Source organism: Tenacibaculum sp. SDUM215027 (genome assembly GCF_050566205.1).
Classification (GTDB): domain Bacteria; phylum Bacteroidota; class Bacteroidia; order Flavobacteriales; family Flavobacteriaceae; genus Polaribacter.
The window spans coordinates 230,687-288,357 of record NZ_JBNXUE010000004.1; the positions used below are offsets into that span (position 1 = coordinate 230,687).

Genomic DNA, 57,671 nt, shown 5'->3' on the forward strand with positions numbered 1-57,671 from the left:
AAGAAGTATTTAGAAATATCGTTTAAGCAATTAATTAAGGAGAGTTTAAATATAATAAAACTTTACAAGGATTGTATTACGGATTTCCATAGTTATCAATGAATTATGTACGACTTTTACTGCTAACCAACTTTATCGCAAAAAAATGTTCCACTAAAATTTCTAAAACTTTAATGGAACATGTTTAAAAAAAGTCAACAAAAACTATTGTTTTTAGTTATCAGTTCTTTTTATTTAAAACAATTTCTTTGCTATCTACGGTTTCAAATAAATCATGAAGAAGGTACTGTAACGAGCTAGGAGTTACTTCTTTTAAGTAGTGTAATAAATCCTTAGTTGTAGCATATCTGTTCGTCGTTGTTTTTATTTTTCCGTTGTAGGTATTCCAATCTTCAATAAATCGTTGTAACGCCAAATTCACCTTATCCTCTCCAATCTTATCTTGTAATATGTACATTGCCAAAGCACCTTTGTTGTAATACACATAGTCTTGATTTCCTACCAATGCTAAAGAAGGTTCTGGCATTTTAATTTTCTTTCGTTTTCTATGATACGCTTCATCTTGATAGGTTAAAAACTGCGTTACTTTTTCCTTCGGATAATTGTTTTTTAAAACCATTAAGGCTCCATATTGTGCTAAGGTTTCTAAAATCATATGCTTTCCTTGTACATTGGCTGCTTCTACTTGCATTCCCCACCATTGATGCGCTACTTCATGCGCTGTTACATAAAAAGCCATGTCTACATCTTTTTTGTCGTCAATATCCAACACAAAACCAATTGCTTCAGAAAACGGAATCGTACCTGGAAAAGATTGTGCAAATTCTGCATACCTAGGAAACTCCATAATACGTAATTGCTTATACTGATACGGACTGAAATGAGTACTAAAATAATCGAGCGACTTTTTCATAGAATGTATCATTCTATCTAGGTTATAATCATGTTTTTTGTGATAGTAAATTTCCAAATCGACTGTTTTGTCTTTAGAAATCCACTTATCCTTTAAAGTAACATATCTTGCGGAAACAACGCTATAAAAATTAATCATTGGCTGGTTCATTTTATAATGAAAATAGTTACGTTTTCCTTCTTTCCATTGTTTAATTAGGTTCCCTGGAACCACCGCTGTTTGATCTGAAGCTGTACCTATAATCATTTCGAAATATATTCCGTCAGAATCACTTCCTGAACGTGCATTTACAAGTTCATGAGTATCTTCCCTCCTAACCTTATTCAATCTTGGTTTTAGCTGAAATTTTGCTCGTTCGTCGGTATCTCGAAGTTCATACTTTCTATTGTAGCCTATTGTGGGAAATTCCTCATTGTTAAAAAACGTTCCGTTGTGCACAATATGAGTTTTTATATTTTCATCGGTAAATCCTTTTGGTTTATAGGTTTGTTTGAAACTCATCTGTATAGAATCGTTAGGTTGTAACTCTTTAGATAAGGTGTAAACAGTATATTCAAATGGATTATACTCTGTCTTTTCTGTCGTAATTCCTTCAAAACTTAGAGAGTCTAGCTGTACATGAGATGCGATTAGTTTTTGAATGTGAATTTCATTGATAGGTTTATCAAACGTATTTTTCAACATATAATAACCTTCAACTTCATAAGCTCTCCTATTAGGATATAGTTCTACTTTTAAATTTACTGATGTAATCTTTGGTTGTGGAAGGTATTCAAAAGGTTTTAATGTCTTTTCATACTGAACTCTAAACGCTATTTCTTCAGCATTTGTCCAATAATCATTAAGAATATTTGTGTTGTAAAATATATAACTTCCTATACCTATAAAAAACATACTTATAATCATTACGTATCGTATCAAAGGCTTAGTTATACGGATTTTTAAGGCTTTTACACGTTTTATAAGGGTCGTTCCCGAACCTCTTGTTATTAATAGTGAACTTATAAGTAACAGTAGACTACCAAACAGAAACCAATATGTTTTAATCCATAAATAAGGTTGTAAAAAGTGTCCGTAACCATTCATTTCAGAATATGTGCCTAAAGTTTTTCCTCCAAACTTGTATAAGCTATGCTGAAATCCTAAATATTCTGAAGCAATATTTGCGATGAAGAACAGGAGTACTAAAAAGATACCCACAAATTTATTATTACTGATGGCTTGGAAGAAAAAAGCTACAAATGTGTACAGAATTAAAAAAGGTAATATTTCTACAAAGAATCCGAAAAAATATACATCAAGCTCAAATTGATAGTATCCGTTAGCTACCTGAAAGAGGATTCCTGTTACAATCAAACTCAACATCAATACTATGTAAATAACAATAAGAGCAATAAACTTACTGGTTAAAGCAATTGCATCAGAAATAGAAGTAGCATCATATATTAAATTCAACTTCACAGCACGTTCTTTCCAAATAAGTTCCCCTGAATAAAATATGAGAATGATGATGAAAAAGTACATCGACATTTCTTGTAGTTCTTCTACTATAAAATAGGTTGTAGGGTAACTATCTACATCGTATACTGTTCCTAAATTCACAGAATTAATTAAAATGATGACGATTCCACAAATAGCAATTGTCCAAAATGATGTTTCTTTTAATAGTGATTTGACATAAAATTGAGAAAGCTTTAGCAATTGTATACACTGTGTTTTAAAATTATAGTTGATATTTATTTTAGGAATCTGATAAGCTGTTTTGTGATGTTTTTTAAGCTTCTTTTGTGTTTTTACACTTTTATGTTTTGGCACTTTGGTTACTAAACTAAATGAAAATTTACGGTAACCTATTAGTAAGACAACTATCCCTAACACACTCCAAAACAACTTATTGTACAACACCACCCCGTTAAATGGTATATTTAACACACTACTTTCTACAGCTGATAAATCCTTAGCTACCTGTGTTAATGTTGTTAATGAAAAAGGATCTAAAACTGCTTGTAAAAACTCGTTTGTTACCGCTTTGGTTAGTAAAAAGACCACAAATAAAATAATACCTTGTGTGTAAACAACTAACAATTTTCTACTCAACATTCCTGATACAAAAAATAGGCAAGCTCCAAAGAACAGTATGGGTAAAACAATAATTGTAAACGATCGTATATAAGTAGCAGCGTTAAACGGCAGCATATCTTTATGCCAAGGCATATACTCACCCACCATCATACCAAATAGTATTCCGCTAAAGATGATTAACAATACAGTAAAAGAACCTACAAATCGTCCTAATAAATAATCGCGCTTTTTAATAGGATTTGTAAACAGCAATGCTTCTATATTATACTGATAATCGCGAAGTATGGGAACTCCCATAATCATAGATGCCATAATCATAAAAATCCCCGTAATGGCTCCCATGGTTTTAGCAATTATTAATGGACTGTTTTTTTTCATCAACCCTATTTCTACTCCTTGAAAAACAAAATCAACACCAACCATTGAAAACAAAAAGAGAAATACAAAAAACACATACGTTTCTGGGCGTTTAGCTCTATATTTTAGTTCAAATTTGAATATTTCGTACCACATAATTTTACTTGTATTAATAGTTATTAATTTGTGAGAAATACACATCTTCTAATCCAGCAGGTACAGAGGTAAACCCATTTTTAGGGTCAGATTCGCTCAAAATATTTATGATAGGTTTTCCGAGGAATAATTTTTCATTAATAACAGTGTACTCTTGTTTATACTGATCTAACTCTTGCTTTTTAATTGTTTTTTGATACACTTTGCCTTCTAGGTTTTCTATAAGCTTTAAAGGACTCCCTTTTAACACCACTTGCCCTTGATTGATAATAGCCATGTTGGTACATAATTCTTTAATATCATCCACAATATGTGTTGATAAAATGACTATTGTGTTTTCACCAACTTCACTTAATAAATTATAAAACCTATTGCGTTCAGTAGGATCTAATCCTGCAGTAGGTTCATCAACTATCAGTAGTTTAGGACTGTTAAGTAAGGCTTGGGCAATACCAAAACGTTGTTTCATTCCTCCTGAATATCCTCCAAGATTTCGTTTTCTTACTTCATAAAGGTTTGTTTTATGTAAAAGAGTATCCACTAGTTCTTTACGCTCACTTTTATTAGTCATACCTTTTAAAACAGCGAAATGATTGAGCAGTGCTTCCGCGGATATTTTGGGGTATACACCAAATTGTTGTGGTAAATAGCCTAGTACTTGTCGTAATTCATCTTTCTGCTTTATAATGTTTATTTTTCCCAGAAAAATAGCTCCGTTATCTGCTTCTTGTAAGGTAGCAATGGTTCTCATCAGAGTTGATTTTCCAGCTCCATTAGGTCCTAATAACCCAAACATTCCTTTAGGAATATCTAACGATACATTTTGTAGTGCTTTGACACCATTTGCATAGGTTTTACTTAAATTTTTAATAGTTAAACTGTTCATTTTTTTGAGTGTTTAATTGATATTGAACAAACCTACCCATACAGCTTCGACTATTAAAAGTTATGTGATGAACCTACAGTGTAATGTGATACAAATAGTACTCTGAGACTATAAAAGTATTTTGTCACAGTTAGTCACATTCTCATCCCTATAAAAGATACGTTTATCAACTAATTTGTGAGGCGTTTTTTATTTGACTAATATTGACTTATGAATTTTAAAATTACAGATAGAAAGAAGACTATTATAAAACGTATTTATAGAATAGCACTTGTTTTAACAGGTATAATCATTGTGCTTTTTAATGATACTTTTGGTAAGCAAGAAGGCTTTGCTGAATTCATTACATTATACTTTCTAGCTATACTTGTAAGTATTCTTTATTGGGTATTTAAACAAATAAAATTGATTATTCGATTGAAAAATGAAAAAACGAAGACTGAACTGATGCATTTAAAAAGTCAGGTAAACCCTCATTTCTTTTTTAATATGCTTAATAACCTTTATGGTTTAGTAGATAAAGATGCTAAAAAAGCGCAAGAGCTTATCTTAAAACTTTCTGACATGATGCGTTATAGTGTGTATGATGGTGAAAAAGACACGGTTTTACTTTCTGAAGAGATTAGGTATCTACAAAACTATATAGAGCTTCATAAAATGCGCTATCATAAAACTATTGACATTCAATTCAATATTGATGTTGCAGATAACGATTATAAAGTGATGCCTTTGCTTTTTATTATTCTTTTAGAGAATTCTTTTAAGCATGGTGTAGAAAATTTAAGAAACAATGCGTATGTCTACTTAAATTTAACGGCTCACAATAATGCTATATATTTTGAAATTGAGAATAATTTTGATGCTTCGGAAGAAAATCAAGATAAAGGTATTGGTTTACAAAACTTAAAAAGAAGATTAGAATTAGTGTATCCTAAAAATCATACACTTACTACTTCTAAAACTGATGGTATTTATTACGCTAAATTGAATATTAAAAACTTATGATAAAGTACATCATTGTAGACGATGAACATATTGCTCACGATATTATTAAGGGCTATTGCGATTTATTACCAACTATGGAACTTCAAAAACATTGTTACGATGCTATTGAAGCTTTAGAATATTTAAATAAACACCAGGTAGATTTAATTTTCCTTGATTTAAACATGCCAAAACTAAAAGGCTTTGAGTTTTTAAAAACATTGGCTTCTCCTCCTAAAGTAATCGTTACCACAGCCTACAAAGAGTTTGCGCTTGAAGGTTATGAACTTAACATAGTTGATTACTTACTTAAGCCTTTTGGTTTTGAACGCTTTTTAAAAGCTGTAAACAAAGTTATTGGCACCCCACAAAAAACTCAAGTACAAAATACCTCTGAAAATAGTACTGAAACACCGAGCAGTATTTTTCTTCGTAGCAATAAAAAATACATTCAAGTTACGATTGACACTATTCAATATATTGAAGCTGCAGGGAACTATACCAAGGTAATTACCACTAATGATACCATTACTATAAGAGAAAAAATATCTAATGTATTATTACTACTACCAGAAAATGATTTTTTACAAGTGCATAAATCATTTGCAGTAACCAAAAGATATATTAGTAGTATAGAAGGTAATAGAATTTTTATAGGAGATCATAGTATTCCTATTGGAAAAATGTACAGAATGAATATCGATAAGTTATTGAGTTAAAACTTAAAGGAAGTTTTATTCCGTTTTATTTGCCCTATTAGTCCCCTACACTCTTCGTTTTTTACAAGATAAATTAGTTTTAAAATCTCTTAACAAAACTTTAACGACTATAAAAATAGTTTTATTACTATAATTATAGTTGTAGTTATGAAATAATACTATATTTGCCCTATGAATGAACTAACAAAAGCCGAAGAACAAGTAATGCAATATGTATGGAAGCTAAACAAAGCCTTCCTTAAAGATATTGTAGAACAGTTTCCAGAACCTAAACCTGCTTATACAACTATATCAACCGTAGTACGTGTTTTGGTGAAAAAAGAATTTTTAAAATTTGACACTTTTGGTAAGGTGAGACAATACTATCCTGCTATAACTAAAGAAAACTACTTTAAAAAACATTTTAGAAATGTTATTGGAAGCTTTTTTAGTGGTTCGAAAAGTAAATTTGCTTTGTTTTTTACAGAAAATGAAGACTTTGACCTTACCGAGCTAGAGGAAATTAAAAGTCTTATCGAAAACAAAATAGAAACATTAAAAGAAGAGAATGACTAATTTTTTAATTTATCTAGTTCAAAGTAGCCTTGTATTTTCTTGTTTATACCTGCTCTATATCATGGTGGGTAGTCGAGTAACTTTTCACCAGATTAACCGTTTTTTATTGCTCTTAATACCTGTTGTAGCTTTGTTAGCTCCCTTATCCTACTTGCTAACATTTGAAATTCCATCAACTATAATTAAAATTCCTCAGTTCAATGAATTTGTAGGAAATAGCGAAACTGTATTAATGGACACGGTTGAAGAAACAAGTACACAAACATATGATTTTAAAACCATCATTTTCGGTTTATATTTGTTAGGTAGCTCATTGGTATTCTTTCGAATGTTACATTCACTTTGGTTATTATTTCAGTTAAAAAAGCAATCAGAAGTTACAACAGTTAACAACAAGCTTCAACTCATACATACCAATGATACCAGTACTTTTTCTTTTTTTAATTGGATCTTCATTTCTAAAGATGTTCACCCTACAGAAAGTGCGTTAATAATAGCACACGAAAAAGCACATGTACGTTTAAAACACTCTATAGATCTGCTACTTGCTGAAACCTATGTTGCTTTTTTTTGGTTCAATCCACTAGTGTATATGTATCGAAAATCGCTAAAATCTATACATGAATACCAAGCAGATAGTTGGGTATTAAACGGAAACACTAAAACATCTAACTACTTACAAGTTCTTTTACAAAATATTGAAAAAGAAACCGCAACTTCAAATAGCCTATACAGCTATTTTAATCAACCAGTAATCAAAAAGCGAATAGATATGATCACAAAGAAGCCTACGGCTAAGGTGTACAAATTCACCTACTCAGTATTCATTATGGGTGCTGCAAGTCTTTGTTTGGCATTTACGAAGCCAAACACAACTGAAAAACTCTTACCTAGTGCAACACCTCAATTAACTAAGGAGTTTGTTCTTGACCCTCCCACTCTTTTTCCTGTGCAAGGAAAAAGTAAAAAAGACATCAGCAGTTCATACGGAAAGAGACGAAATCCGTTTAAAAAAGGTAAAAAGATGATGCATAATGGCATTGATATTAAAGCTCCAATAGGAACACCTATTATTGCTTCTGCAGATGGAGTTATTGCCAAAGCAACTGACCAAGATAAATGGGGGAATTTAATTGTAATTAAGCATAGCGATGGATACCAAACATGGTATGCACACCTACAAAAATTCAACGTTACAAAAAATCAATCCGTTAAAAAAGGAGATATTATTGGTTATGTTGGGAACACAGGGGCATCTTTAGGATCACACTTACATTATGAAGTACATTATAAAGAGCTGCATGTAGATCCTATAAACTTCATTAAAGAATAATTTACAACAAAATAAAAACTGCTTAAGGGTTTCCTTAAGCAGTTTTATATTAAAAATCTTTCTTAAAAGAATGATTAACAAATATAATCCATAGTTGTAGGTCGATAACAGCAAACCTTTACTCCATCTTGATAGATATAAGAACCATCTCCTCCACATTCTTTAGGAAAAGGAAAAGGTACTGCATTTCCTCCTTTAATGTTTTTTAACGTTGTTTTTGTTAACTCTTGTGATCCTTCTACGTTTAAAATTACTTTTTTCATTATAAAGTTTTTTTGGGGTTATAAATATTATTCTGCCCTCCGAAAATAATCTTAAAAAAATAATTTACTCTAAAAAAAACCATACTTTTAGTAGGGGAAAACCATACTTTTATCCTTCTTCATTACCTTCCATAAGGGTTTCTAACCTTCTGTCTGGTGTTAACCAAATAAGAGCTACAACAATATAACATATTATAGCAATCCATGTATACACATAAGCTAAAGGTATAGCTACAAGATATAGAATTAAAGACGTATACTCTTTTAGTCCGTTGGTACATAACTGAGATAATACATGATTATCATCGTGGTATTTAATTAACACTCTTTCTAAGATAAAATAAGCTATGGCACTCATAAGTAAAACAAAGCCATAAGTAGCTACAGGTAAAGCTTCATAGTAATGTTCGTGTTCCCCTATCCAACTTGTAGTAAAAGGAATTAAAGATAACCAAAACAATAAGTGTAAATTTGCCCATAAAATTTTGCCATTTACTTTTTCTGTAACCTGCATTAAATGATGGTGGTTATTCCAATAAATTCCTAAGTAAATAAAACTTAATAAATAACTTATAAATACAGGAGCTACTGATAGTAATCCTTTAAATGTCGTATCCTCTGGTGCTTTCATTTCTAATACCATAATGGTAATTACAATAGCCAAAACACCATCGCTAAATGCTTCTAATCTGCCTGTTTTCATATAATTATTTGTTGATTACACTATAGTTATCCACCAAAACGTCTTTGCTCTGGTAATGGAATTCGTTCAGTTTCATTTGGTACAGACGGAAATTTATTATTCTTCCAGTCTTCTTTTGCTTTTGCTATAAGATTTTTATCAGAAGCTACAAAATTCCACTCAATAAAACGCTCTTCTGAAAAAGGTTCGCCACCAAAAACATATACAGTAGAATTAGCAGCAATTTCAAAACTACATAAGGTACTGTCTTTTGCTACTAATAACTGTTTGGTTTCATAAGTATGTCCGTCACTAGTAATACTCCCTTCTAAGATATACAAAGCACTTTCTCCAAATAAATATTCCCCAATAGAAATGTTTTTTGTCTTTTCTGATTTTATTTCTATAAAGTATAACGGGCTATACACTGGAACTGGTGATTGTTTTCCAAATGCTTTTCCTGCTATAAGTTTAAATTGTACTCCATCATCTTCCCAATTAGGAATTTCATCTCCAGAAACATGAGCAAAAGAAGGTTTACATTGCTCATCGCTTAAAGGTAAAGCTACCCATATTTGTAGTCCATGAAGTTTTTTAGTTGAATTTCTTAAGCGCTCGGGAGTTCTTTCAGTATGTACAACTCCTTTTCCTGCGGTCATCCAATTAACTGCTCCTGGAGTAATCTCTATTTCAGTTCCTAAGCTATCACGATGCACAATAGCTCCCTCAAACAAAAATGTAAGTGTTGATATGCCTATATGAGGATGCATGGCAACATCTAAATTATCTTTTTCTTTCATTTTTACTGGTCCCATATGATCGATAAAGATAAACGGACCTACCATTCGCTTTTGTCGAAACGGTAACAAGCGTCCTACTAAAAAATTACCAATATTCGCTGCTCGTTCTTCAATTATTAGTTTCGTATTAGACATAAGTAACTCTATCTATTTCTTATTGTTTTATAGTCTCTATATATACTTTTTTAAAGATACTATTATTAATATAAATAAGTGATTTTTAATCAAATACAAGATTTTTATTCATAATAAAACTTTGAAACCATTCCTTTTTTTAGTATATTATACTGAATAACAACATTTTAACACTATAAAACCATGAACAGAAAAGCCTTTATTCAAAAATCGTTAGCAGCAATGCTCATCGCATTACCTGCTTACTCGTTTGTTGGGTGTTCCTCGGATTCTGATAATGATCCTAGCCCAACTCCTGACCCAAATCCAACCCCATCAGGTAATTGTATAGATAATGGAACTAATAGTAACATTAGTGCCAATCATGGACACAATCTAACAGTTTCTAAAGCAGATGTACAAGCAGGTACAGCAAAAACATACTCTATACAAGGGAGTTCCCCACACGATCACACAGTAACATTAACAGCTACTAACTTTTCTTCTTTGCAAAGTAACAATTCTATTACCGTTGGATCTACTGCTGGTGATGGCCATACTCACTCAGTTACTGTATCTTGTGCATAAAACAATACTAAAAATAAAAAAACAACTTTTAATAAAAGTTGTTTTTTTATTAATCTTCCAAATATCCAAACTTTCCTGTATTGAAGTCTTGAAATGCTTCTATTAACTCTTGTTTTGTATTCATTACAAACGGACCGTGTGCGGTAATTGGTTCATTTAAAGGCTCTCCACTTAATACTAAAATTATCACGTCTTCTAAAGCTTCTAAAGTAAAAGTATCTCCATCATTTTTGAATAATGCAAAATGATCTTCTAAAACATCTGTGGAGTCATTAACTTTAACACTACCTTCAACTGATAATATAGCTGTAGTATAGTTTTCTGGAAAGGTTAATTGTGTTTTTACTCCTTTTTTCAACTTTACATTAAACATATTAATAGGTGAAAATGTTGAAGCAGGCCCTTTATTTCCTCGGTATTCTCCTGCTATTACTTCTACTTCACCTCCTCCATCTGGTAATAAGATCTTAGCCATTTCGGTATTAGCTATTGCCTGATATTTTGGTGGACTCATTTTATCCTTAGCAGGAAGGTTTACCCACAGTTGTACCATCTGAAACTCACCACCTGTTTTACTCCACTCAGTTTCATGGAATTCTTTGTGTAAAACACCAGATGCTGCAGTCATCCATTGTACGTCACCTTCTCCTATAATACCTCCACCACCTGCACTATCTCCATGTTCAACACGTCCTTTATATGCTATGGTTACCGTTTCAAATCCTCTATGAGGATGTACTCCAACTCCTTTTGGTTTATCTGTAGGAGGAAAATTGTATTTAGAATTATAATCTAACATGATAAACGGATCCATACGTTGCATTGTAGAGGTTCCTGGTATAAAATTATGAACTCTAAATCCGTCTCCTACAAAATGTGGGGTTCCTGGTTTTACTACTTTTTCTATACTTTTTGTTTTCATTTTAAATTCCTTTTTAATTAATGTAAACTATTAGCTAATTCAATATCAAATGAATTATCTAAATAACTACGTTGTAACTCTGGTTTATTTTTAGACCAATATCCGTTTTTAACGTTTTCAGAAAGTGTAGATTCATTACTAAATTCAACTAAAATTGCATTAGGAAATAGCACAGTAATAATCTTTTGTAATTTCTTTTTATCTATCTCATTTGTTTCTTTTGAAATAGCTAAAACGTTATATGCTTGCTGGTATAATTTTTCTATGGCTGTTTCGACATTAGGAACAGTTGAAACTTGCCAATTTAAAATTTTAGGCACTGTTGTATTTTCGGTTACAACTAATGTTTTTAAATATCTCATAATATACCCTTTTTTTACCCATTAAATGGGATTAACTACGATGGTTAACATCGAAATAAATTGAATTTGTTTTATGTGAAATATTTAGTGAGTTGACCTCTACTTTTTATTTCACTGTAAAATTACGGCAACAAAAAAAGGTATGCATTGACCTATGGTAAGAAGCGATTCTAGATTTATGATTTAAGATTACTTTATATCGTAAATCTTCAATTTGAAATCAATTATTTGGTTTGAAGTTTTCTTCAGCAAGTGCTTTACGAACGCGACTCAAGCTTTCAGGAGTAACTCCTAAATAGGATGCTATCATCCATTGTGGAACACGCAGCATAATGTCTGGATACATCTGTACAAAATCTAAATATCGTCTTTTAGCTGAAGCTCCTAATAACTGGCTAATACGTTTGTATAGTTGACGGATATGTTTTTGTAATAATTGTTCATTTTTTCTTCTAAAATCAACATTTATTTTTGATACTTCATTGATAAAGTCTTCGTCTAACATTACAACTAATGTTTCCTCCACTGCATCAATGTAATATGTTGAAGGTTGTTGAAAATAAACACTTCCTCTATCACTTACAATCCAATTTTCAGTAGCAAACTGTAAAATATTCTCTTTTCCCTCTTCATTTAAGGCATATAAGCGTAACAAACCTTTTTCTACAAAAAAGAAATGTGAACACACATCTCCTTCTTTTAATAAAAAATCACTTTTAGAAACGTTTTTTAAAGAAATAAATGGCTGTACTTGAAGGTAATCAGTTTCTGATAATCCTCCTTTTTCAATAAGATACTTTTTAAAATTAGGTAGCTCCATGCATTATTGTAATGAGCTACTAAAAATACAGTATTATATACAATATTTTACTTTTATTCTGAAGTTTTAACTACTTTACCTCTATATCTAATTGAGCTTTTCTGCGTACTATTTACATAAATGGTACTCGATAAGCTAGGATATACTCTAACTATAACATTGTAGTTTTCAGTTTTTGTGTTTTTATCTTTTATTTCAAAACTTATTTTGTAGCTATTCTCTTTATCCTCAGACACAACTAAATTTTCAGGAATACCTTCAAACTCAATTCCAATATCTGTACCACCATAAGAACCTCCCATTTGCCGCTCACCAAAAAAAGGTAAATACGCCGCAACAGTATCTTTTTTCATTCTAAAAAAGTTACTATTTCCCACTAAATTAATGCTTCCAGCACTACTCCCTGCTGGTAACATTCCTGCATTAGCTATTTGTGCCATTGAATTTGTAACCATGGGTTCTGCCCACTCTGCTTCTATTTCAAAAGTCTTACTTTCTACAAGAGCATTTAAGTTATCTATTTCTGCCTGTGTTACGTTTTTTGATGAAGCACAACTAAACAGCACAAAAATCATACTAATAAAAAAAACAAACCTTTTCATATCTTACTGTTTTTAAACCTTCTACAAGTTACTCAAATCTCATGAAACTTTCAAGAAAATAAGACTATTTAACGTTTGTTTTACTCTTTATCAGGTACTGAAAACAACTCTGGTTTTGCTCCTTTTATATCTCTATAAAAATCATAAAAATGATTCATATCAGCACTCATATCATCTGTTAAGTAATAAGGAGATGCTATAATAATTTGCTTGTTTTCAAAATCGAAAGCAAACATTGCTATAGGTACATTAGCTCCTTTAGCTATATAATAAAACCCTGTTTTCCATTCTGCTACTCTTGCACGAGTTCCTTCTGGTGATAATGCTAAACGGAATTCATCATGCTCATTAAAAACTGCTACAATGGCATCAACTTTATTTGTGCTCTTACTTCTATCAACAGGAGCACCGCCTAAGGCTCTAAAAATAAATCCAAAAGGTGGTTTGAATAACGATGCTTTTCCTATAAAGTTGATTTTTACACCAATAGTATTCCTTGCCAAAATAGCAATAGGAAAGTCTTTCCAGCTGGTATGTGGAGCTCCAATAACAACATATTTTTTTAAGTCTCTTGGAAAATCTCCAACTACCTTCCAGCCTAAAACTTTGTGAAATATAAATTTAGATATCATTTACTAGGTATAAAGGTCAATGATACGGTTTTCCTCACAAAAATCAAATAAATTTAACCTATCTTGTCCTATATTTGTTCACTTAATAAACTTTTATTTATCCAAATGAATACCACTCTTTTACTTATTTTAATTGCTACTAGTACCTTACTAATTGGGTTTGTTATTGGAAACCTACTCTCTAAATTGAAGTTTAAACAACAAACATCTGATTTAGAAAAAGAGATTGTAACACTTCAGAATCATCAAACTAATTTTGAAATTCAGAAAAAAGAAAAAGAAGACTCATTTTCTCAGCAAAAAGAAGACTTTTTAAAGCGATTAGATGAAAAAACTAAAGAGAATAGTGAATTACGTCGAGAAAAAGAATTTACTGCTCTTGAATTAGCTAGAAAGAATGAAGAATTAAAAAACGTTCAGTTAAAACTAAATGAAAATAAAGAGGAAGTAGAGAAACTACAGGATAAATTTACCAAAGAGTTTGAAAACTTAGCCAACAAGATTTTAGATGAAAAATCGAACAAATTTACGGAACAAAACAAAAAGAACATCAAGGATATTTTAAATCCACTTCAAGAAAAAATACAAACTTTTGAAAAGAAAGTTGAGGACACTCAAAAAGAGAGTATTTCAATGCATTCAGCTTTAAAAGAGCAATTGTTAGGCTTAAAAGAGTTAAATACTCAAATGAGTAAAGAAACCTTAAACCTTACCAAGGCTTTAAAAGGTGATAGTAAAACGCAAGGAAATTGGGGAGAACTGGTACTTGAACGCGTTTTAGAAAAATCTGGTTTAGAAAAAGACAGAGAGTATTTTGTGCAACAATCTTTTACCAACGATGAAGGTAAACGTATTATGCCTGATGTGGTGATTCACTTACCAGACAACAAAAAAATGGTAGTCGATTCAAAAGTATCATTAACTGCATATGAACAATATGTAAATAGCGAAGATGATCTTGAAAAAGAACGTTTTGTAAAAGAACACGTAAACTCTTTAAAAAGACATGTTGAACAACTTTCAGAAAAAAAATATGAAGACATTTATAAAATAGAATCTCCTGATTTTGTATTGTTATTTGTACCTATTGAACCTGCTTTTGCAGTAGCTTTAAATGAGGATAATACCTTATACAACAAAGCTTTTGAGAGAAACATCGTTATTGTTACTCCTACTACGCTTCTTGCAACCTTACGTACTATTGATACGATGTGGAATAACGAAAAACAGCAGCGTAATGCTTTAGAAATTGCACGTCAAGCAGGTGCTTTATATGATAAATTTCAAGGATTACTGACGGATCTAGTTAATATTGGTAAGAAAATAGACGGAACTAAAGCCGATTACGCCGCAGCTATGAATAAATTAGTAGAAGGTCGTGGAAACTTAATTACTAGTGTAGAAAAACTGAAGAAAATGGGAGCTAAAGCTAAAAAAGCACTTCCTGAAAAAATTCTTGAACGAGCTCAAGATAATGACGAATAAAAAAAGGTCGCTCTAAAACATTTTAGAGCGACCTTTTTATTTATACTTATTTGAAGACATAGTCTTCTACATAATAAATAAACGTCTATTATGCATTAAGTCATATACCTTCTCTCCTACTGTTTCTAATACTTCTTCTTTCTCCGCATTCATTAATGCCTCGTCAATCAAGTCTACGATTACTTCCATATCGTCTTCTTTTAAACCACGTGTAGTAACTGCAGCTGTACCTACACGGATACCTGAAGTTACAAATGGTGATTCAGTATCAAAAGGAACCATGTTTTTATTTACTGTAATATCTGCTTTACCTAAAGCATCTTCAGCAGCTTTTCCTGTAATCTTTTTATTACGTAAATCAATTAACATACAATGGTTATCTGTACCTCCAGAAATAATTTCATATCCTTTTGCTACAAATGCTTTCGCCATTGCCTGTGCATTTTCTTTTACTTGAATTTGGTATTCTAAGAATTCATCTGTTAACGCTTCTCCAAAAGCAATTGCTTTTGCAGCAATAACGTGCTCTAATGGTCCACCTTGATTTCCTGGGAATACCGCAGAATTAATCAACGTAGACATTTTCTTTAATTTTCCTGATTTTAATTTTAATCCGAATGGGTTTTCAAAATCTTTTCCAATCATAATCATTCCTCCACGAGGTCCACGTAACGTTTTGTGAGTTGTGGTAGTAACAATATGACAATGTGGTAATGGATCAGATAAAATTCCTTTCGCTATTAATCCTGCTGGGTGTGAAATATCAGCCATTAAAATAGCACCAACGCTGTCAGCTATTTCTCTAAACTTTTTAAAATCAATATCACGTGAATACGCTGAAGCCCCTGCAATAATTAATTTAGGCTTATGTTCTTTTGCTTGTTGTTCTAAATGATTGTAATCAATATGTCCAGTTTCTTTAACTACTCCATAAAATACTGGATTGTATAGTTTTCCTGAAAAGTTTACTGGCGAACCATGTGTTAAGTGACCTCCGTGAGATAAATCAAATCCTAAAATAGTGTCACCTGGTTTTAAACAAGCTGCAAAAACTGCTGTGTTTGCCTGACTTCCAGAATGAGGTTGTACGTTTACATACTCAGCTCCAAATAATTCTTTAGCTCTATCAATGGCAATTTGCTCCACGACATCTACTACTTCACACCCTCCATAATAACGTTTACCGGGGTATCCTTCAGCATATTTATTTGTTAAAACTGATCCTTGAGCTTCCATTACCTGGTCGCTTACAAAATTTTCAGAAGCAATCAACTCTAAACCGTGTAATTGACGTTCTTTTTCTTCTTGAATTAAATCAAATATTTGATGATCTTTTCGCATGTTGTGTGTTGTTACATAAAGTAGCCAAAAGTACTAATTTTATTCTTCAAATTTTATCGATTTTGCAAGAAGTATCTACAAAAATACTTTAGCATTTTTTTTACTCATCTTTTTGGGGTAAATTGAAAAAAATATGTAGGTTTGATGAAAATATAACAAAAACAATAAATGGAAATAACTGCTAATAACCCGAATAGAAAGTCTTGGTTAACTGTAGCTGAAAACTCAGATTTTCCTATTCAAAACATACCTTTTGGGGTTTTTCTTACAAAAGATGATATTATAACGATTGGTACTAGAATCGGTGATTATGCGATTGATTTAGGTGCCTTACATCAATTAGGATATTTTGATGGGATTCCGTTAACAGACGATATTTTCTTACAAGACACCTTAAATGATTTTATTGCTGACGGACGCAAAACTTGGCGTTTAGTTCGTAATAGAATCGCTGATATTTTTGATGTAAAAAACAGTAAGCTACGAGATAATGCTGAGCACAAAGACAAAATAATCTTTAGAATGGATGAAGTTGAAATGCAACTTCCTGTTTCTGTAGGAGATTATACAGATTTTTACGCAAGTAAAGAACATGCAACCAATGTAGGAAGCTTATTTAGAGATCCTGAAAATGCTTTATTACCAAACTGGTTACAAATTCCTATTGGTTACCACGGAAGAAGTTCTTCAATTATACCATCTGGAACTCCTATTCGTCGTCCTATTGGGCAACAACGCCCTAACGAAGGAGAAACTAAACCAAATTTTGGACCTTCAAAATTATTAGATTTTGAATTAGAAATGGCATTCATTACTACCGTTGCTAATGATTTAGGTGATAGAATTCCTATAGAAGAAGCAGAAGAATACATCTTCGGATTGGTATTATTTAATGACTGGTCTGCTCGTGATATTCAAGCATGGGAATATGTTCCTTTAGGACCTTTCTTAGGGAAGAGTTTTGCTTCAACAATTTCTCCTTGGATTGTAACTTTAGATGCTTTAGAACCTTTTAGAGTTGATAACCCAGAACAAGTATATGAACCATTACCTTATTTGAAAAAAGAAGGTAATGATAGTTACGACATCAATCTACAAATGGCTATTCAACCTGAAGGTAAGGAAGAAACTGTAGTTTGTAACTCTAACTTTAAATATATGTACTGGACAATGGTACAACAATTAACGCATCATACTGTAAACGGATGTCCTATTAATGCAGGTGACATGATGGGTAGTGGTACTATTTCTGGACCTACACAAGATAGTTTTGGATCAATGTTAGAATTGACTTGGAGAGGTCAAAATCCTATTAAAATGAACGATGGTAGCGAGCGTAAATTTATTAATGATAACGATACCGTTATTATGCGTGGTTACTCTAAGAATGATAAAGTTAGAATTGGTTTTGGTGAATGTTCAGGTAAGGTATTACCTGCTAAATAAACACTTTAATCAAAAAATAATTATAAAAAAAAATCCAGTTCAATTGAACTGGATTTTTTTTTATAATTTAATTTCTATTTTATTCTTCTTCTGGTGGTGGATGACCGTGAATTTGTTCATAAACTTCATCAAAATTACTTCGTAAATAACTGTTTAATTTTTTACGATAATCATCTTGTAACCAGTCAATAAAATTATGTGTGCTTTTTGATATACATTTTGAATACCTATAAATTCTATCATCAATATCTCCTCCTAATTTTTTAGCTAAAATCAACGCATCAAAAACATCTTCGCTGTTTTCAACACACATTTCAGCATGATGCTCTATTGATTTTTCTAATACTCTTTTTGATGACTCTCCTCCTTGTATAGTATCTCTATATACTTTTTTAACATCAAAGTATAAGTCTTTAGAATTTGCAAACTCAGCTTTTACATCCGCTGGTAGTTCATATTTAAATTCATTTTCTATTTCTTCATCAGATAATAAGTTATCTAAATAGAAATTTGGTGCTCTAAACATTTTTTGCCAATCTAAATCAGCTCCCCAAGGTCCAAAACGATGGAAATTGTTTCCTAAATCAATTACATTAAATTCTGATTTTCCTGGTAAAATACGAGAACCACGACCAATCATCTGATAGTACAACGTTAAAGACTTCGTAGCTCTATTTAATATAATAGATCCTACTGTAGGCTCATCAAATCCTGTTGTTAAAATACTAACCGAAGTAATAATTGCATTGGGTGTTTTATGAAACCACTTTAAAATAAAATCACGTTCTTTTTTAGTATTCGTGTTATCTAAATGGGCAATTGGATATCCTGCTCTTTTAAAGGTATCATACACATGTAATGATGTATTAATACCATTATTAAAAATTAAAGTTTTAGTTCCTTTTGCTCGTTCTTCATAAGCTTGTAGAAGCTTAGAAAGCATATCGGTATTTGTATATAAATCTTCTGATGATTTTACTGTATAATCTCCATTTGCTCCTACTTCTAACGAAGTTAACCCTACATTGTAAGAGTAAATATTTGCTTTCGCTAAGTATTCATTTTGAATTAAGGCTCCAATACTTTCCCCATCAATAAGTTCGTCATAATTATCCTTCATAGGAAGCTTAATGTTTGAACTTAAAGGAGTTGCTGTTACCCCTAGTATAAAAGATCTATCAAAAAACTTAAATAGTTTAGTAAATGAGTTATAGTGAGCCTCATCAATAATTACTAAACCAACGTCTGAAATATCTAACATATCGTCATTTAAACGATTGTTTAGGGTTTCAACCATGGCCACAAAGCAATCAAACTCATCTTGGTCCTCTAAACTTGCTTTACTATCAATAATTTTATTTACTACACCAAACTCTTTAAGCATTTTTGCTGTTTGCTTACATAGTTCTATTCGGTGAGTCATTATCAATACTTTCTTTTGATAATGTTTTAAGTATTGACGTGTAATTTCGGAGAAAATAACTGTTTTTCCTCCTCCTGTAGGTAGTTGATAAAGTAAATGGTAATTTTCGGGAGCATTCTCAAAACTTTTGAAAATTTTGTACAATGCTTCTTTTTGATAATCGTATAGATTTTTTCCTTTCTTTGGTTGTGAAGTCGCTGTTTCGTTACTCAAATCTCTATAATTTTGAAATATGCAAAAATACGAGGTATTTAAGGAAATCCCATTAAAAATGGCATCTTTTTTAGATTTTTTTCAAATCAATACGAGCAATATCATAATGAGAAGCATGTGAAATCACTTCTTCTTTTTTAATTACCAACAACTGAGGAGATTGATGTAAAACCTGAAAAGTGTATCCTATTTCATTAGAAATGTCTCTATAACTAAGTAGGTCAAGATAATACACTTTAAAGTCTTTTAGCTCTTCATCAAAACTGTTTACAAAACGCTTAATTACCATACTGCTAATGCCACATCTTGTTGAATGCTTAAAAATAGCTACTGGTTCTTTTTTCGATAATTCTTTTATCTCTTTTATTTGCTCTAATGAAGTTAATGGAATCCAATTGATAAACGATTCCTCTTCTCCTTTATTTGTCTCTTTTCTTCCAAAAATAGTACTTAATACTCCCATAAAATCCTTACTTTAATAACATATTTATTCTTAATCACCACAATACCAGTCAAAAAGTCATAAAAAAACTCATTTTAAAAGACAAAATGTCTTTTTCTTCTTTAAAAAATCAATTGGTACTGATTTTGACTTTTATTGAGAAAAATAAAAACGATATGAATTTTAACAATTATACAATAAAATCACAAGAAACCATACAGCAAGCACAACAATTAGCGCAAAGTTATGGTCACAACCTTATAGAAAATGAACACATTTTCAAAGCCTTACTTTTAGTCGATGAAAATGTACTTCCTTTCATACTAAAGAAGTTAAACATTAATATTGATGTTATACAACAGGTGTTAGATAAGCAACTAGAAAGCTTTCCTAAAGTTACAGGTGCTGACTTAATGCTTTCTCGCGAAGCTAACAAAACGTTAAATGAAGCTTCAATCATTGCTAAAAAAATGAACGATGAATACGTTTCTATTGAACATTTAATTCTAGCTATTTTTAAATCTAAAAGTCAAATAGCACAAGTATTAAAAGATCAAGGTGTTTCTGAAAAAAGCTTGAAAGTAGCCATTGAGGAGTTACGCAAAGGAAATCGTGTTACGTCACAAAGCGCTGAAGAAACTTACAATTCTTTAAATAAATATGCTAAAAACTTAAATAAATTAGCACAAGACGGAAAACTAGACCCAGTTATTGGTCGTGATGAAGAGATTAGACGTTTATTACAAATTTTATCTCGTCGAACAAAGAACAACCCTATTCTAGTTGGTGAACCCGGTACAGGTAAAACAGCTATTGCAGAAGGTTTAGCACACCGAATTATTCGTGGTGATGTTCCTGAAAACCTAAAAGAAAAACAAATTTTCTCTTTAGATATGGGAGCGTTAATTGCTGGAGCAAAATACAAAGGTGAGTTCGAAGAACGTTTAAAGTCTGTAATAAAAGAAGTTACAAAGTCTGAAGGAGATATCGTGCTTTTTATTGATGAGATTCACACCTTAGTAGGTGCTGGTGGTGGCCAAGGTGCAATGGATGCTGCTAATATCTTGAAACCTGCTTTAGCTCGTGGTGAATTGAGAGCTATTGGTGCAACGACACTAGATGAATATCAAAAATATTTTGAAAAAGATAAAGCTTTAGAACGTCGTTTTCAAAAAGTAATGGTAGACGAACCTGATACAGAAAGTGCTATTTCTATTTTACGTGGTATTAAAGATAAATATGAAACACACCACAAAGTTCGTATAAAAGACGAAGCTATTATAGGGGCTGTAGAATTATCACAACGTTATATCACCAATCGATTTTTACCAGATAAGGCTATTGATTTAATGGACGAAGCTGCTTCTAAACTACGTATGGAAATCAATTCAAAACCAGAAGAATTAGATGTACTGGATCGTAAAATCATGCAGTTAGAGATTGAAATTGAAGCGATTAAGCGTGAAAATGATGAAACTAAATTAAAATTTTTAAATGCCGATTTAGCCAATTTAAAGGAAGATCGCAATGAAATTAATGCTAAATGGCAATCAGAAAAAAGCATTGTAGATACCGTTCAGAGTTTAAAAACTGATATTGAAAACTATAAACTTGAAGCTGAGAAAGCAGAACGTAATGGTGATTATGGTAAAGTAGCTGAGTTACGTTATGGTAAAATAAAAGATGCACAAGAAGAACTTGATAAACAACAAGAAATCTTAGCGAATCAAAGTGAGAATGCATTAATTAAAGAGGAAGTTACTTATGATGATATTGCTGAAGTTGTAGCTAAATGGACGGGAGTTCCTGTAACTAAAATGTTACAATCAGAGCGTGAAAAGTTATTAAAATTAGAAGGTGAATTACATAACCGTGTAGTTGGCCAAGAAGAAGCTATTGAAGCAGTTTCTGATGCGGTTCGTCGTTCTAGATCAGGATTACAAAACCCAAATAAACCTATTGGTTCGTTCTTGTTCTTAGGAACAACTGGGGTTGGTAAAACAGAATTAGCGAAAGCTTTAGCTGAATATTTATTTGACGATGAAAATGCGATGACTCGTATTGATATGAGTGAATATCAAGAGCGTCATTCCGTAAGCAGGTTGGTTGGAGCACCTCCGGGATACGTAGGTTATGATGAAGGTGGGCAATTAACAGAAGCTGTTCGTAGAAAACCATATTCAGTTGTGTTATTAGACGAGATTGAAAAAGCGCACCCTGATACCTTTAATGTCTTACTACAGGTATTAGATGAAGGTAGATTAACTGACAATAAAGGTCGTGTTGCTGATTTTAAAAACACCATTATTATTATGACCTCTAATATGGGGAGTCATATTATCCAAGAAAAATTTGATAATATGAAAGGTGATATTCATACAACTATGGATTTAGCAAAAACAGAAGTTTTAGGGCTGTTAAAACAATCGGTAAGACCTGAGTTTTTAAACAGAATTGATGATATTATTTTGTTTACTCCACTATCCGAAGAGAATATTAAAGAAATTGTAAAACTACAATTGAATAGTGTTAAAAAGATGATTGCGAAACAAAACATAATTTTTGATGCTACTGATGAAGCTATTGCTTATTTAGTTATAAAGGGATATCAACCAGAATTTGGTGCACGTCCTGTAAAGCGAGTGATTCAAAAAGAGGTTTTAAATCAATTATCTAAAGAAATTTTATCAGGACAAGTAACCACTGATAGTATTATTTTACTAGACGCTTTTGATAATGAATTGGTATTTAGAAATCAATCTGATTTAATAGAAAGTTAACTATTTATTTTATAGTTAGTTTATAGAGAGCGGTGTTTAAAAAAGCATCGCTTTTTATTTTTAATTATATTGGCTCTTCAAAACAATTACTTATCGTGAAAAAATATCTTTTAGGTTGTATTCTTGCTTTTAGCACATTAATTTCTTGCTCACAAAAAGAAGTTAACTCTACCTATTATTTAATTCGTCATGCTGAAAAAGATAGAACAGGTCAAACAAATAAAAACCCGAACTTAAACGTAACTGGACAACAGCGAGCTGAAAAATGGAAAAATTATTTTGAAGACATTCATTTAGATGCTATATATTCTACTAATTACAATAGAACAATACAAACTGCGACACCAGTAGCAAAAAGTAAAAAATTAGAAATCACCATTTATGATCCAAATAAGATGTACGATGATGATTTTAAGAAAAACACAAAAGGAAAATCTGTTTTAATAGTTGGTCATAGTAACACTACTCCTTCTTTTGCTAACAAAATTTTAAATCTAAAAAAATACGAGCAAATGGATGAAAATGATAACTCTAGTGTATTTGTTATTTCGGTTAAAATATCTTCTGATAAGAAAGAAATATCCTCTAAAATGTTAAAAATTGATTAGTTTAATTTAATATCATTTAAAACAATTTCTGATAGTTTTTTCAACGCTCCGTTTTCATATAATTCATCAATAGTATAAAAATCAATATCCTTATTTAAAGGCTTATAATTGTTATAGTCTACAAAACGGATTCCGTTTACTATTTTTTCCTCTTTTACATCTCTAAAACGTACTCCTCCTCCATTTGTATGATATTTATACGCTAAATAATCTACCTGAAAACTATCTTTTGCAAACCAATATATAAACACATCATCAAAATCTTCTCCTCCGCCCTCTTCTGCAAAAGTGACTCTAATTTTATAATACTCCTTTCCTTTTATAGTAACAGGCTCTAATAATTTTTTTTGAACTGCTTTATCATTTAACCCAAAAGGTAAGACAGAAAAATAATGAACCGAATTCACAGAATTGCTATAGCGATTTTTATCTTTTTCTGTTAGTTCAACTAAGCTATCATTTACAAAGCGTCTGAAATTCTCATTCGATAACACATCTTGTATTGTTGCTGAGTCATTTTTTATAGTTCTAACTAATTCAAAAGTACCATTACTTCTAGTTGCTTTATAATAATTTTTTCTAAAGTTAAAGGAAATTGTAGCGTTTCCTATTTCATTTAATTTAGAATACTCTATTGACTTATCTATTATTTGTTGGGCAGTAAATTTTGGCTTGCATGAAACAACTAGTAATAGTAGTGAAATGTATAAATATCGCATAAAATTTGTTTGTTTTGATCGTTAAATCGTAAACAAATTTACAGGTATTCTTTAATTTTAATTGTTAAGTTTAACACAAAAAAAATAGAGCTACAATTATGTAGCTCTATAAAAGATAATGAAATTTATTTTTTAAAACCTCATACCTACACCAAAACCAATAAGTAATGGATTAATATCTACTTCAGCTGGCACTGTTGCTACACCTGCATTTACAGATACATCGGTACTTAATCCAATATACTTAGCATCTACGTTTAAAAACCAAGTGTCATCCAGGTCATAGTCAAAACCAAGTTGAAGTGCATATCCAAAACTATTTTCATAATCTACATCTACCACAGTACCTGGGTCAGCATTATAAAAAATAGTATAATTCACACCGGCTCCTACATAAGGTTTAAAATCACTTATATTAAAATGGTATTGTAGCGTTAATGTTGGAGGTAACAACCAAACATCTCCTAAATTAACATTTCCTAAGGCTGTATTTACCGCTTTTACATCATGGTTAGTTGTTCCTAAAATTAATTCAGCTGCAATATTTTCAGTAAAATAGTAGGTAAAATCAAGCTCAGGAATAAAGTTTTCACCTATTTCAACATCACCTCCAATAGTACCAATTGTTGCCGATTCGTTTGGTAAAACAGTTACCCATCTAAAACGCGCTTGCCATTTTTTAAAATCATCTTTTTTAGAAGTCTCCTGTGCATTTACATTACTAAAAAACAACGTTCCTAATACAATACTTAATATAATTTTTTTCATGATTATAAGTTTAAATTTTAAGCAAAATTACATTCCACTCTTCCCTAAAAACATGACTTTAATCATAGCTTAACAATTTTATTTAACAACTTAAAATTATAGTTATATTTGTGTTCTATTTATGCAAAAAAAGATTAACATACAGAATAAAAAGGCTCGTTTTGAATACGAGATACTTGATAGATACACAGCAGGAATTCAACTTACTGGTACTGAAATAAAATCAATACGACAAAGCAAAGCTCGAATTACCGAAAGTTTTTGTGAGTTTAATGATAAAGGAGAGCTTTTTGTAGTGAACATGTACATTGAAGAATATGCCTTTGGACATCATTACAACCATAACCCTAAAAGTGAACGCCGTTTATTGCTAAATAAGCGTGAATTAAAAAAACTTGAAAGAGAAGTTGAAGCTAAAGGTAGTACAATTGTTCCTTTACGTTTATTCATTAATGAAAATGGTTGGGCTAAATTAGATATTGCTCTTGCGAAAGGAAAGAAAACCCATGATAAGAGACAAAATATTAAAGACCGTGATAGTAAACGTGATTTAGCCAGGATTAAAAAGGCTTATAATTAATGAATGATACTTTTTTTAATATCATACAGTGGAAGAAGATTTTATATTTTATTTTTATTTTATTCTTATTTAAGTTTTCTTTCTTACACGGCTATGGCTTTAAAACTACCCTTTCTTTTCTTGATTTAGGACTATTATCTATTTCTAGCGCTTTTTTATTAGCGTCTGGTTACCTAACAAGTTTTTTCTTCAGAAGTCCACAAAAAAAAACTAGATTCCCTTTACAAAAAGTAAAAGAAGCATCTTTTTACTTAATGTTTATAGGTATTATAGTAGGCTTATCTCTATCTATAAAAGTAAATAAACCATGGTATGGGCTTATATTTATTGTTTGCCCTGTTATTGTATATCTATATTCTAAAAATAACACTCAAAAAACTTTTTTTAGTAACATTGTTACCTCTTTCCTAAAACCTTTTGCTTTACTTACACTATGGTGGTTTGATTTTCCTCTTAATTTATCTATAGAGCAATGGGAACTTTTTTACGACCTACAATTAATAACTATTGGTTACGTAATTGTCTCTTTTTTAAGTAATATCGTTATTGAAATAATTATTGATATTATTAACGTAAATCAAGACAACTTAAACAAACAAAACACTTTACCTGTTTTACTAGGCAGGAAAAGAGCTAAAAATATAGCTTTGATGCTCTCTATAATAGGTTGTTTTTTTGTGTTTTCTATAGCAATTGCTTTTATTAAAAATAAGTTCATTTTTTCAACCATTATGTTATTAGGAACAATTCCTGAGCTATACTTTATTTACCGTTTAATGATAGCTTCTGAAACTAAAGATTACCAAATATTGCATAAAATTAGCTACTTAAACTTCTTTTTTGCCCTCTTAAGTGTTCCTACCATAGCTTACTATATTAAATATGTTATCAACTAAATTATCAAAATACTCTATTATCCTTGCTTCAAATTCTCCTAGAAGACAAGAATTAATAAAAAGCTTAGATATTCCTTTTTCTATCAAAACAAAGGAAGTAGAAGAAATCTACCCAAAAGAGCTAAACCATGTAGAAATAACTGACTATTTAGCCGATCTTAAGGCTACCCCTTTTAAAAAAGGTTTAAAAGAAAATGAGTTATTAATAACATCGGACACTATCGTATGGATACATAACAAAGCTTTAGGAAAACCTAAAGACTACGAGGAAGCATTTCAAATGCTCAAGGAATTATCAAATACCACACACGAAGTTATTACCTCTATATGTATTACTAGTAAATCATTTCAGAAAACCGTGAATGATACTACTATTGTTAGCTTTAAAGAATTATTAGACGAAGAAATTGATTATTACATAAACACTTATAAGCCTTTTGACAAAGCTGGAGCCTATGGTATTCAAGAATGGATTGGTAAAATAGGAATTATAAAAATTGAAGGAAGTTATTTTAATGTGATGGGATTTCCTGTTCATAAACTTTACAAAGAATTATCAAAATTGTAGCTTTACATCTATATAAAAGATTATTTTTGACGCGTATTTACACAACACAAACTGATGAAAAAATATACTTACACAGAAAAAAAAGATACCCGATCTGGGTTTGGTGATGGTTTAACAGAATTAGGACAAACAAATCCTAATGTTGTAGCTTTATGTGCAGATTTAACTGGTTCATTAAAAATGAATGAATTTGCCAAAAATCATCCTGAGCGTTTTTATCAAGTAGGAATTGCTGAAGCAAACATGATAGGAATTGCAGCTGGATTAGCTATTGGAGAAAAAATTCCTTTTACAGGTACATTCGCTAACTTTTCAACTGGTAGAGTTTATGACCAAATTCGTCAATCAGTTGCTTATTCTGATAAAAATGTAAAGATTTGTGCTTCTCACGCAGGATTAACTTTAGGTGAAGATGGAGCAACACACCAAATTTTAGAAGATATTGGATTAATGAAGATGTTGCCAGGAATGACTGTTATAAACACTTGTGATTACAGCCAAACAAAAGCTGCAACTTTAGCAATAGCTGAACATAAAGGACCTGTATATTTACGTTTTGGTCGTCCAAAAGTGCCGGTATTTATGACTGATCAACCTTTTGAAATAGGTAAAGCTATTCAACTTACCGAGGGTAACGATGTAACTATTGTTGCTACTGGTCATTTAGTATGGGAAGCTTTACAAGCCGCTGAGCAATTAGAAGCTAAAGGTATTTCTGCTGAAGTAATAAACATTCATACTATTAAACCATTAGATGAAGAAGCTATTTTAAAATCTGTTACTAAAACAGGTTGTGTAGTTACTGCGGAAGAGCATAACAAATATGGAGGTTTAGGAGAAAGTGTTGCTCGTTGTTTAGCAACTAACACCCCTACTCCACAAGAATTTGTTGCGGTAAATGATAGTTTTGGTGAATCTGCTACTCCAGATCAATTAATGAAAAAGTATGGTTTAAATGACGAAGCTATAGTAAAAGCAGTCGAGAAAGTTATTTCTAGAAAATAAAAAACATAAACAACTAAACAATAAATACATCACTTTTAAGGTTTAAAGTGATGTATTTTTTTATGTAAAAAACAAATATTTAACCCAATAATAATAGTATAAAATTAATAACAAATGAAAAAAGTAATTTTTATCTTATGCCTTCTAGTTGGAGGTTCACAATTAGCGCAAAGTCAAATACAAGGTGGTATTAAAGGTGGTATTAACTACAATTCAGACTCTTTTTCTGATGTAAAAGACGATGTCTTTAATGGAGCCAAAAGTAAAACAGGTTTTCATGCTGGTGCTTGGTTACGCATAAAATTACCTGCTACCGGTTTATATATTAGACCTGAATTGGTATATACACAACTAAGCAACGAAGTTTCTTATGAGCCTGCTGGTTTTACTGCTAAAACAACTACTTATGAAATACAAAAAATAGATATCCCTGTTTTATTAGGTTTAAATTTTTTAAAAATAGGACATGTATTTGCAGGACCTTCTTTTCAGTATATTTTAGATTCTGATTTTGATATTGAGGACCTTAAACAAGTAGATTCTGATGGGTTTTCTGTAGGACTACAATTAGGTGCTGGTGTAGAACTTGGTAAATTAGGTTTAGATGTACGTTGGGAAAGAGCTTTATCTGACACAGAAGCTGAGTTTGTAGATTCTAATGTAGGAAATGTAAATTTCGATACCCGCGTTAATCAAATTATTGTAGGCTTGTCATACAGGTTCTAAAACATTTTAAAGTTTAGATATAAAAAAACCGAAGTTTATTAAACTTCGGTTTTTTTATATGTATTTTTTAAACTCTAAAAAATATCTCTATTTAAGTAATCAGGTACGTTAGGCTTATTAGGATCACTAAAATCATTTGCTGGATTTCCATCTCCATTTTTATCCTCATCTTTAGATAAAACTCCATCCCCATCATCATCGGTATCTAAATAATTAGGAATATTATCTTTATCTGTGTCATCATTTCTAGGATCTCCATCACCATCTGGATCTTCGTTAATGGAAGCTACCCCATCTTGATCGTCATCAGTATCTAGAACTAAATCCCATAACTCAATATAAAAAAGTAATATAGAATTAGGTGCTATAGTAGTTGTTCCTCTATTGGCATAAGCTAATCCAGATGGTATAAACAAAATTCCTTTCCCTCCATTTTCATAGTTAATAGGTCCGCCATTAGTTACATTATTTCCTCCTTTAAAATGAACAAAACTATAAGTCCAACCTCTAATAACATTATTTAAAGAAAACCAAGCAGTGTTTTTATCAAAATCAGGACTTAAACTATCTTTTCTAACTATTCTTTGTCCTCTATATTTAGCATAAACAGAATCCATTACTGTAGGAAAACCTTTATCTTCATCAGGGTCACCAATACTATTTACATAATAATATAATTTATAATTTATATCATTTTCAGTTACTTCCTTAGTTACTAGTTTATCATCATCAAATAATGGAGTTTCCCCATTAGTAATAGGCTTCACCGAGTCTAAGGCTTCATTATAATAATTATTTTTTAAAAACACAACCAACGAGTCGTTATCAATTATAGCCTGTGCTTCATGGTCAAAATTATCAACAGGTGAGTTGCTATCACTTCCACAAGCATACAAAAGAGTACCTACTATGGCAGTGTAAAGTAGATGTTTAAATTTTATCATTTAATTCTGAAATTTTAACGCGCAATTTACCATTTTTATACCTTTGTAAAAAATGAAACGATAAAAATTAACTTTTTATATGAGAATTGACAAATATTTGTGGTGTATTCGCTTATTTAAAACCCGTAGTATTGCCACAGATGCTTGTAAAAAGGGACATGTTAAAATAGAGGGAACTAATCTTAAACCTTCTAAAGAAATATTTGGTAATGAAGAAATAACTATTCGAAAAAACCAAATTAACTATAAAATAAAAGTTTTAGACATTCCTCCTAGTCGTGTAGGTGCTAAATTAGTTGATTTATACAGAAAAGATGTAACTCCTAAAGAAGAGTTTGAAAAGACAGAATTACTAAAGTACTCCAAAGATTACTATCGTAAAAAAGGAACGGGACGCCCTACTAAAAAAGATCGTCGTGATATTGACGATTATTATGATGATTCTAATAAAAATGATGTTAATTTGTAATCCTAAAGTAAGTTTAAACCAGCAAACAAAAATGACTGACACGAACAATATTATTTTAAATAATACTCAAGTTGAACAAAAAATTCGTCGAATAGCCTTTCAAATCTATGAAAGTAATAGTAACGAAACAGAAATTATTATTGCTGGTATTGCTGATAATGGATATTTTTTAGCAGAGAAAATTTCTACTGTCTTAAGTGAAGTTTCTCCCATAAAAATAACTTTATGTAAGGTTTCAATCGATAAGAAAAACCCTATCACCCCAATCACTACTTCTATTAACAGTAAAGAATACCAGAATAAAGCATTAGTTTTAGTAGATGATGTTTTAAATTCAGGAACTACCTTAATATATGGAGTAAAGCACTTTTTAGAAGTTCCTTTAAAACGATTTAAAACTGCTGTGTTAGTTAACAGAAACCATAAAAAGTATCCTGTAAAAGCTGATTTTAAAGGAATATCTTTATCTACGTCTATTAAAGAACATGTAGTTGTAGAGTTTAAAACAAATGAAACAATAGCTTACTTAACCTAATAATTCTTGTAACTCTTCTATAGTGTCATCAATACTTTTATTGTCTACGGTTAATGTATAAGTAGCCTGATTATAATAATAACTTCTTTCAAACAAGTGCTTAGCAACAAATTCTGCTAATTCCTCTTTATTTAAACGGGCTACTAATGGACGTTGACTTTTTTCGTTTCTTAGTCTGTCTACAATTGTATTTATACTTGTTTTTAAGTATACCGACTTCACATCTTTAAAGCTTAATAATACATCCATATTTCCTGCGTAACACGGTGTACCTCCTCCTAGAGATATTATAAAATCTTCTTCTTTTTCTAAAAGTTCTTTTAAAAATACATGTTCCTGTTTTCTAAAATAAATTTCTCCTTTCAATTCAAAGATTTCAGAAACCGTTTTTCCTTCCTTTTTTTCTATATATTCATCTAAATCAATAAACGGAATATGTTTTTTTTCTGCCAAAAATCGTCCAATTGTCGATTTACCGCTAGCCATATACCCTAATAATATAATTTTCATAAACTAGTAATTAAGCAGTTACAAATATGAGTAAAAAATATTACAAAAAAGCTTTTTAGATTTAAAGAACAGTTGTATATTTGCAACCGCTTTCACAAAGAAGCAATGACCGGGTAGCTCAGTTGGTAGAGCATCTCCCTTTTAAGGAGAGGGTCCTGGGTTCGAGCCCCAGCCCGGTCACAAAAAGTTAAGCATATGCTTAACTTTTTTAGTTTATGCACGTATGGCGGAATTGGTAGACGCGCAGGCTTGAGGGGCTTGTTTCCAACGGAAGTGCAGGTTCGACTCCTGTTACGTGCACCATAAAAAAGCACAATACTTTTAAGTATTGTGCTTTTTTATTTCTACAGAGTTTTCCATCAAAAAACTCTAACAAGACTCTCTATAATTAGTATTCAAATCTAGACTATTTAATTTATTAAAATATAAGGAATAAAATAGCCCATAAATATTAGAATATCATAGAAAACCAAATCCATATAATATCAATTTCATATAAAAAAAACAAGGAGGCTAAAAAGCCTCCTTGCATTAAATTTTGTACTGAATTATTTAGTTTAAAATATATGTGTCATAATCTAAATAACAAGTATCTCCTTGAACTATTGTTCTTACACCATTCCATGTTTTATTATGAAAACCATCTCCTACTGTATAATTATCTACATACGGATTATGCCTTGTATAATCTTCCCATTTTTTTGAACTAAGATTATATTCATACTCATTATAAGCCTTTACTCCATCTCTATAAACATAACATCCAGAATCACATTCCCCTATTACAGAAACTATCCTAAAACGTTCACCAGCTTTTGCTTTTACCATAAAATCAATTACTTTTCCATCAGCTACACTTCTTTTTTGGTTAAATTTATAATAATCTAATCCTACATGATCTTCAATTCCGTATCCCCAGTAAATTTTATTCCCTGTTAAATACCAAGTTCCTAATTCTTGATCATACTTTTCTACATAAAATCTACCAAAAAGCTCTCCTCCACTGGTTCCATGATCGGTTCCATATAATGCTACATCTGTTGGATCTACTCTTATTTTATCATAATACACTAAATCACATTCTTTGATAGTATACTCTAAATTTGAACTTACTTTAAAAGGTCTGTTATCATATGTATAATTTACTTTATAAGAAATCGGATATCCTGGATTATCAACTGACACCTCTGCTCCTTCTTTCAGAAAATCAACAACTCTATCTAAATTATTAGCCATAGCTGCTAAAGATGATGCTATTCCAGAAGTAGCATTTCCTCCCAATTGCTTTACTTTAACAGTAGACTCACTAAAAATTGATTTATATCGTGCTTCTAATTCAGCATTTACTTCTGTTCCTACTGATTTATAAGCAAAATTTAATGCTGCTTCAACTTCTTTAGCACTACTACTAGATTCATAAATTAACGTATATAGTTTACCATAAGTTACTGATTCTATATAAGAAGACGGGTTTTGTTGATCTTCACTTACCTCTAAATAATCTGTAACATAAGGTTTTAACCTCTCTGGGGAAACATTATTATTTAACCATCCATTCCCTCCTATAATACCTTCTTTAGGAGACACTGAAGCTGTAAAAAAACGTTGCTTCAAAGTAACTGCATACCTAGTTTTCTGGGTAGAGAAATCTACTCCAAAACTACCGGACACATTAACACTAGGTCCAGAATATCCTGCATTTAAAGAAAGTTGAAATTGTTTTTCATCATGAATTCTTTGAATACTAATATCAAAACTAGCAGGGAAATTAGCTTTACTCTTATAGTAAGCATTTAAAATAGAATTTAAATTATCTTGAACTTTTCCTGGTGTTGGCTCTTCAATTGTTCTTGATGTAGAAGCAGATGTTCCTGACAACACATTCACTCTAACCTCTACAGGGTTTCTATCTTCACCAAAAATAGGTATAGACACTGGAGCTCCTTCTTGTATAGATCTTGCAGCCACCAAATTACCAGGCCATAATAAAGAACTATTAGCATCTAGAATAAAAAAATCTGAATCTGTTTGAGTAAATGACACTTCTTTATCAACACAATTCTCTTCTACAGCTACTCCTTTAGCTTTAGAAGAAGTGTTGTTATACAGTTCACTAATATTTAAATTATGAATACCATCAGGTGTATCTGACGTTATAAATTGAGCTATTTGCTCTTTACTAGAATTTATTTCAGAATTATGTAATAAATCGTCGTTTTGACATGAAATAATTGAAAAAAGGGTTAATCCAAGTATTTTTAGATTTTTCATTTATTTATTTTTTAAATTTAACATTGTACTAATTAAGACCTCGAGGAGTAATTAAACAACTTCAAATACATTTCCCCTACTTTTTTATTTGTTTATTTTAATTTTCCTATACACTATTGTTATTTATTTACATTTTCACCAAGTAAATACACACTTCTTTAGATAGTGGTTAATTTCACAAATTATTAACGCGTACAAAACCTATTATTCTTATTTTCGCTCTATGCAAAAACAATTATTATTCCTAGTAGCAATAGCACTTAGTATGTCTATTCAGGCGCAAGACAAACTAAAAGGGCAAATAATAGACTCTGAATCTAAAAAACCTTTAAGTGCAGCTCATATCTTAAACCTTAATACCGTTGTTGGTACCATAACAAATGAAAAAGGTCACTTTGACCTTGTATCACAAGCAAACGACACTATATTAGTTTCTTATTTAGGGTATTCATCAATAAAACTAAAAATTACAAATGATCTTTTAAAAGGTAATGAAGTTGTAATTTCTTTAGAAGAAAAACCCGAGGAAGTAAAAGAAGTTGTAATTAAATCAACTGAATTAATAGGGGTTTTAGAAGTTGATGTAAAACAAGTTCCAAAAGATCGTTTTACAAGAATACATATTAACGGATTACCACAAACATATGAAGTTGGAAGACCTCAAAAAATATCTTCTCCTATAGCTAAACTGTTAAATCCCGTTGATTTAGTATATAACCTCTTCGGCAAAAAACCTAAACAATTAAAAAAACTTAAAAAGCTTAAAAAAGAAGATGACTTACGTAAAATGTTAGCAGGTAAATTCGATCGTGAGGTAATGATGGAATATTTAGAAATGGATAGAGCAGAGCTAAATAAATTATTATCAGACTGTAACTATTCAGAATACTTTATAAAAAAAGCTAGTGATTTACAACTCATAGAAGCCGTTTTAAACTGCTACGAGAACTATAAAACAGTAAAAAAAGGAAAAATAGAAAGAAATAGAATCCCTGATAAAAATTAATTTTTTTGTTAAAAAAATAGGGTAAGTGATATTTTATCTGTTATATTGTTTATAGATTAACAAATAATTACTTTAAACAATGAGAAAATTCATATTACTATCCTTTATATTTACAATTCTTTTAAGTTGCAGTAAAGATGATAAAATGATACCTAAAGATGGGGATGAACCAGTAGATGAAGTTAAACTAAACAATAAAGAAAATAACTTTGTGTGGAAAGCCATGAACTCATGGTACAATTGGCAAGAAGATGTTCCTAATTTAGCAGATAATAAAGATGATAACACTAATGATTATTACACTTACTTAAACTCATACAGTACTCCTAGTTCTTTATTTGAAAGTCTTAAACATGCAAACGATGACTTTTCCTGGTTTATAGAGGACTATGTTGCACAGCAGCAGCAATTTCAAGGAACATCAAAAACTTTTGGTTTTAGACCTAAACTAGTTCAAGTTGGTACTACTGATTATGTTGTGATGTATATTCAACATGTTTCAAAAAATTCTCCTGCTGATATTGCTGGTTTTAAAAGAGGTGATATTATAAATGCTATTAACGGAACTGTAATGACCATAACCAACTATAAAAGTGTTTTTAATGGTTATTATGAAGAAAATGCAGAGTTTTATTTTACGGAGAAAGATGGAAAAACTCTTAAAGAAAAGAAAGCAATAACACAAGCTGTAGTATCTGATAACCCAGTACATCTAACTAAAGTTTTTGACAACGTTAACGGCAAAAAAGTTGGTTATCTACTTTACAACGGATTCAGGTCCTCTTATAACGATGAGCTAAATGCTGCTTTTGCTGAATTGAAATCTGCAGGTGTTCAAGAATTAATATTGGATTTAAGAATTAATGGTGGTGGTTCTGTACAAACCTCTGCTTACTTAGCGAGTATGATACATGAAGAAGCAGGTAAAGATAAGTTCGCTGAGTTAAAATTTAACAACAAACACCCTCAACAGGACTCTCCTTATTATTTTAGCAATACGTTAAATATTTATGGAACTGATGGAAAAAAAACTAGTGAAGAAACTATCAATAGATTATCTGGTATTAATAAGTTATATGTTTTAACTTCAAATGGTACAGCCTCAGCTAGTGAAATGATTATAAATGGGTTACGCCCTTTTATTGAAGTTAAATTAGTTGGAACTAAAACAGTTGGCAAAAATGAAGGTTCTATTACGTTATACGACTCTCCTACAACTGATTATACTTTTCATGACGGTAAAGGTGTTAATACTTCTCATAAAATGGCTATGCAACCAATTGTTTTTCAAATTTATAATAAGCTTGGTCAAAATGATTATGGTGATGGATTTGAGCCTAATATTTTAATTGAAGAATGGAAACATTGGGATAACATCTTACCTTTTGGTGATGAAAATGAAATTGTACTTAAAACAGCTCTAGATGATATAAGAGGAGTATCTGCTAAGTCCCCTTATGAGGTAAAAAGCTTTGAGCATATTGATATAGAAATCTCTACTAATAAGTTTGAACAAGAAATGTATATTGATAGCCATTACTTTAACAAATAAAAAAAACTATATTAAAAGCAGCAAAAATTTTGCTGCTTTTTTTATGCTTATATTTCATGCAAAAGAACTAAATTTACACCTTTCAAAAACACACACAAACACAACTAATAATGATTCATTTCTTTGGAAACGTAAGCAGTAAAGTATTTGCTGTTCAAACAACAAAAGAATTATCTACAGAAACAATTTCTAAATTAACTTGGTTATTTGGCAACCAACCGAAAATAAATGCGGCGTCTCTTGACGCCTTTTTTGTTGGCCCAAGAGCAGCAATGATTACTCCATGGAGTACCAACGCTGTAGAAATCACTCAAAATATGGGGATTTCTGATATCGTTAGAATAGAAGAATTTGATGCGGTAGCTAATGATTTTTCCGATTTTGACCCCATGATTTCACAAAAGTTCAATGGGTTGCATCAAGAAACATTCACCATTGATATTCAGCCAGAACCTATTTTAGAAATTGATGACATCGCAGCTTATAACGAGCAAGAAGGTTTAGCCTTAAACGATGAAGAAATTACCTATTTAGAAGAAGTTGCTACTAAAATTGGTAGAAAACTAACAGACTCTGAAGTATTTGGATTCTCTCAGGTAAATTCAGAACATTGTCGTCATAAGATTTTCAACGGAACCTTTGTTATAGATGGAGAGGAAATGCCTACTTCTTTATTCAAATTAATTAAAGAAACATCTAAGCAAAATCCAAACGATATTGTTTCTGCTTATAAAGACAATGTAGCTTTTGTTAAAGGTCCAAAAGTAGAGCAATTCGCTCCGAAAAGTGCTGACAAACCTGATTACTACCAAACAAAAGAATTTGAATCTGTAATTTCATTAAAAGCTGAAACACACAATTTTCCTACCACTGTAGAGCCTTTTAATGGTGCTGCTACTGGTTCAGGAGGTGAAATTCGTGATAGATTAGCTGGTGGAAAAGGTTCATTACCTTTAGCAGGAACTGCTGTATACATGACTTCATACTCTCGTTTAGAAGAGAATCGTCCTTGGGAAAAAGGAATGAATGAGCGTAAATGGTTATACCAAACTCCAATGGATATCTTAATCAAAGCTTCTAACGGAGCCTCTGATTTTGGCAATAAATTTGGGCAACCTTTAATCTGTGGTTCAGTTTTAACTTTTGAACACGAAGAAGATGCTCGCAAACTTGGTTTCGATAAAGTAATTATGCAAGCTGGTGGTATTGGATATGGTAAAAAAGAGCAAGCTTTAAAAGATACTCCACAAAAAGGAGATAAAATAGTAATTCTTGGTGGTGAAAACTATCGTATTGGTATGGGAGGAGCTGCGGTTTCTTCTGCTGATACCGGAGAATTCTCAAGTGGAATTGAATTAAATGCAATTCAGCGTTCAAACCCTGAAATGCAAAAACGTGCAGCCAATGCCGTTCGTGGTATGGTAGAAAGTGATGAAAACTTTATTGTTTCTATTCACGATCACGGAGCTGGTGGACACTTAAACTGTTTATCCGAATTAGTTGAAGATACTGGAGGAAAAATAGATTTAGATAAATTACCAGTAGGTGACCCTACTCTATCAGATAAAGAAATTATCGGTAACGAATCACAAGAACGTATGGGATTGGTAATTGCTGAAAAGCATATCGAAACCCTCAATAAAATAGCTGAACGTGAGCGTTCACCAATGTACACGGTTGGTGATGTTACTGGAGATCATCGTTTTACTTTTGAATCTAAAACCAGTGGTAACAAACCAATGGACTTAGCTTTAGAAGATATGTTTGGTAGTTCTCCAAAAACAATCATGACTGATAAAACAGTTGATAGAAACTACACTGACGTAAATTATTCAAAAGAAAACTTCACCAATTATTTAGAACAAGTGTTGCAATTAGAAGCAGTTGCTTGTAAAGATTGGTTAACCAATAAAGTTGACCGTTGTGTTGGTGGAAAAGTAGCGAAACAACAATGTGTTGGTTCTTTACAAATTCCATTAAACAATGTAGGTGTAATGGCATTGGACTATAAAGGAAAAGAAGGTATTGCTACTACGATTGGCCACTCTCCTATTTCTGGGTTAATTGATCCAGAAGCCGGAAGTAAAAACTCAATTGCAGAAGCTTTAACGAATATTGTTTGGGCTCCTTTAAAAGATGGATTACAATCAGTTTCATTATCAGCAAACTGGATGTGGCCTTGTAAAAATGAAGGTGAAGACGCTCGTTTATACAAAGCTGTAAAAGCTATTTCTGAGTTCTCTATTGATTTAGGAATCAATGTTCCAACAGGAAAAGATTCATTATCAATGAAACAGAAATACCCAAATGAAGAAGTTATTTCTCCAGGAACTGTAGTAATTTCTGCAGCGGCTAACTGTAATGATATTACTAAAGTTGTAGAACCAGTTTTACAACCGAACAAAGGAAGTATCTACTATATCAACTTATCGCAAGATGATTTTAAATTAGGAGGAAGTTCGTTTGCTCAAGTAGTAAACAAAATAGGAAACTCCGCTCCTACCATTAATAATAATGAGTTCTTTAAATCTGCATTTAATGTAGTACAAAACTTAATTAAAGAAGGAAAAATCGTTGCAGGTCATGATGTTGCCTCTGGAGGATTGATTACTACTTTATTAGAATTGTGTTTTGCTGATGTAAACATAGGTGCAAACTTAGATTTATCAAGCATAAATGAAGCAGATAGTATTCAATTATTATTTGCTGAAAACTCAGGAATTGTATTCCAAGCAGTTGATAATTCAGTAGAGCAAATTTTAACTGATAACAATATTGAATTCTTTACTATCGGTTCTGTAACAGAATCTGATCGATTAAATATTAAAAATGGTTCTGATGTTTTTGCTTTATCTATTTCTGAATTAAGAGATACATGGTATAAAACATCATATTTATTAGATCAAAAGCAAACTGCAAACGATTTAGCTAAAGATCGTTTTGATAATTATAAAAATCAACCATTAAAATATACATTCCCAACTCACTTTACAGGAAAATTAGCTGATACCGTTGGAAATGTAACTAACAGACCAAAATCTGCAATCATTCGTGAAAAAGGTTCGAACTCTGAACGTGAAATGGCGAATGCTATGTATTTAGCTGGATTTGATGTTAAAGATGTTCACATGACTGATTTAATTTCAGGTCGTGAAACTTTAGAAGATATTCAGTTTATAGGTGCTGTTGGAGGTTTTTCAAACTCTGATGTATTAGGATCTGCTAAAGGATGGGCTGGTGCATTTTTATATAATGAAAAAGCAAATGCTGCTTTAAAAAATTTCTTCAATAGAGAAGATACACTTTCTGTAGGAATTTGTAACGGTTGTCAATTGTTTATGGAATTAGAGTTGATTACACCAGAGCATAATAAACATGGTAAGCTGCTTCACAATGAATCAAAAAAGCATGAAAGTTCGTTTACATCTGTAAAAGTTCAAGAAAATAATTCAATAATGTTATCTAGTTTAGCTGGAACTGAATTAGGGGTTTGGATTTCTCATGGAGAAGGAAAATTCAATTTACCAGAAACTGAAAACAATTATAATATTGTTGCGAAGTATGGTTATGAAGGATATCCTAATAATCCAAATGGATCAGATTATAACACAGCAATGATGTGCGACAAAACTGGTCGTCATTTAGTAACAATGCCACATATTGAACGTTCAACTTTCCAATGGAATTGGGCTTATTACCCACAAGACAGACAAGATGAAGTTTCTCCTTGGTTAGAAGCTTTTGTAAACGCAAGAAAATGGATAGAGAATAAAAAGTAAGTATAAATACTATTTTATCGTATAATATAAAGCACTCTGTAAACAGGGTGCTTTCTTTTTTTTACAAAAGTGAACAAACGATTCGTTAATTTACATTTGTTAATGAGTTGTTTTTAATTACAATTGTAATAAACTTCTTGAATTATAACTATTACAACACTATTTTATACATATAGAAGTATAATTAGCTCTTTTTAATTATCAAGCTTATAAGCTAAATAGTTTTAGAGTGATTATATAAGCTGAATGCTATTTTTACACTGATTTTAAAGGATTTAAATAAAACTATGAAAAGAAGTCTACTATTTATAGGTATAAAGCATTATTATTTATTTTAAAAGCATAAAACAAGCTATTAATAAGCCAAGAAAGGTATTATAATGATTATTGTTAGGTTAATTTACATTACTAAACACCCTAAAGACCTGTATTTTAGCAATTACAATTGTAATTACGCAAATCTACTTACTATATAATATTTTTCTATACTTAACACATAAATAACTGTATTTAAGCAAGTTACGTGCTATTACTTAAAGTACTTTATGGTGTTTATTTTGGTGAAGTTGAAAAAAAATGTGTTTTTTCTTGTTTACAATTATAAAACACTATATATTTACAAACGTAAACAACCCCTAATGTTTACATAAGTAAACAAATGATAGAAAGACTAAAACTAATATTAGATTATTACAATTTATCGGCGTCAAGTTTTGCAGATAAAATTGATGTACCAAGGTCTAGCATTTCTCACCTATTATCAGGAAGAAATAAACCGAGTCTAGATTTTATTATAAAAGTTGAAACGGCTTTTGATGAAGTTGACCTTAATTGGTTAGTATATGGTAAAGGCTATTTTCCAAAAAATACAGAAAATCACAAAAAAGAGATAAAAATAGAGAAAAGTGAAGCTCCTTCTCTGTTTAATGAAAATCCTGTATTTGACCAAGAATCCGGAAAAAAATCAAATACGCAATTCTCAGAGAACACTTCAAAACAAAAAGAATCTGCCGCTTTTAGAGAAATTAAAAACATTTTGGTTTTATATGACGATGGAACCTTTGAAGATTACAAAAAAAGATAATAGTATAAATGATTCCCTAACAATCCCCTAAGAATTTAATGTGCTATAAAATTAAAATAACCCCTCGGTATTTGTTTCCCCTAACAAACCGTTTGGATTTTATAAATCATTAATAACTAAACTCCCCTAAGACTTATTTCCCCTTTGAGTTGAGTTTAGAAATTTGTCCCCCAAGGCAAACCCCTCGTGCTTGCCCCCTTACAAGCAAACTAAACCCCTTAAATAAAAAAAGGCCTGTATTATAAAAAATAATACAGGCTTTTTTGTTTATAAAATATGTAAGATTTTATGTCAACATTCCTCCATCAACAGATAAAGTTTGTCCAGTAATATATGAACTCATATCTGATGCTAGAAAAACACAAGCGTTTGCAATATCTTGTGGTGAACCTCCTCTTTTTAAAGGAATTTCATTCCTCCATCCTTCAACAACTTTTTCATCTAATTTTGCTGTCATCTCAGTCTCAATAAATCCTGGAGCAACAACATTACTACGAATATTACGAGAACCTAGCTCTAAAGCAACAGATTTTGAAAATCCTAAAATTCCTGCTTTTGATGCTGCATAATTTGCTTGACCTGCATTTCCTTTTAATCCAACAACGGAACTCATATTAATAATAGAGCCCGCTCGTTGTTTCATCATAGGACGAATTACTGCTTTTGTTAAATTAAAAACAGATTTTAAATTTACTTCAATAACTTTATCAAAATCATCTTCAGAAATACGCATTAATAAATTGTCTTTAGTAATACCTGCATTGTTCACCAACACGTCAATTGTTCCGAATTCTTCTAAAACATTTTTTGCTAATTCTTGGGCTGCATCAAATTCAGCTGCATTTGATTGATAACCTTTTGCTTTTACTCCCAATGCTTTCAACTCATTTTCTAATGCAGTTGCTGCTTCAACAGAAGAGTTAAAAGTAAATGCAACATTACATCCTTGATTTGCAAACTCTAACGCAATTCCTCTACCAATTCCTCTAGTCGCACCAGTAATAATTGCTGTTTTATTTTCTAAAAGTTTCATTTATTAGTTGTTTTAATAAGTCAAATATAAAAATAAATTCCCGTTAAAAACGGGAATTTATTTTTATATGTATATGTTTATTATGCTAAAACCTTAGCTACCATTTCTCCAATTTTAGCAGGAGACTCTACAACGTGTACTCCATTTTCAGCTAAAATCTTCATTTTTGCTTGTGCAGTATCATCAGCTCCACCTACAATTGCCCCGGCATGTCCCATTGTTCTACCTGCTGGTGCAGTTTGTCCAGCAATAAAACCAACAACTGGTTTACGGTTACCATCAGCTTTAATCCAACGAGCAGCTTCTGCCTCTAAGTTTCCTCCAATTTCACCAATCATAACGATTGCTTCAGTTTCATCATCATTCATTAATAACTCAACAGCTTCTTTGGTAGTAGTTCCAATAATTGGATCTCCACCAATACCAATAGCAGTAGTAATTCCGTATCCTTGTTTTACAACTTGATCAGCAGCTTCATATGTTAAAGTCCCTGATTTAGAAACGATACCTACTTTACCTTTCTTGAAGATAAATCCTGGCATAATTCCAACTTTTGCCTCTTCTGGAGTAATTACACCTGGACAGTTAGGACCTACTAAAGTACAATCTAACTGATCAATATATGCTTTTACTTTTACCATGTCTGCAGTAGGAATTCCTTCAGTAATACAGATAATTACTTTAATTCCAGCTTCAGCAGCTTCCATAATAGCGTCAGCAGCAAATGCTGGTGGCACAAAAATAATTGAAGTATCAGCTCCTGCCTTTTTTACAGCTTCATCAACTGTGTTAAAAACTGGTTTACCTAAATGCTCCTGACCTCCTTTACCTGGTGTTACTCCTCCTACTACGTTGGTACCGTAATCAATCATTTGGCCTGCGTGGAAAGTTCCTTCACTACCAGTAAAACCTTGAACTATAATTTTTGAATCTTTATTTACTAAAACACTCATTGGTTTGTTTTTATTTTATTTTAAGCTTCACAAAAATAACTTTTTGTAATCGATTTGTAAAACTTTTATTTCTTTTTTTGTTCTTTTAAAAATTGTTTTATTTCAGCTAATTCTTTTAACTTCTCTCTCGACTCTGAAATTGGAGTTCCGAAATATGATTTACCTCCTGATACCGATTTTGTTACTCCTGTTTGGCCAAGTATAACCGCTCCTTTACCAATAGTAATTCCGCTATTTGTTCCTACTTGCCCCCAAATAGTAACTTCATCTTCAATAATAACACAGCCTGCAATTCCTGTTTGTGATGCTATTAAACATTTTTCACCAATAGCCGTATCATGTCCAACATGAACTTGGTTATCAATTTTTGTTCCTTTACCTATGGTGGTATCTCCTGTTACACCTTTATCAATGGTACATGAAGCTCCTAAATCTACATTATCTTCAAGAACAACTCTTCCTCCTGATAGTAATTTATCAAAACCTTCCGGTCTGTTTTTATAATAAAATGCATCTGCACCTAAAACAGTATTTGCATGTATGGTTACATTATTTCCAATAACTGTATTACTATAAATTGTTACGTTTGGGTGAATTAAACAGTCTTCTCCAATTACTACATTGTCTCCTATAAAAACGTTAGGTTGTATAATTGTGTTTTGACCTATAATTGCTGATTCAGCAATACTACTTTTTGAAGCTATAAAAGGGTTAAAATATTTCGTTATTTTATTGAAGTCTCTAAAAGGGTCATCAGAAATCAATAATGATTTCCCTTTTGGGCAATCTACTTTTTTGTTTATTAATACTGTAGTCGCTGCTGAGTTTAATGCTTTATCGTAATATTTTGGATGATCAACAAAAACAATATCTCCTATTTCAACAACATGAATTTCATTAATCCCTGTAATAGGAAAACTTTTCTCTCCAACAAATTCAATATTTAATAGCTCTGCTATTTGCCCTAATGTTTGAGGTTGTTTAAATTTCATCTTTAAAAAGAAATTCCCGCTAAAGCGGGAATATTAAGTTTATTCTTTGATACGCTCTGTATAAGCTCCTTTTTCTGTATCTATTTTAATCTTGTCTCCTTCATTTATAAATAAAGGTACATTGATTCTTGCTCCTGTTTCCACAGTAGCTGGTTTTGTAGCATTTGTTGCTGTATTACCTTTTACACCTGGCTCAGTATGAGTTACTTCTAAAATAACATGTGATGGCATTTCTACTGATAATGGCATATTATCTTCTGTATTAATTAAGATAGTAACCACTTCTCCTTCTTTCATTAAATCTGGTGCATCTAATGTTGATTTTTGAAGTGTTATTTGATTATAATCTTCTGTATTCATGAAGTGATACGTGTCTCCTTCTGGATATAAATACTGAAATTTATGTGTTTCTACACGTACATCTTCTATTTTATGACCTGCTGAAAAAGTATTGTCTATCACTTTACCTGAAGTTACACTTTTAAGTTTTGTACGAACGAAAGCTGGTCCTTTACCTGGTTTTACATGTAAAAACTCAATGATTTTAAATATATCGTGATTATATTTTATACATAATCCTTTTTTAATATCTGATGTTGATGCCATTTATTTGATCTTTATGTTGCTGCTCTTATAAGTGCAATTTGAATAATTAATTTGTTTTAAAATATCCTTTCATTATTCCACGATGCGAATCTTTGATAAACTGAATGATTTCATCTCTCTCTGAAGTAGCTTCCATTTCAGCTTCAATAATATCTATTGCTTGGGAATTATTATAGTTTTTTTGAAATAAAATACGGTAAATATCTTGAACTTCTCTAATTTTTTCAGTTGTAAAACCTCTTCTTCTTAATCCTACTGAATTAATTCCCACATATGATAAAGGTTCTCTTGCTGCCTTTACAAAAGGAGGTACATCTTTACGAACTAACGATCCTCCAGTTACAAAAGCATGATTACCAACTGAGGCAAATTGATGTACAGCTACCATACCTGCAAGTACTACATTATCTCCTACAGTTACGTGACCTGCTAAAGTTGAATTATTTGAAAAAATACAATTATCTCCCACTCTACAATCGTGTGCAATGTGACAATACGCCATTATTAAGCAATTATCTCCAATAACAGTTTTCATTCTGTCTGAAGTTCCTCTATTAATGGTAACACATTCTCGTATAGTAACATTATCTCCTATTTCTACAATTGTATCCTCATCATTATACTTTAAATCTTGAGGAATTGCTGAAATAACAGCTCCTGAAAAAATTCGACAATTTTTACCGATGCGCGCACCTTCCATAATAGTTACATTAGAACCTATCCATGTTCCTGAGCCTATTTCTACATTCGCATGAATCGTTGTAAAAGGTTCTATAACTACATTACGAGCTATTTTTGCTTGGGGGTGTACGTACGCAAGTGGTTGATTCATATTATTTTACTTTACTTTTGAAATTTGTGCCATTAACTCTGCTTCACACACTAACTTTCCATTAGCATAAGCGTAAGATTGCATATGACAAATACCTCTACGGATTGGCGCAATTAATTCTGCTTTAAAAATTAAAGTATCACCTGGTAATACTTTTTGCTTAAATTTAACATTATCCATCTTCATGAAATATGTTAAGTAGTTTTCAGGATCTGGAACTGTGTTTAATACTAAAACTCCTCCACACTGTGCCATTGCCTCTACTTGAAGAACTCCGGGCATTACTGGTGCTCCAGGAAAATGTCCTACGAAAAAATTCTCGTTCATAGTAACATTCTTCATTCCAACCACATGTTTATCAGATAGTTCAATAATCCTATCAATTAATAAAAACGGCGGTCTGTGAGGTAATATATCCATTATTTTATGGATGTCCATTAATGGTGGTTGATTCAAATCATAAGAAGGAACATTATTTCTTTTTTCCTTTTTTATAATTTTAGCTAACTTCTTCGCAAATGCAGTATTTACTGAATGTCCTGGCTTGTTTGCAATTACTTTCCCTTTGATACGAGTACCTGTTAAAGCTAAGTCTCCAACCACGTCTAACAATTTATGACGCGCAGCTTCATTAGCCCAGTGTAATGTTAAATTATCTAATACTCCGTTAGGTTTTACAGTAATGTTATCTTTATTAAAGGCCTTTTTAAGCTTTTCCATTGTACTCTCAGACAATTCCTTGTCTACATAAACAATAGCGTTGTTTAAGTCTCCTCCTTTAATTAAATCATTTTCCAATAACATTTCAATTTCATGTAAAAAACTAAATGTTCTTGCTGCTGATATTTCTTCTTTAAAATCAGAAATTTTATTTAATGTAGCATTTTGAGTTCCTAGAATTTTAGTTCCAAAGTCTACCATGGTAGTTACTTGGTACTCTTCTGATGGCATTAAAATAATTTCACTTCCTGTTACTTCATCTTTATATGAGATAATTTCTTTTACCACATACTCTTCTATTTCTGCTTCTTGTTCAATAATTTCAGCCTTCTCTAAAGCTTCTATAAAAAACTTAGAAGACCCGTCCATTATTGGAGGCTCAGAAGCGTTAATTTCTATCAATAAGTTATCAATATCTAAACCAACAGCTGCTGCTAAAACGTGTTCAGAAGTTTGTATTTGAACTCCGTTTTTTTCAAGATTTGTTCCTCTTTGCGTATTTGTTACATAATCCGCTTTCGCTTCTATTATTGGTTCTCCTTCTAAATCAACTCGCTTAAAAGCAAATCCGTGATTTTCTGGTGCTGGTTTAAAAACCATTGTTACCTCATTACCAGTGTGTAGTCCAACGCCTGATAATGTAACTTCTTTTTGTATTGTTTTTTGTTTCTTACTCATTTTTTATTTTTTGAGCCTTCAACTCTTTTTCTATTTTATGTAGTGTAGATGCTAATTTTGGTAAGTTCTTAAAGTGTACGTAAGACTTACTATAGTCTGAATAACCAAAAGCTGGAGACCCTTGTACAACTTCTTCATCTTTTAAACTTTTTCCTATTCCTGATTGAGCTTGGATTTTTACATTGTTTCCAATAGTTATATGGCCTACAATACCTACTTGACCTCCAATCATACAGTTCTTTCCTATTTTGGTAGACCCTGCAATTCCTGTTTGGGAAGCTATCACTGTATTTTTACCTATTTCAACATTATGAGCTATTTGAATTTGGTTATCCAATTTTACTCCTTTACGGATTATTGTTGATCCTAGAGTAGCTCTATCAATAGTTGAATTAGATCCTACATCAACATTATCTTCTATAATAACGTTTCCTATTTGTGGTATTGCTTTATATTCTCCATTTTCATTTGGTGCGAAACCAAAACCATCTGCTCCTATTACTGTTCCTGAATGAATTTTACAATTCTTTCCTATTACAGTTTCTGAATATATCTTTACTCCTGCAAAAACAACTGTATTATCTCCAATTGTTACATTATCTCCAATGTAAGAATTAGGGTATATTTTTACATTGTTACCTAATACCACATTCTCTCCAATATAGGCATAAGCTCCAATATACTCATTATCACCTATGGTTACTGAATCAGCTATAAAGTGAGGGTTTTCTCTCCCTACTTTATTGTTCTTTACCTCATTATAAAACTCTAAGAGTTTTGAAAATGATTTATATGCATCTTCAACCTTTATCAAAGTTGTTTCTATTTCCTTTTCAAGAACAAAACTCTTATTTACAATAGCTACTGATGCTTGGGTTGTATATATATATGAGTTATACTTAGGATTAGATAAAAAGGTTAATGAACCTGTTGTACCTTCTTCTATCTTAGAAAGTGTAGATACTTCAGCTTCTGGATTTCCTTCAATCTCTCCTTCTAAAATATCGGCTATTTGTTTTGCTGTAAATTTCATTATCTGCAAAAGTAATTATTTTTGTTCAAATACCTCTTGATTAGAGTTTGTTTCTAAGTATTCCTCTACTTTATTTTCTTTGGGTAACATAGGTAATATTTCACTACAGGCTTTGTTAATGCTTTAAGGTTTAACTGGTCAGATGCTTTTGCAATATCTTTTAACTTACCTTTTTTTGTGTAAATTTTTATAGGCTTCTTTGTATTATATGCTTGATGTTTGATTTCATTTGAAAAAACAAAATACTCAAGTTCTTTTTCGCTTAACTCTACAAGCTTTCTAAGCTTTCCACGCCTCTTTTCAATATATTCCTCAGTAAATGGTTTTTCTTGAATTTCAATCTTTAACAAGCTTCTGTCTATAATTTTTGTTGCTAATGTAGATAACACGAAATCCTCATGATTTTTCCATTCTTTTATTGCTGATAAAACATCGTAATCATCTAACTCGGAAAATATCTGTAATGTTTTATTTGAAAAATTTTCTTTGTTTATTGGATTGTATAAAAAGTAATTAAGCGCTCTACTAGAAGGAAGCTCTACTCCTTTTGTTGCTAGCTCCTTTGCTCTTTTTAATATACTTACCAAAAGGTTTTCTGCAACCAACCCCGTTTTATGTAAATACACTTGCCAATACATTAAGCGTCGTGCTATAACAAATTTTTCTACCGAATAAATTCCTTTTTGTTCAATAACTAATTCGTTATCCACTACATTCATCATTGCTATTAAACGATCTGATGAAATGTTTCCTTCCGCTACTCCAGTAAAAAAACTATCTCTTTTTAAATAGTCTAATCGGTCAATATCCAATTGACTTGATATTAATTGGCATAAAAATTTACGCGGGTATTTCCCTTCAAATACTTGAATAGCTAAACTTAACTTTCCTTCAAATTCATCATTCAATGCTTTCATAAATTTCAATGAAATTTCTTCATGAGTAATTTCATTTACAATACTATGTTCTAATGCATGTGAATATGCTCCATGACCTATATCGTGTAATAAAATAGCTATATACAAAGCATTTGCTTCCTCTTCTGAAATTTCAACATTTTTCATTTGTAACACATGTACTGCTTTTTGCATTAAATGCATACAACCTATTGCGTGATGAAAACGTGTATGGTTAGCTCCAGGATATACTAAATTTGATAACCCCATCTGTGTTACTCTACGTAACCTTTGAAAGTATGGGTGCTCGATAATATCAAAAATTAGTGAGTTTGGTATAGAGATAAACCCATAAATAGGGTCATTAATTATCTTTAATTTGTTGGTTTTTGATTTCTTCAAAATGTATAAATCCTTGAATTTTAAACAAAAAAATCATAATTTATCTACAAAACCAAATTAACCAGCGTTTAATTAACGTATTTTTAGCTTTTAAAAACACAACAAAACTACTTTCGGTCGTTATTTAAGTAGAAAACAAGTTGAAAATTATGATGAGAAACATACACATTCTATGGGTAGATGATGAAATAGACCTATTGAAACCACATATATTATTTTTAGAGAAAAAAGATTATAAAGTTACTACATGCACCAATGGTACTGACGCCATTGATTTGGTCAGTGAAAATAATTTTGATATTGTTTTTTTAGACGAAAACATGCCTGGTATTACCGGCTTAGAAACGCTTTCTGAAATCAAACAAAAGAACACAAATCTTCCTGTAGTAATGATTACCAAAAGCGAGGAAGAATATTTGATGGAAGAAGCTATTGGCTCTAAAATTGCAGATTACTTAATCAAGCCTGTAAATCCTAATCAGATATTATTGAGTTTAAAAAAGAATTTAGACCACTCTCGTTTAGTTTCAGAAAAAACAACATCTAGCTACCAACAAGAGTTTAGAAAAATTTCTATGGATTTAGCTATGGTTAATTCTTATGAAGAATGGGCGGAGCTTTATAAAAAATTAGTTCATTGGGAACTTGAGTTGGAAGACATTAATGATACTGGAATGTTAGAAATTTTAGAATCTCAAAAATCTGAAGCTAACTCACAATTTTTTAAGTTCATTAAAAAAAACTACCAACGTTGGCTAACAGGAGACGATAAACCTACTTTTTCACATACTTTATTTAAAGATTATGTGGTCCCGAACTTATCAAAAGACCAAGGTGTTTTATGGGTCATAATTGACAATCTTCGTTACGATCAATACAGAGTTTTAGAGCCTTTCATTAATAATTATTTCAAAAAGGAAGAAGAATATTCTTACTACAGCATTTTACCCACAGCAACTCAATACGCACGTAATGCTATATTTTCTGGGTTAATGCCTTCTGAAATGGAAAAAAGACATCCAAATTATTGGAAAAATGATACTGATGAAGGAGGTAAAAACTTATTTGAGGCTGATTTTTTAGATGAGCAAATAAAACGCTTGGGACTAAATATTACACACGAATATTATAAAATAGTTTCTTTAAAAAGTGGAAAAGATTTAGCAGATAATTATAACGGAACACGACAAAATGATCTTACCGCAGTAGTTTATAATTTTGTTGATATGCTTTCACATGCTAAAACAGAAATGGAAGTTATTAAAGAACTTGCTGGTGATGATAAAGCATACCGTTCTCTAACAGTAAGTTGGTTTAAAAACTCTCCGCTCTACGATATTATTCAAAAAGCACAAAAATTAGGACAAAAACTTATAATTACAACCGATCATGGTACGATAAACTGTAAACATCCTACAAAAGTTATTGGTGATAAAAACATCAGCTCAAACTTACGCTATAAAACTGGTAGAAGTTTAAGTTATGAAGATAAAGATGTATATGCGGTTAAAAATCCAAGAGATATATTTTTACCAACGGTAGCTATTAATAGTCCTTTTATTTTCACTAAAGAAGATTTGTTTTTTGCGTACCCAAACAATTATAATCATTTTGTTAAGTATTATAAAAATACGTATCAACATGGTGGTGTTTCACTAGAAGAAGTAATTATTCCTTGTGCTGTTTATAATCCAAAGTAGTTTTTAACTTATTTTAATAAATTGTGTAGAAATGAAAATCAAGTTTATACTATTTTTAGCTTTTTTTGTTTGTTTTTACTCTTTACGAGCTCAAAAAAATAAACTTTCTATAGCTGCTTTGGAACTAACAAAAAATAAGGTTACTTATGACCCAAGTTACTTTTCTATACCTTATCCCAAAGGAGATATTCCAAAAGACAAAGGGGTTTGTACAGATGTTATTATTCGTTCTTACCGTAAATTAGGAATAGACCTACAGCAAGAGGTTCATGAAGATATGGAAGCTAATTTTTCATTGTACCCTAAAATATGGGGACTTAAAAGAACTGATACTAACATAGATCATAGAAGAGTACCTAATTTAATGACCTTTTTTAAAAGAAAAGGAACAGTTAAAAAATTCACTTTAAACCCCAATAATTATTTACCTGGAGATATTGTTTGCTGGAGTTTAGGAGGAGGTTTAACTCATATAGGTATAATTTCTTCTAAAAAATCACCAGCCAACAATAAACGATATTTAATTGTTCATAACATTGGAGCAGGTCAAGTTTTAGAAGATTGTCTATTCAATTTTAAAATTATTGGTCATTACAGATATAAGAACAAATAAACTATAGTAATTAATAATCTTCTTTCCTATTTTTGCTACTTATGAACAGAAATTATTCTCTAAACGAATTAACAGCAATAGCTGAAGAGATTATTGCTACTGCCCAGCATAAAATATTACTTTTTTATGGAGAAATGGGAGTTGGTAAAACAACTTTAATTAAAGAAATATGCAAAGTTTTGGGCATAGAAGACATTGCCCACTCTCCAACCTTCTCATTGGTTAATGAGTACAAAACTACCTCAAACAAAACAGTCTATCATTTTGATTTTTATCGTATTGAAAACGAAGAAGAAGCATATGATATGGGTATTGAAGATTATTTATACAACGATAACTGGTGTTTAGTTGAATGGCCTGAAAATGTTAAAAATTTACTACCTTTAGATACTGTTTCAATATCAATTAGCTTGCTAAAAAATGGGCAACGAAACATTCAATTAAAAACTAACTAAATTTAGATGGGTTCTATTTCACCTTTTACCAAAGAGCAGTTAATGCCACAAACCGAAATGCTTGAAATTAAAAAGCGAAAAGGAGAATTATTTATAGGTTTACCAAAAGAAACTCATTTTGAAGAAAAACGAATTAGTTTATCTCCTGATGCTGTTGCGGCTCTTATAGCTCATGGTCATAGAATTGTGATTGAAACTGGTGCTGGTGAAGGGGCTAATTATAGCGATAAAGAATATTCTGACGCTGGTGCAAAAATATCATACGATGTAAAAGAAGCTTTTTCTTGTAATATTGTACTAAAAGTAGAACCACCATCTTTAGAGGAAATTCAGATGTTAAATCCTCAAACGGTTTTAATTTCTGCCTTACAATTAAAAACACAAGACAAAAAGTATTTTGAAGCGCTCGCTAAAAAACGAGTAACTGCAATTGCTTTTGATTATATTAAAGATGAACATGGCGTATTTCCTATTGTAAAGTCGTTAAGTGAAATTGCTGGAATTGCCTCTATGCATATTGCTGCCGAACTTATGACAGCTTCTAACGGAGGTAACGGTTTATTATTAGGTAACATTGGAGGCGTCCCTCCTACTGATGTTGTTATTTTAGGTGCTGGAACTGTTGGAGAATTTGCTGCTAAAGCGGCGGTAGGCTTAGGTGCTCGTGTAAAAGTATTTGATAATTCAATTACAAAACTTCGTAACTTACAGTCGTGTGTACATGCTCCTATTTATACATCAACTATTCAACCTAAAACATTACAAAAAGCTTTAATGCGTTGCGATGTTGCCATTGGAGCTCTTAGAGGAAAAGATCGTTCTCCTGTAGTTGTTACTGAAGAAATGATTGAACAGATGAAAGACGGTGCTGTTATTGTTGATGTAAGTATTGACAGAGGTGGTTGTTTTGAAACCTCACAAGTAACTACACATAGCAAACCTACTTTTGCAAATCATGGGGTAATTCATTACTGTGTTCCTAATATTCCTTCTAGATATTCTAGAACAGCATCTGTATCTATTAGTAATATCTTTACACCTTATTTATTAGAAATTGCAGAAGAAGGAGGTTTTGAAAATGCAGCTCGGTTTGATAAAAGTTTACGTAACGGAATGTATTTCTACCACGGAATTTTAACCAATAAAACTGTAGCAGACTGGTTTGACCTTCCTTACAGAGATATTAATTTATTGATTTTGTAATTTGATTTTACTTACTTTTGCATTTCAATTTTAAATTATGCATTTGTTAAAACGTTTTGGGTATTATTTAATAGGAATTGCCTTAGGGAGTTTAGTGGTACTTTTTATTTGGAAAGGTAAAGATGTTTCTTTCGATTACGGAATGGACGCTCGTACTTTAAAAACCATTAGAATAAAAAAACGTTTGTTTTCTGATAATGCTCAACAAATATTAGCTACTTCAAAAATTGACACAGCTACTATTTCTACTATTTTAAACCATGGAGATGTTGATTTTGGAAAAAGTAAACCTCGTTTAAAACCTTGTGCTGAATACTTTATCACTGGAAAAGACAGCTTAAATCACATTGATTTATATATTACACGTTGTGACTCAACTGCTACAATTAATAAAATTACGATTAACTAGCAGTTTTTATACTTATCATACAAACCTACTCTATTTAATATCATCGGAATAATTTTTTCGAGTCGTTTTACTTTGGTTACTTCCCTTTTTGCCTCGGAAATATAATCAAAAAATTCCCTTTGTTTACTCAAGGTAAACTCATTAAAAGTTTCTTTTAACCTATCATTTTTGTCTAATGCTAACTGTAACTCTTTAGGAATAATTAAAGGTTTCGTATTCCTTTTAAGCTTTAGTTCTTTTCCTTCCTCAGAATTTTTAATAGCTTCTAATACATATTGCTTAACCAATTCTGTATCAATTTCATTTAATTCCTTAAACCTCCATTGACGCATTGCTAGGGTTTTTCCTTCTTGAGCATTTACTAATACTTTTTCTTTATCAATTAAAAAACTCCCTTGAAAAAACCACAAACCACAATAGTTTTTAAAAGCTGATAAGCCTACAATATTTTTTCCTTTATACACATAAACAGGAGATCCCCATTTAATAGTTTCTTCAAGAGGAAGTTCTAGAAAAACAGAACGCAAGAGATTTAACTCTTGCGCCCAATTACTTTTATCTTGTATGTATTGTGTTATTTTGGAATTCATTATGCTATATTCTTCTAAAGATACCATCCAACTTACACTATACTCTTATCTCGTAACATTCCAAACTATTCCTCCCAAAATAGTACTTGCTTTCATACAATAGAGTTTTTTAGTTAGCTATTTCACTGGTAAATTTAATACGCATTAATCGCAATTCATCATCATCATAATCTCCATCAAACTCATCTAAGGCTTCTTGAATTTTATCAGTCTCAGCTTCCATAAAATAATCATGAATTTCTTCTTGTTGATCTTCATCTAACAAATCATCAACTGCATAATCAATATTTAGTTTAGTTCCCGAAAAAACAATAGCCTCCATTTCTTTTATCAACTCAGACATTTCTAAACCTTTTGATTTTGCAATATCATCTAAAGGTAATTTTCTATCTGTATTCTGAATGATATAAAGTTTTAATCCAGAATTAACTCCTGTGCTCTTAACTATTAAATCATCCGGACGCATAATTTCGTTATCTTCTACATACTTTGTAATAAGTGCAACGAAATCTTTACCGTATTTTTTTGCCTTACCTTCTCCAACACCATGGACTTTTGCCAGTTCATCTAGTGTTACTGGATATTTAAGTGCCATATCATCAAGTGATGGATCTTGAAAAACTGCAAACGGTGGAACTCCAATACGTTTTCCTACTTTTTTTCTTAGGTCTTTCAACATTGTTACTAACTTATCGTCTACTCCACCTACTGATTTTTCGTTGGTTATAATTGTACCATCATCCGCTGTTTTATAAACATGATTTTCTGTCATCATAAATGATGACGGATTCTTTATAAACTCTTTACCTTCTTTAGTTAGCTTTAAAACACCATACTGTTCTATTTCTTTCTTAATTAAATCTGCCACTAATACTTGACGAATTAAAGCCATCCAATAATGGTTATCCTTACCTTTACCAACACCAAAAAAAGGTTGAATATTTGTTTTATGAGAGTTTAACAATGCATTTTCTTTACCAATTATTGTGTTTACAATTTCTTTTGGCTTATACATTTCACTAGTATCTCTTATAACAGAAAGTAAGGTTACAACTTCATCTTTAGCTTCATGCTTTTTCTTAGGGTTTCGCATATTGTCATCCATTTCGGCACCATCACCATTGACACTATCAAACTCCTCTCCAAAGTAATGCAGTAAGTATTTACGCCTGTTCATTGAAGTTTCTGCATACCCAACTACTTCTTGTAAGAGTGCATGCCCTACTTCTTGCTCCGCTACAGGCTTATTTGCCATAAATTTTTCAAGCTTCTCAATATCTTTATACGAGTAGAATGTTAAACAATACCCTTCTCCTCCATCACGACCAGCTCTACCTGTTTCTTGATAATAACTCTCTAAACTTTTAGGAATATCATGATGTATTACAAAACGAACATCTGGCTTGTCAATACCCATACCAAAGGCAATTGTAGCTACTACAACATCACAATCTTCCATTAAAAACATATCTTGATGTCTTACACGCGTTTTAGCATCTAAACCTGCATGATAAGGAACTGCATTGATTCCGTTTACTTGTAAAACTTGTGCTATTTCTTCTACTTTCTTACGACTCAAGCAGTATATAATCCCTGATTTCCCTAGTCGCTGTTTTATAAAGCGAATAATATCTTTTTCTACATCTTTTGTTTTTGGTCTAACTTCGTAGAATAGGTTTGCTCTGTTAAAAGATGCTTTAAACACGTTTGCATCAGTCATTCCTAGAGTTTTAAGAATATCCTCTTGTACTTTTTCTGTTGCAGTTGCTGTTAAACCAATAATTGGCACATTATCAATTTGTTTAATAATGTTTCGTAAATTCCTGTATTCAGGTCTAAAATCGTGTCCCCATTCAGAAATACAATGCGCTTCATCAATTGCAACAAACGATATTTTTTGCCTTCTTAAAAACTCAGCATATTCTTCTTTAATCAAAGATTCAGGAGCTACATACAATAATTTTGTAATTCCTGCTTCAATATCTGATTTTACTTGGGCAATCTCCGACTTGTTTAAGGAAGAATTTAATACATGGGCTATTCCATGATTTTCAGAAATTCCTCTAATGGCATCTACTTGGTTTTTCATTAAGGCAATTAATGGTGACACCACAATTGCTGTACCTTCCTTCATTAAGGCAGGTAATTGATAACATAGCGATTTACCACCACCAGTAGGCATTATAACAAATGTGTTTTTATTTTCTAAAACACTGTTAACTACATCTTCTTGTAGCCCTTTAAACTGGTTAAATCCGAAGATTTTTTTTAATGATCCATATAAATCCGTCTGCTCTTTATTCATCTTCTAATATCAAAAATTAAAAACGAGAACTAATTTACAAAAATTCCCAACAATATATAACGTAAACTTTCTTTTTATTAAAAAAGATTTTCTTCTCAAATATTCCTATTTTTACACTTTAAAAATATACTTAAAACTTTTTTAACTTGAAAGACGCAAACGCTATTCTCTCAACAGCAAAAGAAACTATCCTTTTAGAAAGTAATGTTATTGCTAATTTAGCAAATTTATTAAATAGCTCGTTTACGGACGCAGTTAATTTCATATTTAATTCTAAAGGTCGTGTTATTTTTTCTAAAAATAGAAATGTCTCTAAAATAGATGAGCTTACTGCTGCTGATATTATGAGTACTTCTCCAAAAACAATTGATGTAGATGCTATGGCTGTTGAAGCTTTAGATACCTTAGAAAATAACAATATCACACAAATTTTAGTTACTGATACAAATAACAATTATGTAGGTGTAGTACATTTACACGACTTAATTAAAGAAGGAATATTTTAAGATGGCAGAAAAAGAAATGTCTTTTTTAGACCATCTTGAAGAGCTAAGATGGCATTTAGTAAGAAGTTTTGCAGCAATTTTTATTGTTGCAATTATAATTTTTGCAAACATTAATTTTGTTTTTAATGAGATACTTTTAGCTCATTTAAAACCTGATTTTGCAACTTATCAATTCTTTTGTAAAGTATTTTCTTCTATAGGAATTGACAGTAGCTTTTGTGCAATTAAATTTAAACAAACTCTACAAGCTTTAAATCCTACTCAACAATTAATGACAGGGATTTGGTCTTCTTTAATTTTAGGATTTGTAGTTGCCTTTCCTTATATTTTATGGGAATTTTGGAGATTTATAGCTCCTGGGTTACACGAAAGTGAAAAGAAAAAATCAAAAGGATTTATTTTTACTTCTTCTTTCTTATTCTTTTTAGGAATCTTATTTAGCTATTACGTTATTTTACCTATGTCTGTATATTTCTTTTACAATTTTGAAATATCAGATGCTATTCAAAACAACTTTAAGCTGGAGGCTTACATTAGTCTTATAACAAATACATTACTAGGTGTTGCTATATTTTTTGAGCTTCCTGTTGTAATTTTCTTCCTAACAAAAATAGGGTTAATTACCCCAGAGTTTTTAAGAAAGTATCGCAAACACGCATTAGTGGTGGTATTGGTATTATCTGCAATTATTACCCCGCCAGATGTGGCTAGTCAGGTAATTGTATCTGTACCTATCATGATTTTATATGAAATGAGTATTTATGTTTCAAAATTTGTCTTAAAACAACAACAAAAGAATGTCACAAAAAGTCCAAGAGTTTAACG

Annotated in this window: 56 protein-coding genes and 2 tRNA genes (1 of these 58 cut by a window edge); 30 read left to right on the forward strand and 28 right to left on the reverse strand. The window is 31.3% G+C overall.

The window, feature by feature from the left end; translation table 11 throughout:
* Positions 1-220: 220 nt before the first annotated feature.
* Positions 221-3,508, reverse strand: a complete 3,288-nt coding sequence (locus ACQYZ7_RS11075; RefSeq protein ID WP_430729806.1) for a M1 family aminopeptidase — start codon at positions 3,506-3,508, stop codon at positions 221-223.
* Between the two features lie 13 nt (positions 3,509-3,521).
* On the reverse strand, positions 3,522-4,394 hold the full coding sequence (locus ACQYZ7_RS11080; protein WP_430729807.1) for an ABC transporter ATP-binding protein: 873 nt from the start codon (positions 4,392-4,394) through the stop codon (positions 3,522-3,524).
* A 210-nt stretch (positions 4,395-4,604) separates the two neighbouring features.
* Between ACQYZ7_RS11080 and ACQYZ7_RS11085 the strand changes: the two genes are divergently transcribed.
* The 4 genes from ACQYZ7_RS11085 (at position 4,605) to ACQYZ7_RS11100 (ending at position 7,985) form a co-directional block, all read left to right on the forward strand.
* Entirely contained in the window at positions 4,605-5,399 is a 795-nt protein-coding gene (locus tag ACQYZ7_RS11085) for a sensor histidine kinase (protein WP_430729808.1), read from the forward strand.
* Positions 5,396-6,097, forward strand: coding sequence for a LytR/AlgR family response regulator transcription factor (locus tag ACQYZ7_RS11090; RefSeq protein WP_430729809.1), 702 nt, complete (start codon positions 5,396-5,398; stop codon positions 6,095-6,097). The genes ACQYZ7_RS11085 and ACQYZ7_RS11090 overlap by 4 nt, the downstream gene beginning before the upstream one ends.
* A 171-nt stretch (positions 6,098-6,268) precedes the next feature.
* Entirely contained in the window at positions 6,269-6,652 is a 384-nt protein-coding gene (locus tag ACQYZ7_RS11095; protein WP_430729810.1) for a BlaI/MecI/CopY family transcriptional regulator, read from the forward strand.
* Complete coding sequence (locus ACQYZ7_RS11100) at positions 6,645-7,985, forward strand: M23/M56 family metallopeptidase (protein WP_430729811.1); 1,341 nt, start codon at positions 6,645-6,647, stop codon at positions 7,983-7,985. The genes ACQYZ7_RS11095 and ACQYZ7_RS11100 overlap by 8 nt, the downstream gene beginning before the upstream one ends.
* Before the next feature lie 74 nt (positions 7,986-8,059).
* Here the strand turns inward: ACQYZ7_RS11100 and ACQYZ7_RS11105 are convergent, their stop codons facing one another.
* From ACQYZ7_RS11105 to ACQYZ7_RS11115, 3 genes are all read right to left on the reverse strand, one after another.
* Positions 8,060-8,248 (reverse strand): hypothetical protein, encoded by a 189-nt coding sequence (locus tag ACQYZ7_RS11105; RefSeq protein WP_430729812.1) that lies wholly within the window; start codon positions 8,246-8,248, stop codon positions 8,060-8,062.
* Between the two features lie 109 nt (positions 8,249-8,357).
* Positions 8,358-8,951, reverse strand: a complete 594-nt coding sequence (locus ACQYZ7_RS11110; RefSeq protein ID WP_430729813.1) for a TMEM175 family protein — start codon at positions 8,949-8,951, stop codon at positions 8,358-8,360.
* Positions 8,952-8,977: 26 nt separating this feature from the next.
* Positions 8,978-9,865: a pirin family protein gene (locus ACQYZ7_RS11115; protein WP_430729814.1), complete on the reverse strand. Its 888-nt coding sequence runs from the start codon at positions 9,863-9,865 to the stop codon at positions 8,978-8,980.
* Positions 9,866-10,048: 183 nt separating this feature from the next.
* Here ACQYZ7_RS11115 and ACQYZ7_RS11120 point away from each other — a divergent pair, with 183 nt between their 5' ends.
* Entirely contained in the window at positions 10,049-10,432 is a 384-nt protein-coding gene (locus tag ACQYZ7_RS11120; protein ID WP_430729815.1) for a hypothetical protein, read from the forward strand.
* Positions 10,433-10,481: 49 nt separating this feature from the next.
* Here the strand turns inward: ACQYZ7_RS11120 and ACQYZ7_RS11125 are convergent, their stop codons facing one another.
* The 5 genes from ACQYZ7_RS11125 to ACQYZ7_RS11145 form a co-directional block, all read right to left on the reverse strand.
* Positions 10,482-11,354 (reverse strand): pirin family protein, encoded by an 873-nt coding sequence (locus ACQYZ7_RS11125; RefSeq protein WP_430729816.1) that lies wholly within the window; start codon positions 11,352-11,354, stop codon positions 10,482-10,484.
* 17 nt (positions 11,355-11,371) lie between these two features.
* Complete coding sequence (locus tag ACQYZ7_RS11130; protein WP_430729817.1) at positions 11,372-11,716, reverse strand: hypothetical protein; 345 nt, start codon at positions 11,714-11,716, stop codon at positions 11,372-11,374.
* A 220-nt stretch (positions 11,717-11,936) separates the two neighbouring features.
* Positions 11,937-12,536, reverse strand: a complete 600-nt coding sequence (locus tag ACQYZ7_RS11135; protein ID WP_430729818.1) for a Crp/Fnr family transcriptional regulator — start codon at positions 12,534-12,536, stop codon at positions 11,937-11,939.
* 53 nt (positions 12,537-12,589) lie between these two features.
* Complete coding sequence (locus ACQYZ7_RS11140) at positions 12,590-13,138, reverse strand: DUF4251 domain-containing protein (protein ID WP_430729819.1); 549 nt, start codon at positions 13,136-13,138, stop codon at positions 12,590-12,592.
* Between the two features lie 80 nt (positions 13,139-13,218).
* Complete coding sequence (locus tag ACQYZ7_RS11145) at positions 13,219-13,770, reverse strand: 1-acyl-sn-glycerol-3-phosphate acyltransferase (protein ID WP_430729820.1); 552 nt, start codon at positions 13,768-13,770, stop codon at positions 13,219-13,221.
* A 105-nt stretch (positions 13,771-13,875) separates the two neighbouring features.
* Here ACQYZ7_RS11145 and rmuC point away from each other — a divergent pair, with 105 nt between their 5' ends.
* Positions 13,876-15,255, forward strand: a complete 1,380-nt coding sequence (rmuC, locus tag ACQYZ7_RS11150; RefSeq protein ID WP_430729821.1) for a DNA recombination protein RmuC — start codon at positions 13,876-13,878, stop codon at positions 15,253-15,255.
* Positions 15,256-15,321: 66 nt separating this feature from the next.
* Here the strand turns inward: rmuC and glyA are convergent, their stop codons facing one another.
* Positions 15,322-16,596, reverse strand: coding sequence for a serine hydroxymethyltransferase (glyA, locus tag ACQYZ7_RS11155; RefSeq protein WP_430729822.1), 1,275 nt, complete (start codon positions 16,594-16,596; stop codon positions 15,322-15,324).
* A 168-nt stretch (positions 16,597-16,764) separates the two neighbouring features.
* Here glyA and fahA point away from each other — a divergent pair, with 168 nt between their 5' ends.
* Positions 16,765-18,042, forward strand: a complete 1,278-nt coding sequence (fahA, locus tag ACQYZ7_RS11160) for a fumarylacetoacetase (protein WP_430729823.1) — start codon at positions 16,765-16,767, stop codon at positions 18,040-18,042.
* A 79-nt stretch (positions 18,043-18,121) separates the two neighbouring features.
* On the opposite strand, the gene ACQYZ7_RS11165 is transcribed toward fahA, so the two are convergent.
* Positions 18,122-19,678 carry a DEAD/DEAH box helicase gene (locus ACQYZ7_RS11165; protein WP_430729824.1) on the reverse strand — a complete coding sequence of 519 codons (1,557 nt, stop codon included), beginning with the start codon at positions 19,676-19,678 and terminating at the stop codon, positions 18,122-18,124.
* A gap of 70 nt (positions 19,679-19,748) precedes the next feature.
* The gene (ytxJ, locus tag ACQYZ7_RS11170; protein ID WP_430729825.1) at positions 19,749-20,141 is read right to left on the reverse strand and encodes a bacillithiol system redox-active protein YtxJ; all 393 of its coding nucleotides are present in this window, start codon (positions 20,139-20,141) and stop codon (positions 19,749-19,751) included.
* 155 nt (positions 20,142-20,296) lie between these two features.
* Between ytxJ and clpB the strand changes: the two genes are divergently transcribed.
* Together clpB and ACQYZ7_RS11180 are read left to right on the forward strand one after the other, a co-directional pair.
* On the forward strand, positions 20,297-22,900 hold the full coding sequence (gene clpB, locus ACQYZ7_RS11175) for an ATP-dependent chaperone ClpB (protein ID WP_430729826.1): 2,604 nt from the start codon (positions 20,297-20,299) through the stop codon (positions 22,898-22,900).
* A gap of 95 nt (positions 22,901-22,995) precedes the next feature.
* A complete protein-coding gene (locus ACQYZ7_RS11180) occupies positions 22,996-23,508 on the forward strand; it encodes a SixA phosphatase family protein (RefSeq protein WP_430729827.1) in 513 nt (170 codons plus the stop codon).
* Here ACQYZ7_RS11180 and ACQYZ7_RS11185 read toward each other — a convergent pair.
* A complete protein-coding gene (locus ACQYZ7_RS11185) occupies positions 23,505-24,227 on the reverse strand; it encodes a DUF6503 family protein (protein WP_430729828.1) in 723 nt (240 codons plus the stop codon). The genes ACQYZ7_RS11180 and ACQYZ7_RS11185 overlap by 4 nt on opposite strands.
* A gap of 132 nt (positions 24,228-24,359) precedes the next feature.
* A complete protein-coding gene (locus ACQYZ7_RS11190) occupies positions 24,360-24,995 on the reverse strand; it encodes an OmpW/AlkL family protein (protein WP_430729829.1) in 636 nt (211 codons plus the stop codon).
* Between the two features lie 121 nt (positions 24,996-25,116).
* Here ACQYZ7_RS11190 and smpB point away from each other — a divergent pair, with 121 nt between their 5' ends.
* The 5 genes from smpB to ACQYZ7_RS11215 all read left to right on the forward strand — a co-directional run bounded on the left by smpB (position 25,117) and on the right by ACQYZ7_RS11215 (position 28,770).
* On the forward strand, positions 25,117-25,575 hold the full coding sequence (smpB, locus tag ACQYZ7_RS11195) for an SsrA-binding protein SmpB (RefSeq protein ID WP_430729830.1): 459 nt from the start codon (positions 25,117-25,119) through the stop codon (positions 25,573-25,575).
* On the forward strand, positions 25,575-26,471 hold the full coding sequence (locus ACQYZ7_RS11200; RefSeq protein ID WP_430729831.1) for a hypothetical protein: 897 nt from the start codon (positions 25,575-25,577) through the stop codon (positions 26,469-26,471). Before smpB ends, ACQYZ7_RS11200 begins: the two co-directional genes overlap by 1 nt.
* Entirely contained in the window at positions 26,458-27,039 is a 582-nt protein-coding gene (locus ACQYZ7_RS11205) for a Maf family nucleotide pyrophosphatase (RefSeq protein WP_430729832.1), read from the forward strand. The genes ACQYZ7_RS11200 and ACQYZ7_RS11205 overlap by 14 nt, the downstream gene beginning before the upstream one ends.
* A gap of 54 nt (positions 27,040-27,093) precedes the next feature.
* Positions 27,094-28,044 carry a transketolase family protein gene (locus ACQYZ7_RS11210; RefSeq protein ID WP_430729833.1) on the forward strand — a complete coding sequence of 317 codons (951 nt, stop codon included), beginning with the start codon at positions 27,094-27,096 and terminating at the stop codon, positions 28,042-28,044.
* Positions 28,045-28,158: 114 nt separating this feature from the next.
* Positions 28,159-28,770 carry a porin family protein gene (locus ACQYZ7_RS11215; protein WP_430729834.1) on the forward strand — a complete coding sequence of 204 codons (612 nt, stop codon included), beginning with the start codon at positions 28,159-28,161 and terminating at the stop codon, positions 28,768-28,770.
* A 74-nt stretch (positions 28,771-28,844) separates the two neighbouring features.
* On the opposite strand, the gene ACQYZ7_RS11220 is transcribed toward ACQYZ7_RS11215, so the two are convergent.
* Positions 28,845-29,714, reverse strand: coding sequence for an FKBP-type peptidyl-prolyl cis-trans isomerase (locus ACQYZ7_RS11220; protein ID WP_430729835.1), 870 nt, complete (start codon positions 29,712-29,714; stop codon positions 28,845-28,847).
* Between the two features lie 79 nt (positions 29,715-29,793).
* On the opposite strand from ACQYZ7_RS11220, the gene ACQYZ7_RS11225 reads away from it, so the two are divergent.
* Positions 29,794-30,183, forward strand: coding sequence for an RNA-binding S4 domain-containing protein (locus ACQYZ7_RS11225; RefSeq protein ID WP_430729836.1), 390 nt, complete (start codon positions 29,794-29,796; stop codon positions 30,181-30,183).
* A gap of 31 nt (positions 30,184-30,214) precedes the next feature.
* Entirely contained in the window at positions 30,215-30,718 is a 504-nt protein-coding gene (locus tag ACQYZ7_RS11230; RefSeq protein ID WP_430729837.1) for a phosphoribosyltransferase domain-containing protein, read from the forward strand.
* On the opposite strand, the gene ACQYZ7_RS11235 is transcribed toward ACQYZ7_RS11230, so the two are convergent.
* Positions 30,710-31,228, reverse strand: a complete 519-nt coding sequence (locus ACQYZ7_RS11235) for a shikimate kinase (RefSeq protein WP_430729838.1) — start codon at positions 31,226-31,228, stop codon at positions 30,710-30,712. The genes ACQYZ7_RS11230 and ACQYZ7_RS11235 overlap by 9 nt on opposite strands.
* A 107-nt stretch (positions 31,229-31,335) precedes the next feature.
* Here ACQYZ7_RS11235 and ACQYZ7_RS11240 point away from each other — a divergent pair.
* Together ACQYZ7_RS11240 and ACQYZ7_RS11245 are read left to right on the forward strand one after the other, a co-directional pair.
* Positions 31,336-31,408: transfer RNA gene (locus tag ACQYZ7_RS11240), tRNA-Lys, on the forward strand.
* Between the two features lie 37 nt (positions 31,409-31,445).
* Positions 31,446-31,531 (forward strand) — tRNA-Leu (locus ACQYZ7_RS11245).
* 249 nt (positions 31,532-31,780) lie between these two features.
* On the opposite strand, the gene ACQYZ7_RS11250 is transcribed toward ACQYZ7_RS11245, so the two are convergent.
* Positions 31,781-33,499 carry a thiol-activated cytolysin family protein gene (locus tag ACQYZ7_RS11250; RefSeq protein ID WP_430729839.1) on the reverse strand — a complete coding sequence of 573 codons (1,719 nt, stop codon included), beginning with the start codon at positions 33,497-33,499 and terminating at the stop codon, positions 31,781-31,783.
* A 223-nt stretch (positions 33,500-33,722) separates the two neighbouring features.
* Here ACQYZ7_RS11250 and ACQYZ7_RS11255 point away from each other — a divergent pair, with 223 nt between their 5' ends.
* The 4 genes from ACQYZ7_RS11255 (at position 33,723) to ACQYZ7_RS11270 (ending at position 40,920) form a co-directional block, all read left to right on the forward strand.
* Positions 33,723-34,505 carry a carboxypeptidase-like regulatory domain-containing protein gene (locus ACQYZ7_RS11255; RefSeq protein WP_430729840.1) on the forward strand — a complete coding sequence of 261 codons (783 nt, stop codon included), beginning with the start codon at positions 33,723-33,725 and terminating at the stop codon, positions 34,503-34,505.
* A 79-nt stretch (positions 34,506-34,584) separates the two neighbouring features.
* A complete protein-coding gene (locus ACQYZ7_RS11260; RefSeq protein ID WP_430729841.1) occupies positions 34,585-36,057 on the forward strand; it encodes a S41 family peptidase in 1,473 nt (490 codons plus the stop codon).
* Positions 36,058-36,167: 110 nt separating this feature from the next.
* Positions 36,168-39,836 carry a phosphoribosylformylglycinamidine synthase gene (gene purL, locus ACQYZ7_RS11265; protein ID WP_430729842.1) on the forward strand — a complete coding sequence of 1,223 codons (3,669 nt, stop codon included), beginning with the start codon at positions 36,168-36,170 and terminating at the stop codon, positions 39,834-39,836.
* A 658-nt stretch (positions 39,837-40,494) separates the two neighbouring features.
* Complete coding sequence (locus tag ACQYZ7_RS11270) at positions 40,495-40,920, forward strand: helix-turn-helix domain-containing protein (protein ID WP_430729843.1); 426 nt, start codon at positions 40,495-40,497, stop codon at positions 40,918-40,920.
* A 286-nt stretch (positions 40,921-41,206) separates the two neighbouring features.
* On the opposite strand, the gene fabG is transcribed toward ACQYZ7_RS11270, so the two are convergent.
* The 8 genes from fabG to ACQYZ7_RS11310 all read right to left on the reverse strand — a co-directional run bounded on the left by fabG (position 41,207) and on the right by ACQYZ7_RS11310 (position 49,065).
* Entirely contained in the window at positions 41,207-41,953 is a 747-nt protein-coding gene (gene fabG / locus ACQYZ7_RS11275) for a 3-oxoacyl-[acyl-carrier-protein] reductase (protein WP_430729844.1), read from the reverse strand.
* Positions 41,954-42,033: 80 nt separating this feature from the next.
* On the reverse strand, positions 42,034-42,906 hold the full coding sequence (sucD, locus tag ACQYZ7_RS11280; protein WP_430729845.1) for a succinate--CoA ligase subunit alpha: 873 nt from the start codon (positions 42,904-42,906) through the stop codon (positions 42,034-42,036).
* Positions 42,907-42,971: 65 nt separating this feature from the next.
* Entirely contained in the window at positions 42,972-43,898 is a 927-nt protein-coding gene (locus ACQYZ7_RS11285) for a UDP-3-O-(3-hydroxymyristoyl)glucosamine N-acyltransferase (protein ID WP_430729846.1), read from the reverse strand.
* A gap of 39 nt (positions 43,899-43,937) precedes the next feature.
* Entirely contained in the window at positions 43,938-44,504 is a 567-nt protein-coding gene (gene efp, locus ACQYZ7_RS11290; RefSeq protein WP_303508284.1) for an elongation factor P, read from the reverse strand.
* 46 nt (positions 44,505-44,550) lie between these two features.
* Complete coding sequence (gene lpxA, locus ACQYZ7_RS11295) at positions 44,551-45,336, reverse strand: acyl-ACP--UDP-N-acetylglucosamine O-acyltransferase (RefSeq protein WP_430729847.1); 786 nt, start codon at positions 45,334-45,336, stop codon at positions 44,551-44,553.
* Positions 45,337-45,342: 6 nt separating this feature from the next.
* The gene (locus tag ACQYZ7_RS11300; RefSeq protein ID WP_430729848.1) at positions 45,343-46,734 is read right to left on the reverse strand and encodes a bifunctional UDP-3-O-[3-hydroxymyristoyl] N-acetylglucosamine deacetylase/3-hydroxyacyl-ACP dehydratase; all 1,392 of its coding nucleotides are present in this window, start codon (positions 46,732-46,734) and stop codon (positions 45,343-45,345) included.
* Positions 46,727-47,767, reverse strand: a complete 1,041-nt coding sequence (lpxD, locus tag ACQYZ7_RS11305) for a UDP-3-O-(3-hydroxymyristoyl)glucosamine N-acyltransferase (protein WP_430729921.1) — start codon at positions 47,765-47,767, stop codon at positions 46,727-46,729. The genes ACQYZ7_RS11300 and lpxD overlap by 8 nt, the downstream gene beginning before the upstream one ends.
* A 65-nt stretch (positions 47,768-47,832) precedes the next feature.
* Entirely contained in the window at positions 47,833-49,065 is a 1,233-nt protein-coding gene (locus ACQYZ7_RS11310; protein WP_430729849.1) for an HD domain-containing protein, read from the reverse strand.
* Positions 49,066-49,217: 152 nt separating this feature from the next.
* On the opposite strand from ACQYZ7_RS11310, the gene ACQYZ7_RS11315 reads away from it, so the two are divergent.
* From ACQYZ7_RS11315 to ACQYZ7_RS11335, 5 genes are read left to right on the forward strand one after another with little or no spacing between them, the layout of a single operon-like run.
* Entirely contained in the window at positions 49,218-50,765 is a 1,548-nt protein-coding gene (locus tag ACQYZ7_RS11315; RefSeq protein WP_430729922.1) for a response regulator, read from the forward strand.
* A gap of 31 nt (positions 50,766-50,796) precedes the next feature.
* Positions 50,797-51,378, forward strand: coding sequence for a DUF1287 domain-containing protein (locus tag ACQYZ7_RS11320; RefSeq protein ID WP_430729850.1), 582 nt, complete (start codon positions 50,797-50,799; stop codon positions 51,376-51,378).
* A gap of 41 nt (positions 51,379-51,419) precedes the next feature.
* Complete coding sequence (gene tsaE / locus ACQYZ7_RS11325; protein ID WP_430729851.1) at positions 51,420-51,833, forward strand: tRNA (adenosine(37)-N6)-threonylcarbamoyltransferase complex ATPase subunit type 1 TsaE; 414 nt, start codon at positions 51,420-51,422, stop codon at positions 51,831-51,833.
* Positions 51,834-51,839: 6 nt separating this feature from the next.
* A complete protein-coding gene (locus ACQYZ7_RS11330) occupies positions 51,840-53,036 on the forward strand; it encodes an alanine dehydrogenase (RefSeq protein WP_430729852.1) in 1,197 nt (398 codons plus the stop codon).
* Between the two features lie 37 nt (positions 53,037-53,073).
* The gene (locus ACQYZ7_RS11335) at positions 53,074-53,445 is read left to right on the forward strand and encodes a DUF4258 domain-containing protein (protein ID WP_430729853.1); all 372 of its coding nucleotides are present in this window, start codon (positions 53,074-53,076) and stop codon (positions 53,443-53,445) included.
* Here the strand turns inward: ACQYZ7_RS11335 and ACQYZ7_RS11340 are convergent.
* Both ACQYZ7_RS11340 and ACQYZ7_RS11345 read right to left on the reverse strand, forming a co-directional pair.
* Entirely contained in the window at positions 53,442-54,035 is a 594-nt protein-coding gene (locus tag ACQYZ7_RS11340) for a YdeI/OmpD-associated family protein (protein WP_430729854.1), read from the reverse strand. The genes ACQYZ7_RS11335 and ACQYZ7_RS11340 overlap by 4 nt on opposite strands.
* Before the next feature lie 109 nt (positions 54,036-54,144).
* Positions 54,145-56,340: a RecQ family ATP-dependent DNA helicase gene (locus ACQYZ7_RS11345; RefSeq protein ID WP_430729855.1), complete on the reverse strand. Its 2,196-nt coding sequence runs from the start codon at positions 56,338-56,340 to the stop codon at positions 54,145-54,147.
* 146 nt (positions 56,341-56,486) lie between these two features.
* Between ACQYZ7_RS11345 and ACQYZ7_RS11350 the strand changes: the two genes are divergently transcribed.
* The 3 genes in view from ACQYZ7_RS11350 to ACQYZ7_RS11360 are tightly spaced (at most 1 nt apart) and all read left to right on the forward strand, a layout consistent with a single transcriptional unit that may run on beyond the window.
* The gene (locus tag ACQYZ7_RS11350) at positions 56,487-56,846 is read left to right on the forward strand and encodes a CBS domain-containing protein (protein WP_430729856.1); all 360 of its coding nucleotides are present in this window, start codon (positions 56,487-56,489) and stop codon (positions 56,844-56,846) included.
* Between the two features lies 1 nt (position 56,847).
* The gene (gene tatC / locus ACQYZ7_RS11355) at positions 56,848-57,669 is read left to right on the forward strand and encodes a twin-arginine translocase subunit TatC (protein ID WP_430729857.1); all 822 of its coding nucleotides are present in this window, start codon (positions 56,848-56,850) and stop codon (positions 57,667-57,669) included.
* Positions 57,644-57,671, forward strand: the beginning of a protein-coding gene (locus ACQYZ7_RS11360) for a carboxymuconolactone decarboxylase family protein (RefSeq protein WP_303508322.1). 320 nt of this gene lie beyond the right edge of the window; only the first 28 of its 348 coding nucleotides appear in the window; it begins with the start codon at positions 57,644-57,646; its stop codon lies beyond the right edge, outside the window. Before tatC ends, ACQYZ7_RS11360 begins: the two co-directional genes overlap by 26 nt.

Excerpts from the sequence above, each read along its gene's own strand:
- ACQYZ7_RS11075 (WP_430729806.1), bottom strand. The coding sequence starts at position 3,508 with ATGTGGTACGAAATATTCAAATTTGAACTAAAATATAGAGCTAAACGC.
- ACQYZ7_RS11080 (WP_430729807.1), bottom strand. The coding sequence starts at position 4,394 with ATGAACAGTTTAACTATTAAAAATTTAAGTAAAACCTATGCAAATGGT.
- ACQYZ7_RS11085 (WP_430729808.1), top strand. The coding sequence starts at position 4,605 with ATGAATTTTAAAATTACAGATAGAAAGAAGACTATTATAAAACGTATT.
- ACQYZ7_RS11090 (WP_430729809.1), top strand. The coding sequence starts at position 5,396 with ATGATAAAGTACATCATTGTAGACGATGAACATATTGCTCACGATATT.
- ACQYZ7_RS11095 (WP_430729810.1), top strand. The coding sequence starts at position 6,269 with ATGAATGAACTAACAAAAGCCGAAGAACAAGTAATGCAATATGTATGG.
- ACQYZ7_RS11100 (WP_430729811.1), top strand. The coding sequence starts at position 6,645 with ATGACTAATTTTTTAATTTATCTAGTTCAAAGTAGCCTTGTATTTTCT.
- ACQYZ7_RS11105 (WP_430729812.1), bottom strand. The coding sequence starts at position 8,248 with ATGAAAAAAGTAATTTTAAACGTAGAAGGATCACAAGAGTTAACAAAA.
- ACQYZ7_RS11110 (WP_430729813.1), bottom strand. The coding sequence starts at position 8,951 with ATGAAAACAGGCAGATTAGAAGCATTTAGCGATGGTGTTTTGGCTATT.
- ACQYZ7_RS11115 (WP_430729814.1), bottom strand. The coding sequence starts at position 9,865 with ATGTCTAATACGAAACTAATAATTGAAGAACGAGCAGCGAATATTGGT.
- ACQYZ7_RS11120 (WP_430729815.1), top strand. The coding sequence starts at position 10,049 with ATGAACAGAAAAGCCTTTATTCAAAAATCGTTAGCAGCAATGCTCATC.
- ACQYZ7_RS11125 (WP_430729816.1), bottom strand. The coding sequence starts at position 11,354 with ATGAAAACAAAAAGTATAGAAAAAGTAGTAAAACCAGGAACCCCACAT.
- ACQYZ7_RS11130 (WP_430729817.1), bottom strand. The coding sequence starts at position 11,716 with ATGAGATATTTAAAAACATTAGTTGTAACCGAAAATACAACAGTGCCT.
- ACQYZ7_RS11135 (WP_430729818.1), bottom strand. The coding sequence starts at position 12,536 with ATGGAGCTACCTAATTTTAAAAAGTATCTTATTGAAAAAGGAGGATTA.
- ACQYZ7_RS11140 (WP_430729819.1), bottom strand. The coding sequence starts at position 13,138 with ATGAAAAGGTTTGTTTTTTTTATTAGTATGATTTTTGTGCTGTTTAGT.
- ACQYZ7_RS11145 (WP_430729820.1), bottom strand. The coding sequence starts at position 13,770 with ATGATATCTAAATTTATATTTCACAAAGTTTTAGGCTGGAAGGTAGTT.
- rmuC (WP_430729821.1), top strand. The coding sequence starts at position 13,876 with ATGAATACCACTCTTTTACTTATTTTAATTGCTACTAGTACCTTACTA.
- glyA (WP_430729822.1), bottom strand. The coding sequence starts at position 16,596 with ATGCGAAAAGATCATCAAATATTTGATTTAATTCAAGAAGAAAAAGAA.
- fahA (WP_430729823.1), top strand. The coding sequence starts at position 16,765 with ATGGAAATAACTGCTAATAACCCGAATAGAAAGTCTTGGTTAACTGTA.
- ytxJ (WP_430729825.1), bottom strand. The coding sequence starts at position 20,141 with ATGGGAGTATTAAGTACTATTTTTGGAAGAAAAGAGACAAATAAAGGA.
- clpB (WP_430729826.1), top strand. The coding sequence starts at position 20,297 with ATGAATTTTAACAATTATACAATAAAATCACAAGAAACCATACAGCAA.
- ACQYZ7_RS11185 (WP_430729828.1), bottom strand. The coding sequence starts at position 24,227 with ATGCGATATTTATACATTTCACTACTATTACTAGTTGTTTCATGCAAG.
- ACQYZ7_RS11190 (WP_430729829.1), bottom strand. The coding sequence starts at position 24,995 with ATGAAAAAAATTATATTAAGTATTGTATTAGGAACGTTGTTTTTTAGT.
- smpB (WP_430729830.1), top strand. The coding sequence starts at position 25,117 with ATGCAAAAAAAGATTAACATACAGAATAAAAAGGCTCGTTTTGAATAC.
- ACQYZ7_RS11200 (WP_430729831.1), top strand. The coding sequence starts at position 25,575 with ATGAATGATACTTTTTTTAATATCATACAGTGGAAGAAGATTTTATAT.
- ACQYZ7_RS11205 (WP_430729832.1), top strand. The coding sequence starts at position 26,458 with ATGTTATCAACTAAATTATCAAAATACTCTATTATCCTTGCTTCAAAT.
- ACQYZ7_RS11210 (WP_430729833.1), top strand. The coding sequence starts at position 27,094 with ATGAAAAAATATACTTACACAGAAAAAAAAGATACCCGATCTGGGTTT.
- ACQYZ7_RS11215 (WP_430729834.1), top strand. The coding sequence starts at position 28,159 with ATGAAAAAAGTAATTTTTATCTTATGCCTTCTAGTTGGAGGTTCACAA.
- ACQYZ7_RS11220 (WP_430729835.1), bottom strand. The coding sequence starts at position 29,714 with ATGATAAAATTTAAACATCTACTTTACACTGCCATAGTAGGTACTCTT.
- ACQYZ7_RS11225 (WP_430729836.1), top strand. The coding sequence starts at position 29,794 with ATGAGAATTGACAAATATTTGTGGTGTATTCGCTTATTTAAAACCCGT.
- ACQYZ7_RS11230 (WP_430729837.1), top strand. The coding sequence starts at position 30,215 with ATGACTGACACGAACAATATTATTTTAAATAATACTCAAGTTGAACAA.
- ACQYZ7_RS11235 (WP_430729838.1), bottom strand. The coding sequence starts at position 31,228 with ATGAAAATTATATTATTAGGGTATATGGCTAGCGGTAAATCGACAATT.
- ACQYZ7_RS11250 (WP_430729839.1), bottom strand. The coding sequence starts at position 33,499 with ATGAAAAATCTAAAAATACTTGGATTAACCCTTTTTTCAATTATTTCA.
- ACQYZ7_RS11255 (WP_430729840.1), top strand. The coding sequence starts at position 33,723 with ATGCAAAAACAATTATTATTCCTAGTAGCAATAGCACTTAGTATGTCT.
- ACQYZ7_RS11260 (WP_430729841.1), top strand. The coding sequence starts at position 34,585 with ATGAGAAAATTCATATTACTATCCTTTATATTTACAATTCTTTTAAGT.
- purL (WP_430729842.1), top strand. The coding sequence starts at position 36,168 with ATGATTCATTTCTTTGGAAACGTAAGCAGTAAAGTATTTGCTGTTCAA.
- ACQYZ7_RS11270 (WP_430729843.1), top strand. The coding sequence starts at position 40,495 with ATGATAGAAAGACTAAAACTAATATTAGATTATTACAATTTATCGGCG.
- fabG (WP_430729844.1), bottom strand. The coding sequence starts at position 41,953 with ATGAAACTTTTAGAAAATAAAACAGCAATTATTACTGGTGCGACTAGA.
- sucD (WP_430729845.1), bottom strand. The coding sequence starts at position 42,906 with ATGAGTGTTTTAGTAAATAAAGATTCAAAAATTATAGTTCAAGGTTTT.
- ACQYZ7_RS11285 (WP_430729846.1), bottom strand. The coding sequence starts at position 43,898 with ATGAAATTTAAACAACCTCAAACATTAGGGCAAATAGCAGAGCTATTA.
- efp (WP_303508284.1), bottom strand. The coding sequence starts at position 44,504 with ATGGCATCAACATCAGATATTAAAAAAGGATTATGTATAAAATATAAT.
- lpxA (WP_430729847.1), bottom strand. The coding sequence starts at position 45,336 with ATGAATCAACCACTTGCGTACGTACACCCCCAAGCAAAAATAGCTCGT.
- ACQYZ7_RS11300 (WP_430729848.1), bottom strand. The coding sequence starts at position 46,734 with ATGAGTAAGAAACAAAAAACAATACAAAAAGAAGTTACATTATCAGGC.
- lpxD (WP_430729921.1), bottom strand. The coding sequence starts at position 47,767 with ATGAAATTTACAGCAAAACAAATAGCCGATATTTTAGAAGGAGAGATT.
- ACQYZ7_RS11315 (WP_430729922.1), top strand. The coding sequence starts at position 49,218 with ATGAGAAACATACACATTCTATGGGTAGATGATGAAATAGACCTATTG.
- ACQYZ7_RS11320 (WP_430729850.1), top strand. The coding sequence starts at position 50,797 with ATGAAAATCAAGTTTATACTATTTTTAGCTTTTTTTGTTTGTTTTTAC.
- tsaE (WP_430729851.1), top strand. The coding sequence starts at position 51,420 with ATGAACAGAAATTATTCTCTAAACGAATTAACAGCAATAGCTGAAGAG.
- ACQYZ7_RS11330 (WP_430729852.1), top strand. The coding sequence starts at position 51,840 with ATGGGTTCTATTTCACCTTTTACCAAAGAGCAGTTAATGCCACAAACC.
- ACQYZ7_RS11335 (WP_430729853.1), top strand. The coding sequence starts at position 53,074 with ATGCATTTGTTAAAACGTTTTGGGTATTATTTAATAGGAATTGCCTTA.
- ACQYZ7_RS11340 (WP_430729854.1), bottom strand. The coding sequence starts at position 54,035 with ATGAATTCCAAAATAACACAATACATACAAGATAAAAGTAATTGGGCG.
- ACQYZ7_RS11345 (WP_430729855.1), bottom strand. The coding sequence starts at position 56,340 with ATGAATAAAGAGCAGACGGATTTATATGGATCATTAAAAAAAATCTTC.
- tatC (WP_430729857.1), top strand. The coding sequence starts at position 56,848 with ATGGCAGAAAAAGAAATGTCTTTTTTAGACCATCTTGAAGAGCTAAGA.